Origin of the sequence: Pantoea sp. JK (assembly GCF_026130245.1) — a bacterium.
Lineage (GTDB): Bacteria > Pseudomonadota > Gammaproteobacteria > Enterobacterales > Enterobacteriaceae > Pantoea > Pantoea trifolii.
In genome coordinates, this window is the sequence record NZ_JAINFN010000008.1 from 230,687 (window position 1) to 288,131 (window position 57,445).

General features: G+C 55.8%; 52 protein-coding genes and 4 tRNA genes (2 of these 56 cut by a window edge). 42 read left to right on the top strand and 14 right to left on the bottom strand.

Annotated features, from left to right (window positions below):
- The 9 genes from rffA to PanJK_RS17970 form a co-directional block, all read left to right on the top strand.
- On the top strand, positions 1 to 597 hold the 3' portion of the coding sequence (gene rffA / locus PanJK_RS17930) for a dTDP-4-amino-4,6-dideoxygalactose transaminase (RefSeq protein WP_265301665.1). It extends 534 nt beyond the left edge of the window; only the last 597 of its 1,131 coding nucleotides appear in the window; its start codon lies off the left edge, out of view; it ends in the stop codon at positions 595 to 597.
- The gene (gene wzxE / locus PanJK_RS17935; RefSeq protein ID WP_265301667.1) at positions 597 to 1,850 is read left to right on the top strand and encodes a lipid III flippase WzxE; all 1,254 of its coding nucleotides are present in this window, start codon (positions 597 to 599) and stop codon (positions 1,848 to 1,850) included. Before rffA ends, wzxE begins: the two co-directional genes overlap by 1 nt.
- On the top strand, positions 1,847 to 2,917 hold the full coding sequence (locus PanJK_RS17940; RefSeq protein ID WP_265301670.1) for a TDP-N-acetylfucosamine:lipid II N-acetylfucosaminyltransferase: 1,071 nt from the start codon (positions 1,847 to 1,849) through the stop codon (positions 2,915 to 2,917). The genes wzxE and PanJK_RS17940 overlap by 4 nt, the downstream gene beginning before the upstream one ends.
- Positions 2,914 to 4,257, top strand: a complete 1,344-nt coding sequence (wzyE, locus tag PanJK_RS17945; RefSeq protein ID WP_265301672.1) for an ECA oligosaccharide polymerase — start codon at positions 2,914 to 2,916, stop codon at positions 4,255 to 4,257. The genes PanJK_RS17940 and wzyE overlap by 4 nt, the downstream gene beginning before the upstream one ends.
- Before the next feature lie 28 nt (positions 4,258 to 4,285).
- Positions 4,286 to 5,020: a lipopolysaccharide N-acetylmannosaminouronosyltransferase gene (gene wecG / locus PanJK_RS17950; RefSeq protein ID WP_265301674.1), complete on the top strand. Its 735-nt coding sequence runs from the start codon at positions 4,286 to 4,288 to the stop codon at positions 5,018 to 5,020.
- A 159-nt stretch (positions 5,021 to 5,179) separates the two neighbouring features.
- Positions 5,180 to 5,256 (top strand) — tRNA-Arg (locus PanJK_RS17955).
- A gap of 92 nt (positions 5,257 to 5,348) precedes the next feature.
- Positions 5,349 to 5,424, top strand: a tRNA-His gene (locus PanJK_RS17960).
- A gap of 16 nt (positions 5,425 to 5,440) precedes the next feature.
- A tRNA-Leu gene (locus tag PanJK_RS17965) sits at positions 5,441 to 5,527 on the top strand.
- A 37-nt stretch (positions 5,528 to 5,564) separates the two neighbouring features.
- Positions 5,565 to 5,641 (top strand) — tRNA-Pro (locus PanJK_RS17970).
- Between the two features lie 586 nt (positions 5,642 to 6,227).
- On the opposite strand, the gene hemY is transcribed toward PanJK_RS17970, so the two are convergent.
- From hemY to hemC, 4 genes are read right to left on the bottom strand one after another with little or no spacing between them, the layout of a single operon-like run.
- Positions 6,228 to 7,424 carry a protoheme IX biogenesis protein HemY gene (gene hemY, locus PanJK_RS17975; protein ID WP_256698038.1) on the bottom strand — a complete coding sequence of 399 codons (1,197 nt, stop codon included), beginning with the start codon at positions 7,422 to 7,424 and terminating at the stop codon, positions 6,228 to 6,230.
- A 2-nt stretch (positions 7,425 to 7,426) separates the two neighbouring features.
- Positions 7,427 to 8,557 carry a uroporphyrinogen-III C-methyltransferase gene (gene hemX, locus PanJK_RS17980; RefSeq protein WP_008105767.1) on the bottom strand — a complete coding sequence of 377 codons (1,131 nt, stop codon included), beginning with the start codon at positions 8,555 to 8,557 and terminating at the stop codon, positions 7,427 to 7,429.
- A gap of 23 nt (positions 8,558 to 8,580) precedes the next feature.
- Positions 8,581 to 9,321, bottom strand: coding sequence for a uroporphyrinogen-III synthase (gene hemD, locus PanJK_RS17985; protein WP_008105768.1), 741 nt, complete (start codon positions 9,319 to 9,321; stop codon positions 8,581 to 8,583).
- Positions 9,318 to 10,259 (bottom strand): hydroxymethylbilane synthase, encoded by a 942-nt coding sequence (gene hemC, locus PanJK_RS17990; RefSeq protein ID WP_036648709.1) that lies wholly within the window; start codon positions 10,257 to 10,259, stop codon positions 9,318 to 9,320. The genes hemD and hemC overlap by 4 nt, the downstream gene beginning before the upstream one ends.
- 316 nt (positions 10,260 to 10,575) lie before the next feature.
- Between hemC and PanJK_RS17995 the strand changes: the two genes are divergently transcribed.
- The 9 genes from PanJK_RS17995 to PanJK_RS18035 all read left to right on the top strand — a co-directional run bounded on the left by PanJK_RS17995 (position 10,576) and on the right by PanJK_RS18035 (position 21,484).
- Positions 10,576 to 13,137, top strand: a complete 2,562-nt coding sequence (locus PanJK_RS17995) for a class I adenylate cyclase (protein ID WP_036648695.1) — start codon at positions 10,576 to 10,578, stop codon at positions 13,135 to 13,137.
- A 134-nt stretch (positions 13,138 to 13,271) separates the two neighbouring features.
- The gene (gene lptM, locus PanJK_RS18000) at positions 13,272 to 13,475 is read left to right on the top strand and encodes an LPS translocon maturation chaperone LptM (protein ID WP_256698040.1); all 204 of its coding nucleotides are present in this window, start codon (positions 13,272 to 13,274) and stop codon (positions 13,473 to 13,475) included.
- 29 nt (positions 13,476 to 13,504) lie between these two features.
- Positions 13,505 to 14,329, top strand: a complete 825-nt coding sequence (gene dapF / locus PanJK_RS18005; protein ID WP_008105772.1) for a diaminopimelate epimerase — start codon at positions 13,505 to 13,507, stop codon at positions 14,327 to 14,329.
- Positions 14,326 to 15,030 carry a DUF484 domain-containing protein gene (locus tag PanJK_RS18010; protein WP_061719368.1) on the top strand — a complete coding sequence of 235 codons (705 nt, stop codon included), beginning with the start codon at positions 14,326 to 14,328 and terminating at the stop codon, positions 15,028 to 15,030. The genes dapF and PanJK_RS18010 overlap by 4 nt, the downstream gene beginning before the upstream one ends.
- Complete coding sequence (gene xerC / locus PanJK_RS18015; RefSeq protein WP_256698044.1) at positions 15,027 to 15,935, top strand: tyrosine recombinase XerC; 909 nt, start codon at positions 15,027 to 15,029, stop codon at positions 15,933 to 15,935. Before PanJK_RS18010 ends, xerC begins: the two co-directional genes overlap by 4 nt.
- The gene (gene yigB, locus PanJK_RS18020; RefSeq protein ID WP_265301686.1) at positions 15,935 to 16,651 is read left to right on the top strand and encodes a 5-amino-6-(5-phospho-D-ribitylamino)uracil phosphatase YigB; all 717 of its coding nucleotides are present in this window, start codon (positions 15,935 to 15,937) and stop codon (positions 16,649 to 16,651) included. The genes xerC and yigB overlap by 1 nt, the downstream gene beginning before the upstream one ends.
- 176 nt (positions 16,652 to 16,827) lie before the next feature.
- Positions 16,828 to 18,990 carry a DNA helicase II gene (gene uvrD / locus PanJK_RS18025; RefSeq protein WP_154156861.1) on the top strand — a complete coding sequence of 721 codons (2,163 nt, stop codon included), beginning with the start codon at positions 16,828 to 16,830 and terminating at the stop codon, positions 18,988 to 18,990.
- Between the two features lie 309 nt (positions 18,991 to 19,299).
- Complete coding sequence (gene corA / locus PanJK_RS18030; protein ID WP_008105777.1) at positions 19,300 to 20,253, top strand: magnesium/cobalt transporter CorA; 954 nt, start codon at positions 19,300 to 19,302, stop codon at positions 20,251 to 20,253.
- A gap of 178 nt (positions 20,254 to 20,431) precedes the next feature.
- Complete coding sequence (locus PanJK_RS18035) at positions 20,432 to 21,484, top strand: AbrB family transcriptional regulator (protein WP_265301690.1); 1,053 nt, start codon at positions 20,432 to 20,434, stop codon at positions 21,482 to 21,484.
- Here the strand turns inward: PanJK_RS18035 and rarD are convergent.
- Both rarD and PanJK_RS18045 read right to left on the bottom strand, forming a co-directional pair.
- Entirely contained in the window at positions 21,455 to 22,354 is a 900-nt protein-coding gene (rarD, locus tag PanJK_RS18040; protein WP_265301692.1) for an EamA family transporter RarD, read from the bottom strand. The two genes, PanJK_RS18035 and rarD, sit on opposite strands and share 30 nt — an antisense overlap.
- Before the next feature lie 22 nt (positions 22,355 to 22,376).
- The gene (locus PanJK_RS18045; RefSeq protein ID WP_008105780.1) at positions 22,377 to 22,847 is read right to left on the bottom strand and encodes a thioesterase family protein; all 471 of its coding nucleotides are present in this window, start codon (positions 22,845 to 22,847) and stop codon (positions 22,377 to 22,379) included.
- 165 nt (positions 22,848 to 23,012) lie between these two features.
- Here PanJK_RS18045 and pldA point away from each other — a divergent pair, with 165 nt between their 5' ends.
- From pldA to rhtC, 3 genes are read left to right on the top strand one after another with little or no spacing between them, the layout of a single operon-like run.
- The gene (gene pldA / locus PanJK_RS18050) at positions 23,013 to 23,891 is read left to right on the top strand and encodes a phospholipase A (RefSeq protein WP_222185719.1); all 879 of its coding nucleotides are present in this window, start codon (positions 23,013 to 23,015) and stop codon (positions 23,889 to 23,891) included.
- 23 nt (positions 23,892 to 23,914) lie between these two features.
- Entirely contained in the window at positions 23,915 to 25,741 is a 1,827-nt protein-coding gene (gene recQ / locus PanJK_RS18055) for an ATP-dependent DNA helicase RecQ (RefSeq protein WP_061719374.1), read from the top strand.
- 11 nt (positions 25,742 to 25,752) lie between these two features.
- Positions 25,753 to 26,376, top strand: a complete 624-nt coding sequence (gene rhtC, locus PanJK_RS18060; RefSeq protein WP_008105783.1) for a threonine export protein RhtC — start codon at positions 25,753 to 25,755, stop codon at positions 26,374 to 26,376.
- Positions 26,377 to 26,513: 137 nt separating this feature from the next.
- Here the strand turns inward: rhtC and rhtB are convergent, their stop codons facing one another.
- Entirely contained in the window at positions 26,514 to 27,137 is a 624-nt protein-coding gene (gene rhtB, locus PanJK_RS18065; RefSeq protein ID WP_008105784.1) for a homoserine/homoserine lactone efflux protein, read from the bottom strand.
- 104 nt (positions 27,138 to 27,241) lie between these two features.
- Here rhtB and pldB point away from each other — a divergent pair, with 104 nt between their 5' ends.
- Together pldB and yigL are read left to right on the top strand one after the other, a co-directional pair.
- The gene (gene pldB, locus PanJK_RS18070; RefSeq protein WP_265301697.1) at positions 27,242 to 28,234 is read left to right on the top strand and encodes a lysophospholipase L2; all 993 of its coding nucleotides are present in this window, start codon (positions 27,242 to 27,244) and stop codon (positions 28,232 to 28,234) included.
- Positions 28,235 to 28,271: 37 nt separating this feature from the next.
- On the top strand, positions 28,272 to 29,072 hold the full coding sequence (yigL, locus tag PanJK_RS18075; RefSeq protein WP_256698054.1) for a sugar/pyridoxal phosphate phosphatase YigL: 801 nt from the start codon (positions 28,272 to 28,274) through the stop codon (positions 29,070 to 29,072).
- 33 nt (positions 29,073 to 29,105) lie between these two features.
- On the opposite strand, the gene glpT is transcribed toward yigL, so the two are convergent.
- Positions 29,106 to 30,446, bottom strand: coding sequence for a glycerol-3-phosphate transporter (gene glpT, locus PanJK_RS18080; protein WP_256698056.1), 1,341 nt, complete (start codon positions 30,444 to 30,446; stop codon positions 29,106 to 29,108).
- A gap of 339 nt (positions 30,447 to 30,785) precedes the next feature.
- On the opposite strand from glpT, the gene PanJK_RS18085 reads away from it, so the two are divergent.
- Positions 30,786 to 31,655 (top strand): carboxylate/amino acid/amine transporter, encoded by an 870-nt coding sequence (locus PanJK_RS18085; protein WP_256698057.1) that lies wholly within the window; start codon positions 30,786 to 30,788, stop codon positions 31,653 to 31,655.
- Between the two features lie 133 nt (positions 31,656 to 31,788).
- Here the strand turns inward: PanJK_RS18085 and PanJK_RS18090 are convergent, their stop codons facing one another.
- Entirely contained in the window at positions 31,789 to 32,268 is a 480-nt protein-coding gene (locus PanJK_RS18090) for a DUF1456 family protein (RefSeq protein WP_210080999.1), read from the bottom strand.
- Positions 32,269 to 32,361: 93 nt separating this feature from the next.
- The gene (gene metR / locus PanJK_RS18095; RefSeq protein WP_008105792.1) at positions 32,362 to 33,294 is read right to left on the bottom strand and encodes an HTH-type transcriptional regulator MetR; all 933 of its coding nucleotides are present in this window, start codon (positions 33,292 to 33,294) and stop codon (positions 32,362 to 32,364) included.
- A gap of 135 nt (positions 33,295 to 33,429) precedes the next feature.
- Between metR and metE the strand changes: the two genes are divergently transcribed.
- Entirely contained in the window at positions 33,430 to 35,700 is a 2,271-nt protein-coding gene (metE, locus tag PanJK_RS18100) for a 5-methyltetrahydropteroyltriglutamate--homocysteine S-methyltransferase (protein WP_265301703.1), read from the top strand.
- A 41-nt stretch (positions 35,701 to 35,741) separates the two neighbouring features.
- On the opposite strand, the gene PanJK_RS18105 is transcribed toward metE, so the two are convergent.
- A complete protein-coding gene (locus PanJK_RS18105) occupies positions 35,742 to 36,578 on the bottom strand; it encodes a dienelactone hydrolase family protein (protein ID WP_265301706.1) in 837 nt (278 codons plus the stop codon).
- 302 nt (positions 36,579 to 36,880) lie between these two features.
- Here PanJK_RS18105 and udp point away from each other — a divergent pair, with 302 nt between their 5' ends.
- The 10 genes from udp to tatD all read left to right on the top strand — a co-directional run bounded on the left by udp (position 36,881) and on the right by tatD (position 46,172).
- Positions 36,881 to 37,642 (top strand): uridine phosphorylase, encoded by a 762-nt coding sequence (gene udp / locus PanJK_RS18110; protein ID WP_008105797.1) that lies wholly within the window; start codon positions 36,881 to 36,883, stop codon positions 37,640 to 37,642.
- 99 nt (positions 37,643 to 37,741) lie between these two features.
- Positions 37,742 to 39,013, top strand: a complete 1,272-nt coding sequence (locus tag PanJK_RS18115) for a tetratricopeptide repeat protein (RefSeq protein WP_265301708.1) — start codon at positions 37,742 to 37,744, stop codon at positions 39,011 to 39,013.
- Positions 39,014 to 39,081: 68 nt separating this feature from the next.
- Positions 39,082 to 40,593, top strand: a complete 1,512-nt coding sequence (gene rmuC / locus PanJK_RS18120) for a DNA recombination protein RmuC (RefSeq protein WP_265301710.1) — start codon at positions 39,082 to 39,084, stop codon at positions 40,591 to 40,593.
- Positions 40,594 to 40,668: 75 nt separating this feature from the next.
- Positions 40,669 to 41,427, top strand: coding sequence for a bifunctional demethylmenaquinone methyltransferase/2-methoxy-6-polyprenyl-1,4-benzoquinol methylase UbiE (ubiE, locus tag PanJK_RS18125; protein WP_008105805.1), 759 nt, complete (start codon positions 40,669 to 40,671; stop codon positions 41,425 to 41,427).
- Positions 41,428 to 41,433: 6 nt separating this feature from the next.
- Positions 41,434 to 42,039: a ubiquinone biosynthesis protein UbiJ gene (gene ubiJ, locus PanJK_RS18130; RefSeq protein WP_265301712.1), complete on the top strand. Its 606-nt coding sequence runs from the start codon at positions 41,434 to 41,436 to the stop codon at positions 42,037 to 42,039.
- Positions 42,036 to 43,673, top strand: a complete 1,638-nt coding sequence (ubiB, locus tag PanJK_RS18135) for a ubiquinone biosynthesis regulatory protein kinase UbiB (protein ID WP_265301714.1) — start codon at positions 42,036 to 42,038, stop codon at positions 43,671 to 43,673. The genes ubiJ and ubiB overlap by 4 nt, the downstream gene beginning before the upstream one ends.
- 110 nt (positions 43,674 to 43,783) lie before the next feature.
- Entirely contained in the window at positions 43,784 to 44,038 is a 255-nt protein-coding gene (gene tatA, locus PanJK_RS18140; protein WP_008105810.1) for a Sec-independent protein translocase subunit TatA, read from the top strand.
- Between the two features lie 2 nt (positions 44,039 to 44,040).
- Positions 44,041 to 44,568: a Sec-independent protein translocase protein TatB gene (tatB, locus tag PanJK_RS18145; RefSeq protein ID WP_256698070.1), complete on the top strand. Its 528-nt coding sequence runs from the start codon at positions 44,041 to 44,043 to the stop codon at positions 44,566 to 44,568.
- Between the two features lie 2 nt (positions 44,569 to 44,570).
- Positions 44,571 to 45,329 carry a Sec-independent protein translocase subunit TatC gene (gene tatC / locus PanJK_RS18150; protein WP_008105814.1) on the top strand — a complete coding sequence of 253 codons (759 nt, stop codon included), beginning with the start codon at positions 44,571 to 44,573 and terminating at the stop codon, positions 45,327 to 45,329.
- 60 nt (positions 45,330 to 45,389) lie between these two features.
- A complete protein-coding gene (gene tatD, locus PanJK_RS18155; protein WP_256698072.1) occupies positions 45,390 to 46,172 on the top strand; it encodes a 3'-5' ssDNA/RNA exonuclease TatD in 783 nt (260 codons plus the stop codon).
- Here the strand turns inward: tatD and rfaH are convergent.
- Positions 46,169 to 46,657, bottom strand: coding sequence for a transcription/translation regulatory transformer protein RfaH (gene rfaH, locus PanJK_RS18160; protein WP_008105818.1), 489 nt, complete (start codon positions 46,655 to 46,657; stop codon positions 46,169 to 46,171). The two genes, tatD and rfaH, sit on opposite strands and share 4 nt — an antisense overlap.
- Before the next feature lie 209 nt (positions 46,658 to 46,866).
- Here rfaH and pepE point away from each other — a divergent pair, with 209 nt between their 5' ends.
- The 3 genes from pepE (at position 46,867) to fre (ending at position 49,897) form a co-directional block, all read left to right on the top strand.
- The gene (gene pepE / locus PanJK_RS18165) at positions 46,867 to 47,598 is read left to right on the top strand and encodes a dipeptidase PepE (RefSeq protein WP_265301719.1); all 732 of its coding nucleotides are present in this window, start codon (positions 46,867 to 46,869) and stop codon (positions 47,596 to 47,598) included.
- Positions 47,599 to 47,671: 73 nt separating this feature from the next.
- Complete coding sequence (gene ubiD / locus PanJK_RS18170; protein ID WP_265301722.1) at positions 47,672 to 49,156, top strand: 4-hydroxy-3-polyprenylbenzoate decarboxylase; 1,485 nt, start codon at positions 47,672 to 47,674, stop codon at positions 49,154 to 49,156.
- Between the two features lie 39 nt (positions 49,157 to 49,195).
- A complete protein-coding gene (gene fre, locus PanJK_RS18175) occupies positions 49,196 to 49,897 on the top strand; it encodes an NAD(P)H-flavin reductase (RefSeq protein ID WP_256698075.1) in 702 nt (233 codons plus the stop codon).
- A 55-nt stretch (positions 49,898 to 49,952) separates the two neighbouring features.
- On the opposite strand, the gene fadA is transcribed toward fre, so the two are convergent.
- Together fadA and fadB are read right to left on the bottom strand one after the other, a co-directional pair.
- Positions 49,953 to 51,116 (bottom strand): acetyl-CoA C-acyltransferase FadA, encoded by a 1,164-nt coding sequence (fadA, locus tag PanJK_RS18180; RefSeq protein WP_222185727.1) that lies wholly within the window; start codon positions 51,114 to 51,116, stop codon positions 49,953 to 49,955.
- A 10-nt stretch (positions 51,117 to 51,126) separates the two neighbouring features.
- The gene (gene fadB / locus PanJK_RS18185) at positions 51,127 to 53,310 is read right to left on the bottom strand and encodes a fatty acid oxidation complex subunit alpha FadB (RefSeq protein ID WP_265301725.1); all 2,184 of its coding nucleotides are present in this window, start codon (positions 53,308 to 53,310) and stop codon (positions 51,127 to 51,129) included.
- Between the two features lie 186 nt (positions 53,311 to 53,496).
- On the opposite strand from fadB, the gene pepQ reads away from it, so the two are divergent.
- The 4 genes in view from pepQ to hemG are tightly spaced (at most 27 nt apart) and all read left to right on the top strand, a layout consistent with a single transcriptional unit that may run on beyond the window.
- Positions 53,497 to 54,828: a Xaa-Pro dipeptidase gene (pepQ, locus tag PanJK_RS18190; RefSeq protein ID WP_265301727.1), complete on the top strand. Its 1,332-nt coding sequence runs from the start codon at positions 53,497 to 53,499 to the stop codon at positions 54,826 to 54,828.
- Complete coding sequence (locus tag PanJK_RS18195) at positions 54,828 to 55,445, top strand: IMPACT family protein (protein WP_154194511.1); 618 nt, start codon at positions 54,828 to 54,830, stop codon at positions 55,443 to 55,445. Before pepQ ends, PanJK_RS18195 begins: the two co-directional genes overlap by 1 nt.
- A 27-nt stretch (positions 55,446 to 55,472) precedes the next feature.
- Positions 55,473 to 56,924, top strand: a complete 1,452-nt coding sequence (trkH, locus tag PanJK_RS18200) for a Trk system potassium transporter TrkH (RefSeq protein ID WP_265301731.1) — start codon at positions 55,473 to 55,475, stop codon at positions 56,922 to 56,924.
- A gap of 17 nt (positions 56,925 to 56,941) precedes the next feature.
- On the top strand, positions 56,942 to 57,445 hold the 5' portion of the coding sequence (hemG, locus tag PanJK_RS18205; protein ID WP_265301733.1) for a menaquinone-dependent protoporphyrinogen IX dehydrogenase. The gene runs 33 nt beyond the window's last position; only the first 504 of its 537 coding nucleotides appear in the window; the start codon lies at positions 56,942 to 56,944; its stop codon lies off the right edge, out of view.

A 57,445-nucleotide genomic window follows, 5' to 3' on the forward strand; every position in this document is an offset into this window, starting at 1 on the left:
GAAACCAAAAACTACACCGCGGGCGGTGAAGGCGGCGCAACGCTGATTAATGACGCGAAGCTGGTGGAGCGGGCCGAGATCATTCGTGAAAAAGGCACCAACCGCAGCCAGTTTTTCCGTGGTCAGGTGGATAAATATACCTGGCGCGATATCGGCTCCAGCTATTTGATGGGGGATCTGCAAGCAGCCTATTTGTGGGCGCAGCTGGAAGCGGCGGAGCAAATTAATCAGCAGCGTTTGCGTTTGTGGCAGCGCTACTACGATGCACTGCAACCGCTGGCTACTGCAGGTCGTATTGAGCTGCCGGTGGTGCCAAAAAATTGCCGCCACAATGCGCACATGTTCTACATCAAGCTGCGTGACAGCGACGATCGTCAGGCGCTGATCAACTGGATGAAAGAGGCGGAAATCCTCACGGTGTTCCACTACATCCCACTGCATTCGTCGCCAGCGGGCGAACGTTTTGGCCGCTTCCACGGTGATGATGTCTTTACCACACGTGAAAGCGAGCGCTTGCTGCGCCTGCCGCTGTTCTACAACTTATCGGATAACAATCAGCGTACGGTGATCAGTTCGCTGCTGAGTTTCTTTGCCTGATGTCATTAGCAAAAGCTTCAGTCTGGACCGCCGCTTCGACGCTGGTAAAAATCGTTGCTGGCCTGCTGGTAGTGAAACTGCTGGCGGTGAGTTTCGGGCCGGAAGGGATCGGGCAAGCCGGTAACTTCCGCCAGTTGATTATCGTACTCGGCGTGCTGGCGGGCGCGGGCATCTTTAACGGCGTCACTACGCTAGTCGCGCAACATCAGCAACAGCCGCAGCAGTTACGCGCGGTCACCGGCACGGCTTCGGCGATTGTGCTCGGCTTTTCAACGCTGCTGGCGCTGCTGTTTTTGCTGGCGGCGTCGCCGATCAGCACGGCGCTGTTTGGTCATGCTGAATATGCAAACGTGGTGCGCATTGTCGCCTTTCTGCAACTCGGTATTGCCTGGGCCAACCTGACGCTAGCGTTGCTGAAAGGTTTTCGCGATGCGCGCGGTAACGCGCTGGCGCTGATTGCTGGAAGTGTAGTGGGCGTGCTGGGTTATGTGCTGTGCTGGTGGCTGAGCGGCTATGCCGGTGCGTTAGTGGGATTGGCGCTGGTACCGGCGCTACTGGTGTTTCCAGCATTGCTGATGCTGCGTCGCCATCGCGATCGCTTGCCGCTGAGCTGGCTGATGCCAACCTGGCATCCCGAACTGGCGCGCAATCTGGCGAAGTTTACGCTGATGGCGCTGATCACCTCGTTCACCTTGCCGGTGGCGTGGGTGATGATGCGAAATCTGCTGGCTGAGCAACAAGGCTGGTCGCAGGTGGGTTTATGGCAGGGCGTGACCAGCATTTCCGATGCTTATCTGCAATTTATCACCGCCACTTTCAGCGTCTGGCTGCTGCCCACGCTGGCGCGGCTGGAGCAAAAGCCGCAAATCGCGCGTGAGATTGGGCGTGCACTGCGCTTTGTATTACCTGCCGTCGCGGCGGCCAGTTTCTGTGTATGGCTGCTACGCGATGTCGCTATCTGGCTGCTGTTTTCGCCACAGTTCAGCTCGATGCGTGACCTTTTCGTCTGGCAGTTGTGCGGAGATGTGTTTAAAGTCGGCGCCTATGTTTTCGGATATCTGGTGATCGCCAAAGCGTCGCTGCGCTTCTATATTCTGACTGAAATCAGCCAGTTTGCCCTGCTGACCGGCTTTTCTCATTGGTTGATTCCGCTGCACGGGACTGCCGGAGCCGCGCAGGCTTACATGGCAACCTACGTTCTCTATTTCGCCCTGTGTTGTGGCGCCTTCATGATTTATTGCCGGAAAAAATGACGACTTTTCACGTATTGGGATCGGATATCCCGCATCACAATCATACGGTGCTGCGCTTCTTTAATGACGTGATGAGCGCCGAGCTACCAGGCTATGCACCACGTCAATTTATGGTGGTTTCCAGCGCGCCCGAAACGCTGCAAGCGTATGCTTCATTGCAGATTGAAACCTTTGCCAGCAAGCGTGCGCTGGCGCAAGCGGTGATAGCGCGTGCCGCCGATCGCTCGCAGCGTTTCTTCTTTCACGGCCAGTTTAATCCCAGCATTTGGTTAGCCTTACTGAGCGGCAAACTGCGTCGTCAGCAGGCGTTCTGGCACGTATGGGGCGCGGATCTCTATGAAGAAGGGCACGGCCTCAAGTATCAACTGTTTTATCTGCTGCGCAGAATGGCGCAGGGGCGCGTGGCGCGCGTGTTTGCGACGCGGGGTGATTTGTACCATTTCCAGCAGCGCCATCCGCGCGTTCACGCTTCGCTGCTCTACTTCCCGACGCGCATGCCGGATGTTGCGCCGCCCGCGCAGGTGGAAAATCCTGATTTCACTATCCTGCTCGGTAACTCCGGCGATCGCAGTAATCGCCACATTGCCGGATTGGAGGCGATCCGCGCGCAGTTTGGCGAACAGGTAAAAATCGTCGTGCCGCTCGGTTATCCGCAAAATAATCACGCTTACATCGAAGAGATTGGCGCTGCCGCACAGCGCCTGTTCCTGGCGGGGCAGGTGACGTTGCTGCGCGACAAGATCGACTTTGATGCCTATCTGACATTGCTTAGCCGCTGCCAGCTCGGCTATTTTATGTTCGAGCGCCAGCAAGGCATTGGTACGCTATGCCTGCTGATTCAGGCCAATATTCCGTTTGTGCTGAACCGCAAAAATCCGTTCTGGCGCGATCTCAGCGAGCAAGGCTTGCCGGTGCTGTTTAGCGAAGATGCGCTGGATGCGGCCAGCGTGGCCGAAGCGCAACGACAATTAGCGCAATGTGATCACGCATCGATTGCCTTTTTTGCCCCTGGCTATCTGGCAGGCTGGCGCGACGCGCTTACCCTGAGTGAAAGGGAGAGAACATGAGCCTGATGCAGTTTAGTGGTCTGCTGGTGGTTTATCTGTTTTCGCTGGGTTTCATTCTGACCCTAACCTGGCGAGAATTTAAGCGGGTGCGTTTCAACTTCCACCTGTTCTTCACCATTCTCTTTTTGCTGACCTTCTATTTCGGCTTCCCGCTGACCAGCGTGCTGGTGTTCCGCTTTAACGTGGCGGTGGTGCCGCCGGAATATCTGCTGCAGGCGCTGCTGGCCGCTACCAGCTTTTATGCCATCTATTACGTCAGCTACAAGGTGCGGCTACGGCCGGCCCATGCGCCTGCGCGTAAACCCTGGCTGCAGATGAACCGGGTTGAAACCAATCTGACCTGTTTGCTGCTGGCGCTGGTGGCGATTGGCACCGTCACCGTATTCTTTATGCACAACGGCCTGCTGCTGTTCCGGCTTTCGGCTTACAACCAGATTTTCTCCAGCGAAGTATCGGGTGTGGCGCTCAAACGCTTCTTCTACTTCTTTATTCCGGCGATGCTGATTCGCTACTTCCTCAAGCCAACCCAGCGTCAGTGGCTGTGGTTTTTGCTGGTGTCGGTGGCATTTGGCTTGCTGACCTACGCGCTGGTGGGCGGCACGCGCGCCAATATCATCATCGCTTTCGCGCTGTTCCTGTTCATTGGTATTACGCGCGGCTGGATCACGCTGTGGATGCTGGTCGGCGCCGGTGTGATGGCAATCGGCGGCATGTTCTGGCTGGCGCTGCGTCGCTATAACCTCGACGTGGTCGGCGATGAGGCGTTTTACACCTTCCTTTATCTGACGCGCGATACCTTCTCGCCGTGGGAAAATCTGGCGCTATTACTGCAAAACTACGACAAGATCGATTTTCAGGGCCTGGCACCAATTTGGCGCGATTTCTACGTGTTCATTCCCAGTTGGATGTGGCCGGGACGTCCTGCAGCCATTCTCAACAGCGCCAATTACTTTACCTGGGAAGTACTGAACAACCATTCCGGCTTGGCGATCTCGCCGACGCTGTTGGGTTCGCTGGTGGTGATGGGCGGCGTGTGGTTTATCCCAATCGGTGCGGTGGCTGTCGGCCTGCTGATGAAAGGATTCGATAACCTTTATCTGTATGGCCGTGATACCAGCAACCGTTACAGCGGGGCGATTTTGCAGAGTTTCTGCTTCGGCGCGGTATTTAATATGATCGTGCTGGCGCGTGAAGGGCTGGATGCTTTCGGCTCGCGCGTAGTGTTTTTTTGTTTGATTTTTGCGGCCTGCATGTGGGCGGCAAAATTGCTTTACTGGCTGTTGGCGCGCGCGGGATTGATTCGTCCGCGCAGCGAGCCGGTTTTACACAGCCCATCTTAACCTCTGGGCACAACGGGAAATTCATACCATGGAAACCGATAAGCCGCGCTATAGCCTGCGCGGAGTCGATCTTCACGCCTTCAACGATATGGCAAGCTTTCTGCGCTTTTTGCTGCCCGAGGGCAAGCCGCGTTGCGGCACGCTGGTGGCGATGAATGCCGAGAAAATGCTGACGCTGGAAGAAGATGCGCAGCTACGCGCACTGATTGCTGAGGCCGAATTCAAATATCCGGATGGCATCAGCATCGTCCGTTCGCTGCGTAAGAAGTATCCTCAGCTGCAGGTGAACCGCATCGCAGGCGCGGATTTATGGGAAGCGTTGATGGAGAGTGCAGGGCGTAGCGGCATTCCGGTGTTTCTGATTGGTGGACGTCAGGCGGTGCTGCAGGAAACCTGCGACAAGCTGCGCCAGCAGTGGAATGTGAATATCGTTGGCAGCCAGGATGGTTACTTTGCGCCTGAAGCGCGCGACGCGCTGTTTGCACGCATTGCGGCAAGCGGTGCGCAGATTGTCACGGTGGCACAAGGTTCGCCGCGCCAGGAGCTATTGATGCGTGATTGCCGCGCACATTGGCCGCATGCGCTCTATATGGGCGTTGGTGGCACTTATGATGTTTTTACCGGGCACGTTAAGCGCGCGCCGGTTTGGTGGCAAAAATCCGGACTGGAATGGCTCTATCGTCTCATTCGTCAGCCTTCGCGTCTGCGTCGCCAATTAAAGCTGCTGAAATATTTGCGCTACCATTGGCGCGGCGATCTCTGAAATTGCTGGTTTTTTCAGCAGAAATACGAGGGTAAGCACCTCAAACTGCTGTAATTATCGATGGAATGCACAAAGCGTAATCAAACGCGGTTTTTTTCTAAAAAAGGGCTGGACAGCATGAGGTCAAGCCCGTAGTATGCCCATCCGCAACGGCGCTACGCGCCCGTAGCTCAGCTGGATAGAGCGCTGCCCTCCGGAGGCAGAGGTCTCAGGTTCGAATCCTGTCGGGCGCGCCATTTAGTTTGTGCGCAAGAGCTTCGGTGGTTGGTTAGACCGCGTTATGCAGTGAATTTTAGTAAGCGAGACATGCTTACGCACCAGAATTATGGTGGCTATAGCTCAGTTGGTAGAGCCCTGGATTGTGATTCCAGTTGTCGTGGGTTCGAGTCCCATTAGCCACCCCAGATTTTGCTCGGTCACGCGATGGTGGCGGAATTGGTAGACGCGCTAGCTTCAGGTGTTAGTGTTCTTACGGACGTGAGGGTTCAAGTCCCTCCCTTCGCACCAGGCAAAATTACGCAGTAGCGTTAAAGAAGTAAAAAATCGGCGAGTAGCGCAGCTTGGTAGCGCAACTGGTTTGGGACCAGTGGGTCGGAGGTTCGAATCCTCTCTCGCCGACCATATTCGAAAAGCCTGCTTGAAAAAGCAGGCTTTTTTCGTTTGTACCCACCTTCCGCGTTCGCCACTCATCCCATCATTTCCTTAAAACGTAATTCTGCACATTGTCGCTATTCAGATACATATAACTCACTGATTTATAATGGCATGACAATTCCTTGCATAGCTTGTCGTTTTACGGAGACAGCTTTTGGGCTATGCGTCGCGATTTACCGACAGCGGCTAACACGTGGATCGTGTGGTGGGTTGTATCCTGTTGATAGAAAATAACTTATTGCGTTAACTGCAACTTTGGCACGTCTTGTGCAATAATCTCCCTGTAGATGCTCATTCCACCTCTTATGTTTGCTGATGCTACATAAACCTGGGAATGATGCAGAGCCCCTTACGGCATCCGTTGTCCAGCCTGGCAGTATTTGCGCACGCTTTACTGCAGTAAGAAGGACATTACGTTGAGTCGGATGCCATCAGTTGTCTGAACGACCTGATCTTACACCTGCTTATGGCAGGTGTTTTTTTGTCTGCAGTTTATGACAGGCAAAAAAAAGCCGGGACCAGCCCGGCGTGCACAAAAGTAACAATCGTAAAATCAGGCGCTGGGATTGGTCTTCAGCGTAAGTAGCAGGCCTTCGCGACGCATTTTGGCGGCGTCTTCCGGGCGATGCAGGCGGTCGTAAACATCGGCCAGCCAGGCATAATCAAACGCATCAGGACGCTGAGCCAGCGCTTGCTGGAACGCTTCTGCCGCCTGCTGCCATTCTCCATGACGCATGAGCATCTGTCCCAGCGTGCTGTGCAGCAGGGGCGTGGCGCCATGCTGTTTAATCTGCTGACGCAATGCTTTCTCCAGAGATTGCGGATCGCCACTTTTGATGCGCGGCATCAGCAACACCAGACGATCGTCATATTGACGCTTCAGACCTTCCAGCACGATGCTCTGCGCGGTGTCCGGATCGTCACACTCAATCAGATGTTCTGCCATCGCCACCTGCAAGGCGGTTTCCTGACGCGTTTTGCGGCTCTGGTTCTGCCACCATTTTTTCAAACCGTCGCTGCCTTGATCGGCCATCGCCTGGTTCATCAGGCCCAGCCAGGCCTGCTGCTGCAAGGCATCGCGCTGTGCTTGATCATTGATCTGCACTTTCTGCATTGAAGGCAGAATGTCGAGCAATGCGCCCCACGCGCCGGTACGAATGTAGGCTTGTTCTGCCAGACGCAACACTTCCGGATGGCGCGGCGCGACTTCCAGCAAGCGGTCAACGCCGTGACGTGCAGCATGATCTTCGTTGCGTGCCAGTTGCAGACGTACGCGCGTGATTTCAACTGGAATCGTATCATTCACCGACAACTCAGAAGCGCGCTCCAGGTGCTGGTTAGCACGGATTTCGTCCCCGCGTTGCTGCGCCGCTTCGGCAGCCAGCAAGTAGTTAGCTACCGGCTGATCGGCGTGGTCGGCATTTTTCGACAGCAATTTTTCTGCCTGCTTGAAGTCACCTTCCGCCAGTTTCATCAACGCGCTCTGCGTGTGGCGCTGTGCGCTACGACGCTTGCGACCGGTGAACCAGCCGCGGGTACGTGCGCCGGTGCGGAACAGGCGACGCAGAATCCATTCCAGCAACAAGATCACCAGCAGGCTGAGAATCAAAATGATCGCCAGGCCCGTTACGCTGGTTTCAATGTTCCAGTTGTCGGTCTGGATCAGCACGTAGCCCTGATGGCCTGCAACCATCGGTCCAACCACAATGCCGGCAATCAGCAGCAGGAAAAGCACCAATACTTTCAGCATGGTTAGCCTCCCTGTTGATCAGCAGCAACCGATGGCTGAGCCAGCAAATTACGCACGCGAGTTTGCATCAGTTTTTCCAGCAGCGGCTGGCTTTCCAGCGTATCCGGCACATCCATCGAAATGCTTTGCTGGCTCAGTTCATCCAGCTGCGCAAGGAAGGCTTTGGTGGCGGCATCGTTGGTGTCGTACCAGGCACGAACCCAGGTTGATACCGCATCGATAGACTGTTTGTAGATCTCATCCTGATGACGCGGTACGGCCTGGGCGGCAATCAGGAGGCGCGAACGAATGTTTTCGCGCAGGTAGACGTCCTGATTCGGAGCCAGCAGCGGCTGTGCGGTGTTATCGCGGCGGCGGATGGTGATGAAATCATCCATAAAGTTGTGCCAGCTTTTCACCAGATTTTGACGCCACTCGTGCAGAGAACTGGAGAGCTCACCGCCATCGGCGTCCATAGGTGAATCATCGCTGTCGTTGTCAGCCAGACGCAGATTATCGACGCCGTTCGACAGCTGATTGAGCTTGAGGATGGTGCCGTCATAATCAATCTGGCTGACGGCGGAGAGTGAACTGATGTCCTGCGTTAGGGCGCGACGCACGTTCATTACGCTTGGATCGTTCATGTCTGCCAGGCTGGTATCGGCACTTTTCAGTAACGCTGCTGCAGTGGTGACATCCTGATCGCTCCACAATTTGCGGCCCGCCAGTTTGACGAGGTAATCCGCCTGCGCCAGCAGCCAGGTACGCGTGTCGTTTCCAGAGATGGTGGCGACTTTATCACGCAGGGTTTCCAGCTCTTTAGCGCTGTTATCCTGCTGCGTGCGCGTCTCCTGCAAGGCGCTGTTGGCGCTAGCCAGCTGTTGCGTCAGTTGCTGTTTGTCGCTGCCCAGTTGCTGCTGCAAGGTGCTAAGCTGCTCACTGAGATTCTGATTAGTTTGAGCCTGTAAATCGGCCTGGTGTTTCCCATTAAGGTAAAGTCCCGCCCCAATCGCCAGCGCAATCACAATCGCCACTGCACTCAGCACCTTGCCATCGCTTTTTTTATCGCGTGGTGGCTTAGTTGCTGGAGAGGGAGAATTGTCCGCTGGGGTGGTTTCTTCAACCATGGCGGAGGAGGCTTTTTGTTCCGTCATTATGGCTCATCCCATTGTTAAGTTCAGCGTAACGCGCGCAGCAGCGCGTCGTTATCGGCACCATCGGCTACATCAATGTCCTGCCAGCCTAGTTCAGCGGCTTGCGTAGCCAAACGTTCACTGACGACCACAAGCCGACAGTGTAGTAACCATTCCCGACGATCAATTGGCGGAAACAGAGAAAAGAGTTGTTGTAACATTTCGCCGCTGGTGACCACCAGCGTTGTGATGCCGCGATCGCGCCAGCGGCGGCCTTCAGTCGCGCCGTTGTAGTGCTTTTCACAACGCTGATAACACTCGCAATATTGCACCTCAGCGCCGCGCTCAATCAGCGTTTCCGCCAGCAACTCGCGTCCTGGGCTGCCGCGCAGAATCAGCGCGCGTTTGCCGCTAACCTGCTGCAGACGATTCAGGCGCACCAGCTCTTCACTGGTCTCCCGCGCATGAGGATAGTCTACTTTTAGATTACTGACGGTATGCAGGGCTAAAGCAGTGCTGCGGCCAATAGCATAATAGTTGAGTGCTTCAGGCCACGTAGTCGCGCTCTGCTGTAAAGCGGGTTCGGCGAACGTGACGACCTGCTGCGACAGCAAAAACACCAGATCGCCTGGCTGGAGTGCAGCAAGTTGCTTAGGTAAATGAATAAGATCGCGACCCGGCGTGAATTCAATCAGCGGAAGGCTCCATGCCAGTTTGCCCAGGCTGCGCAAACGCGAGACCAGTTCAGTGGCGGCCGGTTCCGGGCGGGTCACGAGGATGGTCATGCTGGCGGTTGACCTTGATAGACTTCACGCAGAATGTCGCGCGCGCCGCCATCCAGCAGCTCTTCGGCCAGCGAAATGCCCATTTTTTCGGCGTGATCGCGTGGACCCCGGCGCTCGCCCACCACCATTTGACTGCCGTCCGGCGAGCCGACTAATCCGCGCAGCCACAGCTGATCGTCTTCCAGCACCGCGAAGCTGCCGATTGGCACCTGACAACCGCCTTCCAGCCGTGTATTCATCGCACGTTCGGCACGCACGCACACGGCGGTATCGTCATGATTCAACGCCTGGAGCAGCGTAATTAATTGCTCATCATCCACGCGACATTCAATGCCGACGGCGCCCTGACCCACAGCGGGCAGGGAAATTTCTGCAGGCATTGCCTGACGAATGCGATCTTCCAGACCTAAACGCTTCAAACCCGCCGCCGCCAGTATGATGGCGTCATATTCACCTGCATCGAGTTTGCCCAGACGCGTACCGACGTTGCCGCGCAGCGAGCGAATCACTAGGTCCGGACGGCGGGCGCTAAGCTGACACTGGCGGCGCAGGCTGGACGTCCCGACAACCGCGCCTTGCGGCAGCTCATCAATACTGTTGTAACGATTGGAGACGAAAGCATCGCGCGGATCTTCACGCTCGCAAATGGTCACCAGACCAAGACCTTCTGGAAAATCGATCGGCACATCTTTCATCGAGTGCACGGCGAGATCGGCACGCCCTTCCAGCATTGCCAGCTCAAGCTCTTTAACGAACAGCCCTTTGCCGCCAACCTTTGCCAGTGGCGTATCAAGGATGACATCACCTTTGGTGACCATCGGCAGCAGCTCAACTTGCAGACCCGGATGAGCCGCCATCAGGCGCTGTTGGACATATTGTGCCTGCCACAGAGCAAGGGGACTTTGTCTGGTAGCAATTCTGAAAATTTTGTTTAACATGCTGTTAACCATTTTGATCGTTCATCGAATATCCTATCATTGATAGGGGAATGCTGTCAGTTTCAACGGATTGAAAAGGCCGCGATGTCAGACTGTGCCTGGATCTTGAGGGTCGCAGTTGAGAGTCGAAGTCTGAAAAAAGCAGAGCTACGGTCGGAACATGCTAAACTGTTAAGTAGCGCAACTTTCTTTACGGTCAATCCTCCAGGTGTTAGATTGATCACGTTTCCAGCAATTATTTGCCCAATATCTTTATTATTAAGCGGCAAAATTCGGAAACAGGGTGCTTAACACTGGGACAATCAGGCGAAACGTCTTGTACCTCTACATTGAGACACTGAAACAGAGACTGGATGCGATTAACCAGCTGCGTGTAGATCGCGCACTGGCTGCCATGGGACCTGCTTTCCAGCAAGTCTACAGTCTGCTGCCAACATTATTGCACTACCATCATCCACTGATGCCTGGCTACGTTGAAGGTAACGTTCCGCATGGCGTCTGCCTCTACACGCCCGATGAAAACCAACTTCAGCTGCTGCAGAACTTAGCGGGCGGTCAACCGCTCGAGCTCAGCTCTGCCGTGGCGGGCGAACGTCCGATTACCGGCATTTACTCAATGGGCAGCACCTCGTCCGTTGGGCAAAACAGCATCTCCGATCTTGATATCTGGGTGTGCCACCAATCATGGCTGGATAATGAAGAGCGCCTCAATCTGCAGCGTAAGTGTACGCTGTTGCAGAAATGGTGTGTGTCGATGGGTGTGGAAGTCAGCTTCTTCCTGATTGACGAGAACCGTTTCCGCCATAACGAAAGCGGCAGCCTCGGCGGTGAAGACTGCGGTTCTACCCAACATATTTTGCTGCTGGATGAGTTTTACCGTACCGCCGTGCGTATGGCGGGTAAACGCATCCTGTGGAACATGGTGCCTGGCGAAGAGGAGCACCATTACGACGATTACGTCATGTCGCTCTATTCACAAGGCGTTCTGACGCCGAATGAGTGGCTGGATCTCGGCGGGCTTGGCACGTTGTCAGCGGAAGAGTACTTCGGTGCCAGCTTGTGGCAGCTATATAAAAGTATCGATTCGCCGTACAAAGCGGTGCTGAAAACCCTGCTGCTGGAAGCCTACAGCTGGGAATACCCCAACACGCAACTGTTGTCGATGGATATCAAGCAGCGCCTGCACGACGGCGAAATTGTCTGCTTCGGCCTCGATCCTTACTGCATGATGCTGGAGCGCGTAACGCGCTATCTCACCAGCGTTGATGACATGGCGCGTCTTGATTTAGTACGTCGATGTTTCTATTTAAAAGTGTGTGAAAAGCTCTCGAGCGAAGATCACCATCATCAGCGCACCGGCTGGCGTCGCGAGATTCTTTCGCAGCTGGTTAAAGAGTGGGGCTGGGATGAGGAGAAGTTAGCGGTTCTGGATAACCGCGCGCAATGGAAAATCGAACGCGTACGCGAAGCGCACAATGAGTTACTGGATGCGATGATGCAGAGCTATCGCAACCTGATTCGCTTTGCGCGTCGCAACAATTTAAGCGTCAGCGCCAGCCCGCAGGATATCGGCGTGCTGACGCGTAAACTGTATGCCGCGTTCGAGGCGCTGCCGGGTAAAGTCACCTTAGTGAACCCGCAGATTTCGCCCGATCTTTCGGAAGAGAATCTCACCTTTATTCACGTCCCGGCGGGCCGCGCCAATCGCGCCGGTTGGTATCTGTATAACCAATCGCCGGACATGAGTTCCATCATCAGCCATCAGCCGCTGGAATATAACCGCTATCTGAACAAGCTGGTGGCGTGGGCGTGGTTTAACGGTTTGCTGACCAGCAAAACGCGTCTGCATATGAAAGGCAACGATCTGTGCGATCTGCCACGTTTGCAGGAGCTGGTGAACGATGTGTCGAGTCACTTCCCGCTGCGCGTGCCGGCACCGACGCCGAAAGCGCTCTACAGCCCGTGCGAAATTCGTCACTTAGCGATTATCGTTAACCTTGAACACGATCCTACCTCGGCGTTCCGCAATCAGGTGGTGCATTTTGATTTCCGTAAGCTGGATGTGTTCAGCTTCGGTCAGCAGCAGCAATGCCTGATTGGCAGCATCGATCTGCTCTATCGCAACTCGTGGAATGAAGTGCGTACGCTGCACTTCAACGGCGAGCAGGCGATGATTGAGGCGCTGAAAACCATTCTGGGCAAAATGCATCAGGATGCTGCGCCACCGGATACGGTGGAAGTGTTCTGCTACAGCCAGCATCTGCGCGGTTTAATTCGTACCCGTGTGCAGCAGCTGGTTTCGGAATGTATTGAGCTCCGTCTGTCGAGCACGCGTCAGGAACCGGGCCGCTTTAAAGCGTTGCGCATGGCGGGCCAAACCTGGGGCTTATTCTTCGAACGCATGAGCGTGTCGGTGCAGAAGCTGGAAAACGCCGTCGAATTCTATGGCGCGATTTCTAACAACAAGCTGCACGGCTTGTCGATCAAAGTGGAATCAAACCAGACGCCGCTACCGCCGGTGGTAAACGGCTACGCCAGCGAAGGCATCATTCAGTTCTTCTTTGAAGATACTAATGACGATCGCGGTTTCAACATCTATATCCTCGACGAAACCAACCGCGTTGAGGTTTATCACCATTGCGAAGGCAGTAAAGAAGAGCTGGTGCGCGACGTGAGTCGATTCTATTCGTCGTCGCATGACCGTTTTACCTACGGCTCCAGCTTTATCAATTTCAACCTGCCGCAGTTCTACCAGATTGTGAATACTGGCGAACGTTTCCAGGTGATTCCTTTCCGCAGCCAAACGTTAACGCAGCTCTGCGCTACGCAGCCTGACAACGACAACGGCGACTTCCAGCCACGCTACCAAATGCATTGATCCCGCCTGCGTTCGCGCGGCGGGATGCGCTGTAACTCTGACCTGCCGCAGGAAATGCGGCTATTTCCTGTTGCTTTTACAACGTCAACTGCGATGATAAGCAACCATGGCTTAAGGACAGAAGAGCAGACAGAATGATACGAGTGATGAGTCAGCTGGGTATGGCGCTGGCACTGGTCAGCCTGGTAGGCTGTGGCCTGAAAGGACCGCTGTATTTCCCGCCGCAAGATCAGCCAAACAAGCCGAAACAGCAGGTCACCGAGCAGCAGCAAAAAGCCGCTCAGGATGCTGATGTCGGTGGTTTGGTTACCAGCAAGCCTGGTTCGCAGGCGAACTAAAATCTATGAGTAATCCGGCGGAGCAGAAAATGCAGTTCTCAAAAATGCACGGTCTCGGCAACGACTTTATGGTTGTGGATGCTGTGACGCAAAACGTCTTTTTTTCGCCGGAACTGATTCGCCGCCTGGCGGACAGAAATCTGGGGATCGGTTTTGATCAGCTGCTGATCGTCGAGCCGCCCTACGATCCGGATCTCGATTTCCATTACCGCATTTTCAACGCCGATGGCAGCGAAGTCGCGCAGTGCGGCAACGGCGCGCGCTGTTTCGCCCGCTTTGTGCGTCTGAAAGGGTTGACCAACAAAAGCGACATTCGCGTCAGTACGCAAACCGGCCGCATGGTGCTCAGCGTCACCAATGATGAGCTGGTGCGCGTCAATATGGGCCAACCGAACTTCGAACCGCAAAGCGTGCCGCTGCGTGCCAATAAAGCCGAGAACCTTTATTTGCAGCGTGTGGCCGATCAAACCGTGATGTTTGGTGCGGTATCAATGGGCAATCCGCACTGCGTGATTCAGGTCGAGAGCGTGAAAACCGCGCCGGTGGAAACGCTCGGTCCAGAGCTGGAAAGCCACGAGCGTTTCCCGGAGCGCGTCAACGTCGGTTTCATGGAAGTAGTCAATCGTGAACACATCCGTCTGCGCGTATACGAACGTGGCGCGGGCGAAACCCAGGCATGCGGCAGCGGCGCGTGTGCGGCGGTGGCCTGCGGCGTTCAGCAGGGCATTTTGGCGGAGAACGTTCGCGTCGATTTGCCGGGCGGAACGCTGCATATTGCCTGGAAAGGGGAAGGGCAACCGCTGTTTATGACCGGTCCTGCCACACACGTCTACGATGGGTTTATTCATCTATGAAAAATGTCGAAGAGCAGACCGAAAGCGAGGTTTTGCTGGACGATCAATCGGTAAGCGCATTTCTGCGCGAAAACCCCGATTTCTTTATTCGCAATGCGCGCCAGGTCGAACAGATGATGGTGCCGCATCCGGTACGCGGCAGCGTTTCGCTGGTGGAGTGGCATATGGCGCGTCAGCGTAACCACATCCAGCAGTTGGAAGAGGAGATCACGCTACTGATGGAGCAGGCTACGGCTAACCATCAGCTGTTTGATCGCCTGCTGGCGCTGCAAGGTCATCTTGCCGCCGCCGACAGCTTACAAGAGATGCTGACGCGTCTGCATCGCTGGGCGCGCGAACTCGGTCTGGCCGGTGCGCACGTGCGCGTGTTCAATGACAAATGGCACATCGGCGCGCCATCTGACTTCACCCAACTCGGCTTATCGCGTCAGGCATTCGAACCGCTGCGCATTCAGCGCTTCGGTAATGAACATCACTATCTCGGCAGCCTCAACGGCCCGGAACTGCTGCTGCTGTTGCCGCAGGCCAAAGCGATTGGCTCGGTGGCGATGTCGCTGATGGGCGAACGTGGCGAGCTGGGCGTATTGATGTTCACCAGCCGCGATAATCAGCACTATCAGGCAGGCATGGGCACGCTGCTGCTGCAGCATCTGGCGCAAATGCTGCCGGACTTGCTGTCACGCTGGATTGAACGCGCATGAGTCACGTCAGTCCGCTGCTGCCGGCCGTGGATGACTTTCTGCGTTATCTGAAGGTCGAACGCCAGCTCAGTCCGCTGACGCAAAAGAATTACCAACGGCAATTGCAGGCGATTATGGCAATGGCCGATGAGATGAAGCTGACGAGTTGGTCGCAGCTGGAACCGGCGCAGGTGCGCAGCCTGGCGGCGCGCAGCCGCCGTGGCGGTTTGGGCGCCAGCAGTCTGGCGCTGCGCATGTCGGCACTGCGCAGTTTTCTCGACTGGCAAGTCCATCAAGGCATGCTGAGCGCCAATCCCGCCAAAGGCATTTCCACGCCGCGTAACGCGCGCCATCTGCCGAAAAACATGGACGTCGATGAAGTTAACCAACTGCTGGAGATCGATCTCAATGATCCGCTGGCGGTGCGCGACCGCGCGATGCTGGAAACCATGTACGGCGGCGGCTTGCGTCTCTCCGAGCTGGTGAATATGGATTGTCGCCACATGGATTTGGACGCGGGCGAAGTGCGGGTGCTGGGTAAAGGCAGCAAAGAGCGCCGCGTACCGATTGGCGGCACGGCGGTCACCTGGATTCAGCACTGGTTATCGCTGCGTGATAGCTTTGCGCCGCAGGATGATGCGGTGTTTGTCTCCAGCCGCGGCAGCCGGATTTCGACGCGCAACGTGCAGAAGCGTTTTGCCGAATGGGGCATCAAGCAAGGCGTTGCCAGCCATATTCATCCGCATAAACTGCGCCACTCTTTTGCCACGCATTTGCTGGAATCGAGCGGCGATCTGCGCGCGGTACAGGAACTGCTCGGTCACGCTAATCTGGCGACCACGCAAATCTATACCCATCTGGATTTCCAGCATCTGGCGACGGTTTATGATGCGGCCCATCCGCGTGCCAAACGAGGAAAGTCTTAATGAAGTTTTATCGTCCGCTCGGCCCGATCAAAGCGATCACTTTTGATCTCGACGACACCTTGTATGACAACCATCCCGTGATCCGCAAAACCACCGCCGAATCGCATGCTGCACTGCAGGCGTATCATCCGGCGCTGCGTGAATTCACCCCGGCAGATTATCAGGCGCTGCGTAATGAGTTGCTGGCGCGTGAGCCGGAAATTTATCACGACGTGTCTGAATGGCGCCGCCGCTCGGTGGAGCTGGCGTTGCTCAATGTCGGCTTATCGGCATCAGAAGCCAGTGCCGGTGCCCGCGACGTGATGAGCGTGTTCCATCACTGGCGCAGCGAAGTGACGATGCCGGAAGAGACGCATCAAACGTTGACGTGGCTGGGCGAGCGCGTGCCGCTGGTGGCGATCACTAACGGTAACGCCTGCCCGGAAAAGCTCGGCATCCATCATCACTTCCAGTTCGCGCTGCGTGCCGGTCCGCACGGTCGCGCTAAGCCGTGGCAGGATATGTATCATCTGGCCGCTGAGCGTTTGGACATCGCCCCGCAACACATTCTGCACGTTGGCGACGATCTCACTACCGATGTTGCCGGTTCGCTGCGTGCCGGCATGCAAGCCTGCTGGATCAACCTGCGTGAAGGCAATCTGATGAAGATCGACGATGCGCGTTTGCTACCGCATGTTGAAATTGATCGGTTGGCATCTCTGACCTCGCTGCTATAATCAACAGCTGTAAATACATCCAGTCGTATCCATCATCATTCGACTTGCCGCCGCGTTGGCTGCGCGTGCTCACCCCGGTCACTTACTCATGTAAGCTCCCGGGGATTCACACACTTGCCGCCTTGCTGCAAGCCGAATGATTTTGGATACGTATCTCAATTGTTAAAACGGTGCTTATGGACGTTTCTGAACTGCTTGACGGCTTGAATGACAAACAGCGCGAGGCGGTCGCCGCACCGCGCAGCAACCTGCTGGTGCTGGCCGGAGCAGGCAGTGGCAAAACCCGTGTGCTGGTGCATCGCATTGCGTGGCTGCTGTCGGTAGAGAACTGCTCGCCGTATTCGATTATGGCGGTGACCTTTACCAACAAAGCGGCGGCGGAAATGCGCCATCGTATCGATCAGCTGATCGGCACCAGCCAGGGCGGCATGTGGATTGGTACCTTCCACGGCCTGGCGCATCGTTTACTGCGCGCGCATCACCTTGATGCCGGTTTGCCGCAGGATTTCCAGATCCTCGACAGCGACGATCAGCTGCGTCTGCTAAAGCGCCTGATCAAAGCCATGAACCTTGATGAGAAACAGTGGCCTGCGCGTCAGGGCATGTGGTACATCAACGGCAAAAAAGATGAAGGTCTGCGACCAAAACACATCGAAAGCTACGGCAATCCGGTTGAACAAACCTGGCTGCGCATCTATCAGGCGTATCAGGAAGCCTGCGATCGCGCTGGTTTAGTGGATTTCGCCGAGCTGCTGCTGCGCGCCCACGAACTGTGGCTCAACAAGCCACATATCCTCAACCATTATCGCGAGCGTTTCAGCAACGTGCTGGTGGATGAGTTCCAGGATACCAACAACATTCAGTACGCATGGATTCGCATGCTGGCGGGTGATACCGGCCGGGTGATTATCGTCGGCGATGACGATCAGTCGATTTACGGCTGGCGCGGGGCGCAGGTGGAAAACATCCAGCGCTTCCTGCAGGATTTCCCTGGCGCGGAAACCATTCGCCTGGAGCAGAACTATCGCTCGACCAACAACATTCTGAAAGCCGCGAACACGCTGATCGCCAACAACAATGGCCGCCTCGGTAAAGAGCTGTGGACCGACGGCAGCGATGGCGAAAAGATCTCGCTCTACTGCGCGTTCAACGAGCTGGATGAAGCGCGCTTTGTGGTCAATCGCATCAAAAGCTGGCATGAAAACGGCAACGCACTGCAGGATTGCGCCATTCTCTATCGAAGCAACGCCCAATCGCGTGTGCTGGAAGAGGCGCTGCTACAGGGCAGCATGCCTTATCGCATTTATGGCGGCATGCGCTTCTTCGAGCGTCAGGAGATCAAAGATGCTTTGGCCTATCTGCGTTTGATGGCCAATCGCAATGACGATGCGGCATTTGAGCGTGTGGTGAACACGCCGGTGCGCGGCGTGGGCGATCGTACGCTCGACGTGGTGCGCCAGACCGCGCGCGATCAGCAACTCACTTTGTGGCAGGCTACGCGCGAGCTGCTACAGAACAAAGTCTTAGCCGGACGCGCCGCATCGGCGCTGCAACGCTTCTGCGAGCTGGTCGATTCACTGGCCAGCGAAACATCCGAGATGCCGCTGCATGTGCAAACCGATCGCGTGATTAAAGACTCCGGTTTATGGGTGATGTACGAGCAGGAGAAGGGCGAAAAAGGCCAGGCGCGTATTGAAAACCTTGAGGAACTGGTCACGGCAACGCGCCAGTTCAGCTATCAGGACGAAGACGAAGATCTGATGCCGCTGCAGGCGTTCCTGTCGCATGCGGCGCTCGAAGCGGGCGAAGGTCAGGCCGACAAATGGCAGGACGCGGTGCAGCTGATGACCATGCACTCGGCGAAAGGGCTGGAGTTCAGCCAGGTCTTTATCGTCGGCATGGAAGAGGGCATGTTCCCCAGCCAGATGTCGCTGGATGAAGGCGGTCGTCTGGAAGAGGAGCGTCGTCTGGCTTACGTTGGCGTGACGCGTGCGATGGTCAAGCTGACGCTCACCTATGCCGAAAGCCGTCGTCTTTATGGTAAGGAAGTGTATCACCGTCCATCACGCTTTATCGGCGAGCTACCGGAAGAGTGCGTGGAAGAGGTGCGTTTGCGCGCCAGCGTCAGCCGTCCGGTGAGCCATCAGCGCATGGGCACGCCCATCGCTCAAAACGACAGCGGCTTCACGCTCGGCCAACGCGTGCGTCATGCCAAGTTCGGCGAAGGCACCATCATCAACCTCGAAGGCAGCGGCGAACACAGCCGTCTGCAAGTGGCGTTTCAGGGCCAGGGAATCAAGTGGCTGGTGGCGGCTTACGCCCGTCTTGAGACGGTGTAGCGCGGTTGCGCTACCTTGACGACTTTTTCGTCTCAGCGTAACATGCGCGCACTATTATCATGAGAGGACAATGCCTTGGACGCGCCCAGTCGATGCTGGCTCAATCACCTGTTTAACAGGAACTCCTAAGGTTACCTCTTTTAGCTGGTAGCCTTAGCGGTTATCAGCGACCTCCCTTTTTTACTCTCGTCGCGTGAGTTAGCACTGATTTACCCTTGAAGCGAAAGTTTCCGTGTTCAGGCTTCGCCGTGCCCGTAATCTACAGTGGTCACCGCCTTGTCCCATTCCGAAAAATGGGGAGTTATTGCTATGCTGAGCGCATTTAAACTCGATCGTAATCGCCTGACGCGCATCGAGCTGGAAGAAGACAACGACAAACTCAACACGTCTGTTTGGGTCGATCTGATCGAACCCGACGACAGCGAACGCGATCGTGTGCAGTGCGAGCTCGGCCAGAGCCTGGCAACGCGTCCGGAGCTGGAAGACATCGAAGCCTCGGCGCGTTTCTTCGAAGACGAAGACGGCCTGCACATTCACTCCTTCTTCTTCTTTGAAGATGCCGAAGACCACGCGGGTAACTCCACCGTGGCATTCACCATCCGCGAAGATCGACTGTATACGCTGCGCGAACGCGAGCTGCCGGCTTTCCGTCTCTATCGCATGCGTGCGCGCAACCAGATGCTGACTGATGGCAACGCCTATGAACTGTTGCTGGATCTGTTTGAGACCAAAATCGAACAGCTGGCGGATGAGATCGAGAACATCTATAGCGCGCTGGAGAAACTCAGCCGCGTGATCATGGAAGGCCAGCAGGGCGAAGAGTACGACCAGGCGCTGTCACGTCTGGCAGAGCTGGAAGATATCGGCTGGAAAGTGCGTTTGTGTCTGATGGATACCCAGCGCGCCCTCAACTTCCTGGTGCGCAAAGCGCGTCTGCCGGGCAACCAGCTGGAGCAGGCGCGTGAAATCCTGCGCGATATCGAATCACTGCTGCCGCATAACGAATCGCTGTTTCAGAAGGTTAACTTCCTGATGCAGGCGGCGATGGGCTTCATTAACATCGAGCAGAACCGCATCATCAAGATCTTCTCAGTGGTTTCGGTGGTGTTCCTGCCGCCAACGCTGGTGGCATCAAGCTACGGCATGAACTTCGAGTTTATGCCGGAGCTGAAATGGAGCTTTGGTTATCCGGGCGCGATCAGCCTGATGATCCTCGCCGGCCTTGCGCCGTATCTCTATTTCAAACGCAAGAACTGGCTTTAATTCCTTCTTACTTCCCTCTAAATAATTCGAGTTGCAGCAAGGCGGCAAGTTGATGAATCCCCAGGAGCTTACTGAAGTAAGTGACTGGGGTGAATAAACGCAGCCAACGTAGCTGTGACTTGAATTATGACGAGGGGAGCGTAACCTGTTGGCTCTGCTCACTATCTGATTCTCTCCTATGGCGCGCTTCTCATTGCGACTGCAATGGACACTTCTGCTGATTGCTTCGTTAGTGCTGGGGATGATCCTCCAGCTGTTTCACCTTCCTGCGGCATTGCTGCTTGGCCCAATGATCGTCGGCACCGCAATGGGTTTGTCCGGCGCCACCGTGCGCATCGATAAACGCCTCTTCGTGCTGGCACAAGCGGTGCTCGGCTGCATGATCGGCCAGACTTTATCGCCGGGCATTCTCACACCACTGATCCAGGATTGGCCGGTGGTGCTGGCGGTGCTGCTGCTGACGTTAGCGGCCAGCGGCTTGTCCGGTTTTCTTTTGGTGCGCTTTAGTAATTTGCCTGGCCCAACTGGCGCTTGGGGATCATCGCCCGGCGGCGCTTCGGCGATGGTGGCGATGGCCGGTGATTTCGGGGCAGATGTGCGGCTGGTGGCGTTTATGCAGTATTTGCGCGTGCTGTTTGTCGCCACCGCTGCTGCCGTGGTGGCGCGCATTGGCCTCGGCACCAACGGCGGTGCGGCTGAACTGGTTTGGTTTCCCGCGCTGCACAGCAGCTTTCTGCTGACATTGCTAGTGATGTTCGCCGGTGCGTGGCTCGGCCAGAAGCTGCGCATTCCTTCCGGTGCTTTGCTGCTGCCGGCGCTGATTGGCGCGGTGCTGCACGGCACCGATGTAGCGACCTTGCAGGTGCCAGAATGGTTGCTGGCGCTGGCTTATGCGTTGATTGGCTGGAGCGTGGGATTGCGTTTCACCCGGCCGATTTTCAAGCTGGCGCTGCGAACGCTGCCGCAAATGTTGCTGTCGATTTTCGGTTTAATGCTGCTGTGCGGCGGATTAGCCTGGATGCTGACACGCGTTTTGCACGTCGATCTGATGACCGCCTATCTGGCAACCAGCCCGGGCGGGCTGGATACCGTGGCGATTATTGCGGCCGGCACGCGGGTCGATATGGCATTTGTCATGGCGCTGCAGACGCTGCGTCTGTTCACCATCTTGCTCACCGGCCCGGCGCTGGCGCGTTTTATTTCACGCTATGCGCATGCGCGCCCGAGCTGAGAACGCGACCGCATCAATAATGAACACGGCGAGCGCCAGCCAGATAAAGCCGAAGGTCACCATTTTATCCGGCGTCAGGCTCTCGCCGTAGAACAGTATCGCCAGCAGGAACATCAGTGTCGGGCCGAGATACTGGAAGAAGCCGACAGTCGATAAGCGCAGACGCGCGCAGGCGGCCGCAAACAGCATCAGCGGAATGGTGGTGATAATGCCCGCCGCGACCAGCTTGAGATTAAGGCTCATAGCGTTGGCGCTGAGATGACTGGTGGCGCTGTCGGCAAAGCCAAACAGGTAAATTGCCGCCAGCGGAAACAGCCACAACGTCTCGATCAGCATGCCGCTCTGCGCATCGACCTGAATCTTTTTGCGCACCAAACCGTACAACGCAAAACTCAGCGCCAGGCCAAGGCCGATAATCGGCAGCGATCCAAACTGCCACAACTGCACCAGCACGCCGGTTGTCGCCAGCAATACCGCCAGCCACTGCAAGCGGCGGAAGCGTTCACGCAGGAACAGCATGCCAAACACCACGTTAATTAGCGGGTTGATAAAGTAGCCGAGGCTAGCTTCCAGCATGTGCTGATTGTTCACCGCCCAGATAAACAGCAGCCAGTTGCCGCCAATGGTCACGGCGGTCAGCGCCAGCAGCAGCACCTTTTTCGGCTGCGCCAGCACGCTACGTACCTGCGCCCAGCTACGCGTCAGGGTGATCAGCAGCAGCATAAACAGCGCGGACCAAATCACACGATGCGTCATAATTTCGGTGGCGGGCACCGCTTTGACCAGCTTAAAGTAGGCAGGCGCGATACCCCAAATGAAGTAAGCGCCGAGCGCGTAGCCAATACCCTGGCGAGTTTGTTGCGAATCCATCAGGTCATTCCAAAAGTATTGATTAGCCAATCATGTAGGTGGCGGTAGCGGTAGCGATGTAATCGCCTTGCTGGTTATGTAACTCCACGCGCGCCACGGCAACTTTGTTGCCGCCGCGCAGCAGGCTGCTGGTGGCGATAAAGCGCTCGCCGCGGCCAGGGCGCAGATAGTCAACGCGCATATCGATGGTGCCCATGCGGGACAGGCGCTGACGCAGTTCTTCCTCGGTAATGCTCTCCTGACGCGTCAGCGCATAGCTGACACATACCAGCCCGGCGGCGACATCCAGTACCGAGGCGATCACGCCGCCATGCAAAATCTGCTGCGCCGCGTTGCCGACCAGCATGGTTTTATTGGCGAAGCCGAGTTCGGCGTAATCCGCTTCCAGTCGATCCAGCTCTAATCCGAGCGCCTGATTGAAGGGCATGTGATAAACAAAAATTTCGCCAATCAGACGGCGCGCTTCCTGCTGTGTCAGCAACGGGGATGACATAATTCCTGCCTTAAAATGTTAACGAGTTGTGTATATTATGCCGCGTTCGAGCCGCTTTCCAGTTTCGGAAATCGGCGCTGATCAACCGCAGGTTTTGCGTGTAGAATGGCCTGCTTTTTGAACCGTCACTTGACGATTACGACACGCAGTTCTCTGGAGAATTCTATGCGTAAGCATTACGCCTTGCTGGCCGCGGCGCTGATCCTTCCTGGCCTGGTGCAGGCTGAAGAAGCCACGATAAAAGAGGTTCATGATGCACCGGCAGTGAAGGGCAGCATTATCGCTAACCTGCTGGAGAAACACGATAACCCGTTCGTACTTTATCCTTACGAAAACAACTATCTGCTCTACACCTACACCACCGACATGAACAAAGAGGCGATCTCTTCGTACAACTGGGCAGACAAAGCTAAAAATGATGAAGTAAAATTCCAGCTCAGCCTGGCGTTTCCGCTATGGCGCGGCATTTTAGGCGATAACTCGGTGCTGGCGGCGTCCTATACTCAGCGCTCGTGGTGGCAGCTCTCGAACCGTGGTGCGTCATCACCGTTCCGTGAAACCGATTATGAGCCACAGATTTTCCTCGGCTGGGCCACCGATTACACCTTCGCAGGCTGGACTTTACGCGATGTGGAAACTGGCTTAGTGCATCAGTCGAACGGCCGCAGCGAGCCAACTTCACGCAGCTGGAACCGCGTCTACGCGCGCTTCATGGCGCAGAACGGCAATCTGCTCGCGGAGATCAAACCCTGGTATCGTCTGCCAGAAAGTGAAAGCAATGACGATAACCCGGACATCACCAAATACATGGGTTACTACCGCGCCAAGCTCGGCTATATGATGGGCGAGAACATTTTCAGCGTGGAAGGTAACTACAACTGGAACAGCGGCTTCGGCGGTGCAACTTTCGCCTGGAGCTACCCAATCTCTGAACATGTGCGCTTTTACACGCAGGTGTTCAGCGGTTATGGTGAATCGTTGATCGACTATAACCATCGCCAGACGCGCTTCGGCGTGGGCGTGACGCTCAACGATCTGTTCTAACCCGCAACAAAGACAGGATTACCGTGGCAACATCGGCAGTGCTTAATCAGGAAATGCTGGCGCAGCAGGTATTACAAGATACCTTCGGCTATCAGCAGTTCCGCCCAGGTCAGCAAAACATCATCGAAACCGCCCTGTCAGGACGCGATTGTCTGGTGGTGATGCCGACTGGCGGCGGCAAATCGCTGTGCTATCAAATCCCGGCGCTGGTGCGCGAAGGGCTGACGCTGGTGGTTTCACCGCTGATTTCACTGATGAAAGATCAGGTCGATCAGCTGCTGGCCAACGGCGTGGCTGCAGCGTGCCTCAACTCGACGCAGACGCGTGAGCAGCAGCAGCAGGTGTTTGCGGACTGTCGTACTGGCAAGCTCAAGCTGCTGTATATCGCGCCTGAACGTCTGATGATGGACAATTTCCTCGACAGCCTGCACCAGTGGAATCCGGTGATGCTGGCGGTGGATGAAGCGCACTGTATTTCACAGTGGGGCCACGATTTCCGTCCGGAATATGGCTCGATCGGCCAGCTGCGTCAGCACTTCCCTGATCTGCCGGTCATGGCGTTGACCGCCACCGCCGATGAAACCACGCGTAACGATATCGCCCATCTGCTGCAGATGGACGATCCGCTGATTCAAATCAGCAGCTTTGACCGCCCGAATATTCGCTACACGCTGGTGGAGAAATTCAAACCCACCGAGCAGCTTCTGCGTTATGTGCAGGATCAGCGCGGCAAAAGCGGCATTATTTACTGTAACAGCCGCGCCAAAGTGGAAGACACCGCCGCGCGCCTGCAGAGCCGTGGTTTGAGCGTTGGCGCTTATCACGCCGGTATCGATAGCGCGCAGCGTGCCAGCGTGCAGGAAGCTTTCCAGCGTGACGATCTGCAAATTGTGGTCGCCACCGTCGCATTCGGTATGGGCATCAACAAACCCAACGTGCGCTTCGTGGTGCACTTCGATATACCGCGCAACATCGAATCCTATTATCAGGAAACCGGCCGCGCCGGGCGTGATGGCCTGCCTGCCGAAGCGATGATGCTTTACGACCCGGCCGATATGGCGTGGCTGCGTAAATGTCTGGAAGAGAAAGTGCCCGGACCGTTGCAGGACATTGAACGCCACAAGCTCAACGCGATGGGGGCATTTGCTGAAGCGCAAACCTGTCGTCGTCTGGTCTTGCTGAACTATTTCGGCGAAGGTCGCCAGCAGCAGTGCGACAACTGCGATATCTGCCTCGATCCGCCACGTCGCTACGACGGCTTGCTGGAGGCGCAAAAGGCGCTTTCGAGCATCTATCGTACCGGCCAACGCTTTGGCATGGGCTATATTGTTGAAGTTTTGCGCGGCGCCAGTAATCAGCGTATCCGCGACAACGGCCACGACAAACTGCCGGTGTACGGCTTAGGCCGCGAGCACAGTCACGAACACTGGATCAGCGTGCTGCGTCAGCTGATTCACCTCGGCATGGTGACGCAAAACATCGCCATGCATTCGGCGCTGCAATTGACCGAAGCGGCGCGTCCGGTATTACGTGCCGAAGTGCCGCTGATGCTGGCGGTGCCGCGTATCGTGACGGTGAAAACGCGCGGCAGCAGTTCGCCGAAGGTGCACAGCGGCAATTATGATCGCCAGCTGTTTGCCAAGCTGCGTAAGCTGCGCAAAGCGATTGCTGATGAAGAGAATATTCCGCCGTACGTGGTGTTTAACGATGCCACGCTGATTGAAATGGCAGAACAAATGCCGATTAGCGCGTCAGAAATGCTCAGCGTGAACGGCGTCGGTCATCGCAAACTGGAGCGTTTTGGTAAGCCGTTCCTGGTGATGATCAAAGAACATGTTGATGAAGGTTAAAGGAAAAATTCATGCTGATGTTATTCGCCACCGTCGCGCTGGTGCATCTGGTTGCGCTGATGAGTCCCGGCCCGGACTTCTTCTTTGTGTCGCAAACGGCGGCGAGCCGCTCGCGCAAAGAGGCGATGATGGGCGTTCTGGGCATTACCTTGGGCATTGTGATTTGGGCCGGTGTGGCGCTGATGGGCCTGCATCTGATCCTGGAAAAAATGGCCTGGCTGCATGAAATCATTATGGTTGGCGGCGGCTTGTATCTGCTGTGGATGGGCTGGCAGCTAATGCGTTCAGCGCGTCAACGTCACAAGCAGCCGCAATCGGAAGCGCCGGTGGTGGAGCTGCCGAAAAGAGGCATGAGCTTCCTGAAAGGTTTCCTGACTAACCTGTCGAACCCAAAAGCGATCATCTACTTCGGTAGCGTGTTCTCACTGTTTGTTGGCAACGACGTCGGCGCGATGGAGCGCTGGGGTTTGTTCCTGCTGATTATCGGTGAGACGTTCGCGTGGTTTACGCTGGTGGCGGCGATTTTCGCTATGCCGTGGATGCGTGATAAGTATCAGCGGATGGCGAAGTGGGTGGATGGTATGGCGGGCGTGTTATTCGCGGGTTTTGGCATTCATCTGATTATTTCGCGCTAAGCCTGGTTTACTTGCCATTTCGGCACCGGGCAGTGCTCGCCCTCCTCACGTACTACGTGTACGCTCCGGGGGCTGCGCGCTGGCCGGCACCGAACTGGCTGCGCCACCGACGGCTTTGAATTGGCTGCGATTTTCTTTTACGCCATTCTGCGGGCGCTGGCTAACAGCGCGCCCACCGCCATAAACAATCCACCAAAGGTGCGGTTTAGAAGCTTCATCTGCTTCGGCCCTTTGATCCAGCCAGCAATGCGCGTTGCCAGCGTGGCGTAACCAATCATCACGATGATATCGACCACAATGGTGGTCACGCCGAGCACCAGATATTGCATGAGCTGCGGCTGGTGCGGCTGAATAAACTGCGGGAACAGCGCGGCAAGAAACACGATGCTTTTCGGGTTGGTGAGGTTCACCAACACGGCACGCTTAAACAGGCGGCGACGCGGCATGGCTTTGGCAACGGCGTCGAGGTCGATGCCACCCGCGGAGCGCCACTGCTGAATGCCCAGCCACACCAGATAGGCTGCGCCAGCCCACTTCAGGACTTCAAACGCCAGAATCGATTGGGAAAACAGCGCACCCAAACCGGCGCCGACCAGCACAATATGAATCGCCAAGCCAAGCTGCAAGCCGGTAATTGACGCTACCGCGCCGCGATAACCGTGGCTGATACCGGTACTCATGGTGTTAATCGCACCGGAACCGGGTGAAAGGCTGAGGATAGTTGTGGTCAGCAGGTACGTTAACCACCATTCAATGGTCATGTGTGACATTCCCTGAAGTTAGCGAAGTGTGACACAATACGACAGAAAATCGCCGCACGCTACGCAGCACGGGCGCGCGAATCACGTTTTTTTCAGGGGGACGGATGCAGCAGCATAAACAGAGTTGGCTCGGACGTGAGCGAGGCTTTTCGGCCTTTGCTACCGGTCCGCTGCTCGACTTCTGGCGTCGCCGTGAAGAGTGTGAATTCACCGGTGTCGGCAACCTGAAGATTCGCTACGTTCGTTTCACCTCACCGCAACATCGTCGTGTCATTCTGGTCGTGCCTGGCCGCATTGAGAGCTATATCAAGTATCCTGAACTGGCTTACGACCTGTTTATGTGCGGCTACGATGTGGTGATCCTCGACCATCGCGGTCAGGGACGATCTGAACGTCTGCTGGAAGATTCGCATCGCGGCCATGTGGTGGAATTTGGCGACTACGTTGACGATCTGGAAACGCTGTATCTGAAAGAGATAGTCAGCAACCATTATCAACAGCGCTACGTGCTGGCTCACTCGATGGGCGGCGCGATTTTAGCGCTGTTTCTGGCGCGTCAACCGCAGGCGTTTCATGCTGCGGTATTCTCCGCGCCGATGTTTGGCATTGTGCTGCCGCTACCGGACTGGATGGCGCACCGCATTCTCGACTGGACCGAAAAACTGCCCACGCTGCGTGAGGGCTACGCATTGGGCACCGGGCGCTGGCGCGCCAATCCGTTTGGCATCAACCGCCTGACGCATAGCCGCGAACGTTATCGCCGTAACCTGCGTTTTTACGCCGACGATCCGGCGCTTCGCGTTGGTGGTCCCACTTATCACTGGGTGCGCGAAGGCGTGCAGGCCGGGCGGGACATCTTCAATCAGGTAGCGAACATCACCACGCCGACCTTGCTGCTGCAGGCCAGTGAAGATGATGTGGTGGATAACCGCTCACAAAATCTCTTTTGTACGGCGATGGCCGAAGCAGGACATCCCTGCGCGGGCAACGCGCCGTATGTGATAAAAGGAGCGCGTCATGAGATCCTGTTTGAAACAGACGCGATGCGTGCCGAAGCGCTAAACGCGGTGGTCGATTTCTTTGAACACCACGCTTAATCAATTTTACTTTCCGATATCAACACCCGAGGTTTACATGTATCACATCGTCGCATCCGACCTGGATGGCACGCTGCTCTCTCCGGATCACCGCCTGACGCCGTTCGCTCGCACTACGCTGCAGGAACTGGTGGCGCGAGACATCCACTTTGTTTTTGCCACCGGCCGTCACTATATCGACGTCGGACAGATGCGCGATAAGCTCGGCATTCCGGCTTATATGATCACGTCCAATGGTGCGCGCGTGCACAACGCCGAAGGTGAACTGGTGTTCAGCCACAACCTCGACGCCGACATCGCCAGCGATTTGTATGGCCTGCAATATCATGACGAGCACATCCTGACGCACGTTTATCGCGACGATGAGTGGTTCATGAGCCGTCATCGTCCGGATGAGCAGGACTATTTCCGCGAATCGGTATTTAACTATCAGGTTTACCAGCCTGGCATGCTGCCGACCGACGGCATCAGCAAAGTGTTCTTCACCTGCGAAGATCCGGAGCGCCTGGTTCCGATGGAGCAGGCGATTGAAGCGCGCTGGGGCGATCGCGTGAATGTCAGCTTCTCGCTGCCAACGTGCCTGGAAGTGATGGCAGGCGGCGTTTCCAAAGGTCACGCGCTGGAAGCGGTAGCGAAACAGCTCGGCCACTCGCTGAAAGCGTGCATAGCCTTCGGCGACGGCATGAATGATGTGGAGATGCTCAGCATGTCAGGTAAAGGCTGCATCATGCGTAATGCACAGCAGCGCCTGAAAGATACCTTGCCGACGCTGGACGTGATTGGCAGCAACGCGGATGACGCCGTCCCGCACACGCTGCGAAAGCTGTTCCTCGCCTAAAAAAATGGGCCGGTTATCACCGGCCCGTTCTGGTTATACCAGCTGTTTCTTGTGCTTATGTTCACTGACCATGGTCAGCAGCAGCAGAATCACCGCCAGCACCGATCCGCCAATCATCACAATGAACCCGCCGTCCCAGCCGAAGTAATCCACGGTGTAACCGACAATGGCACTGGCCGCTACCGATCCGCCGAGATAGCCAAACAGCCCGGTAAAGCCCGCTGCCGTTCCGGCCGCTTTTTTCGGCGCCAGCTCCAGCGCGTGCAAGCCAATCAACATCACCGGACCGTAAATCAGGAAGCCGATCACAATCATGCACAGCATGTCGATGCCTGGATTGCCTGGTGGGTTCAGCCAGTACACCACGGTGGCGATAGTCACCAGCGTCATAAAGAACACGCCGGTTGCGCCACGGTTGCCGCGGAACACTTTGTCCGACATCCAGCCGCACAGCAGCGTGCCGGGAATACCGGCATATTCATAGAAGAAGTAGGCCCACGAGGATTTATCCAGTGTGAAGTGCTTCACCTCTTTCAGGTAGGTCGGCGACCAGTCGAGAATGCCGTAACGCAGCAGGTACACAAACACGTTCGCCAGTGCGATGTACCACAGCAGCTTATTGGGCAGAATGTACTGCATGAAAATCTGCTTCGCCGTCAGCTCCTGCTCGTGCTCCTCGTTGTAATCCGGCGGATAATCATTCTTCCACGCTTCAATTGGCGGCAAACCGCAGGATTGCGGCGTGTCGCGCATCAAGGCAAAGGCGATAATGGCGATGAGAATGGCGCCAAACGCCGGCATGTACAGCGCGGCTTTCCAGTCGTTAAACCACGCCATGCCAAGCAGGAACAGCAGCGGAGGAATACCGCCACCGACGTTATGCGCGCAGTTCCACACCGATACGATTCCGCCGCGCTCCTTCTGCGACCACCAGTGCACCATGGTGCGCCCGCAGGGCGGCCAGCCCATGCCCTGGAACCAACCGCACAGGAACAGCAGCACAAACATCACCATGATGCTGGAGGTGGCCCACGGCACGAACCCCATCACCAGCATCACCGCCGCAGCGAGAATTAATCCGGCGGGCAAAAACACGCGCGGATTCGAGCGGTCCGATACCGAACCCATAATGAATTTTGAGAATCCGTAAGCGATGGAAATGCCCGAGAGCGCAAAGCCGAGATCGCCGCGCGAAAAACCTTGTTCCACCAGATAAGGCATCGCCAGCGCAAAGTTCTTACGCACCAAATAGTAGGCGGCATAGCCAAAAAATATTCCCAGGAAAATTTGCCAGCGCAGGCGACGATAGAGTGGATCGACACGATCATCGGCCACTTGCGGGCGATGCGGTGCAGGTTTGAAGATACTCAACATGAGTGTGGCCCTCCAGGGCGCAATATAGTTATGGATTCCCAGCAGGTTGGGGCAAAAGCAACAGACGTTAAAAATGGAAAAGCGAAGTTTCCATTTCGCGCAAAGGATAGTGATGGTCACGCGCGGTTACTGTGACATGTGACACATATGTTACAGTTTTATGACAATAGAGAGCGATAAAAACCAGGAAATGTTGTATTTCGCGCATTTTTATCCGGGCGAATAGGCGATCAATTCAAACTAATTGTCGTCATTTTGTACAATCGTAAACCAGATAGTTCACGCCAATCGCGACAGTTTGTTTACACTAACGCCACTGTTCATTATGAGATCGTTACCGTGCCGTTACTGATCGTTACCACCATTCTGTGGGCTTTTTCCTTCAGTTTAATCGGGGAATACCTCGCAGGTCAGGTGGATTCCTGGTTCTCTGTGTTAATGCGTCTGGCGCTCGCCGCTATCGTCTTCCTGCCGTTCCTGCGCTGGCGCGGATATCGTGCTTCCACCATCCTGCTGTATATGCTGGTGGGCATGCTGCAGCTCGGCATCATGTACCTGCTGAGCTTTGAAGCCTATCTCTATCTGAGCGTGACCGAATTCCTGCTGTTCACTGTGATGACGCCGCTATACGTCACGCTGATCTACGATTTGCTCAGCCGACGTCCGCTGCGTATCGGCTATGCTTTCAGCGCATTGCTGGCGGTCATTGGTGCGGCGATTATTCGTTACGACAAAGTCAGCGATCATTTCTGGTTCGGCTTGCTGCTAGTGCAGGCGGCAAATATCTGCTTCGCCATCGGCATGGTGGGCTACAAGCGTCTGCAGGAAACCCGTCCGATGCCGCAGCACACCGCGTTTTCGTGGTTCTATCTGGGCGCAGTGATCATCGCGGTAATCGCGTGGAGCTTGTGGGGCAATCCGAACAAACTGCCCACCACCTCGCTGCAGTGGGGCATTCTGGTGTGGCTGGGCGTGGCGGCTTCAGGATTGGGCTACTTCATGTGGAACTACGGTGCGACGCAGGTGGATGCTGGCACGTTGGGTATTATGAACAACATGCATGTGCCTGCTGGCTTGCTGGTGAATCTGGCGATCTGGCAGGAGAAACCGCATTGGCCAAGTTTTATCGCCGGTGCCGCCGTGATTTTTGCATCCCTGTACGTACATAAACGCTGGGTGCTCGGCAAGACCACCAAAAGCCACGCCTAGGCCGAAAGGGAGGGGATAGCGCGGCAGAGAAGCAAAGCATCCGAGCCATGGATGGCGAGGCTGATCCACAGGGAAGTGGTTACTCTTTGCGATCTGCCGCGCTATCCCTGACCCGGCTCGAACAAAGAAGCGATTACGCTTTCTTAGCCGGCCCGGGACGATGAATCATCGTCAAACCTTTCAGGAAATTACGCAGAATCTGGTCACCGCATTCGCGGAAATTCTTATGATCCGGGTTGCGGAAAATCGCGCCAACCTCAGCCTGTGAAATCTTAAAGTTCGCTTTCAGCAGCACATCCGGGATATCGGTGGTCTTCAGCTCAAATGCGATACGCAATTTCTTCATGAAAATGTTGTTATTCATGCGGCGCTCAATCGAAGGCGCGGGCGCATCTTCACTCTTACCGCGACGGTAAAAAATCAGACCGTTGAGGAAATAACCCATCAACACATCCGGCAGCTTACGAAACGCGGCATCGTCATCCTTCTTCAACCACGCCTGCACGTCTTCCAGCGGCACTTCACTTCCCGCTAAGGCAAAAATCTCCACCACTTTGCTATCGCTCAAATCAAGCATATAGCGCACGCTGCGCAGAACATCGTTACTCATCATGGTGAAACTCTCTTGGTCGCGGGTTGAGGCGGCGCATTATAGAGCAGGCGGGACAGGGATAACAGCGCGGGCGACCTTCGCCGCCCAACAACATCAGGATGAGAGGGTTTGCAGTGAGCCGGGACGCGCGGCATCGCGCACGAAGGGCAGGTGTTCACAGGCGTGCTGACGGGCAAACCGCACAAAGGCTTCCATCACCGGTTGACGCTGCTCACCTTCGCGTACGGCGGCATACAGGCGGCTCCAGAGGCCATCACCCAAAGTCTTGGTCACCACCAAACCCTGCTGCTCAAAATTCTCGACCACCCAATGCGGCAGCGCGGCGATGCCCATGCGTGCCGACACCATCTGAATCAGCAACAGCGTGTTATCCACGCTCTTCAACGCTGGACTCACACCCGCAGGCTGCAGGAAATGGCGCCACACATCTAAACGCTGACGCTGCACCGGATAGATCATCAACACTTCATCGGCCATATCTTCCGGGGAAATATGCTCAAGCTGCGCCAATGGATGATCCGGTGCCATCACCAAACGCACTTCAAAATCGAACATCGGTGAATAGAACAAACCGCTGCGCGGCAGAATATCGGAGGTCAACACCACATCCAACTCGCCCTGCTGCAATGCGGGTTGCGGATCAAAGGTCACGCCGGATTTGAAATCCATCACTACCTGCGGCCAGCTCTGGCGGAAATTATTCAGCGCAGGCGTCAGCCACTGAATACAGCTGTGACACTCAATGGCGATACGCAACGTGGCCTGATGCGGCTCATGACACGCCTGCAAAGCCTGTTGAATCTGCGGCAAAACCTGCTCGGCCAACTGCAGCAAAATCTCTCCCTGCGGCGTAAAACGCAGCGGCTGGCTTTTGCGCACAAACAGACGAAAGCCCAGCCGCTGCTCCAGATCGCTGAACTGGTGAGACAACGCCGATTGCGTCTGATGAAGCTGTGAGGCGGCGGCGGCTAACGAGCCGGTGTTCCGTAACGCCTGCAGCGTCCGCAGGTGTTTGAGTTCGATCATGAGAATCCTTCACATCGAGATTGAACAAATTGCGCTTGAGGAACATACAGTACCCGCAGATTATGGCGGTGTAAACATCTGGACGGCTAAACATCTCTGCACCCTACTCAGTTAAGAATATCTGGAGAACAGAAAATGACCATTCTGAACCACACTCTCGGTTTCCCTCGCGTTGGATTGCGTCGTGAATTGAAAAAAGCACAGGAAAGCTACTGGGCAGGTAAAAGCTCACAGGAAGAGCTGCTGGCGGTGGGGCGCGAACTGCGCGCCCGTCACTGGCAACAGCAGAAAGAGGCGGGAGTCGATCTGTTGCCGGTCGGTGATTTTGCCTGGTACGATCACGTGCTGACAACCAGCCTGCTGCTGGGTAACGTGCCCGCACGCCACCAGAACAAAGATGGATCCGTTGATCTCGACACGCTGTTCCGTCTTGGTCGTGGCCGCGCACCAAGCGGTACACCGGCGGCAGCGGCGGAAATGACTAAATGGTTCAACACCAACTATCACTATATGGTGCCGGAATTCACGCAAGGCCAGCAGTTCAAACTGACCTGGACCCAACTGCTGGATGAAGTCGACGAAGCGCTGGCGCTCGGCCACAAGATTAAACCGGTGCTACTCGGCCCGGTTACCTATCTGTGGCTGGGTAAAGTGAAAGGTGTGCCTTTCGATCGCCTGTCATTGCTCAAAGACATTCTTCCGGTTTACCAACAGGTGCTGGCGGAACTGAAAAAACGCGGCATCGAATGGGTACAAATCGACGAACCTGCACTGGCGCTGGAATTGCCGCAGGCGTGGCGCGATGCGTTCAAACCGGCTTACGACGCGCTGCAGGGTGAAAGCAAACTGCTGCTCACCACCTATTTCGACAGCATCGGCCAGAACCTCGACGTGATCAAAGTGCTGCCGGTGCAAGGTCTGCACGTTGACCTGGTCCACGGCAAAGACGACATCCAACAGTTAAACCAGCAGATCCCGGCAGATTGGCTGCTCTCCGTCGGCGTGATCAATGGCCGTAACGTGTGGCGCGCGGATCTCAGCAGCTGGTTTGAACGCTTGCAACCGCTGGTGGGCCAGCGTCAACAATTGTGGATCGGATCATCTTGTTCGCTGCTGCACAGCCCAATCGATCTCAGCGTGGAAACGCGCCTCGATGAAGAGGTGAAAAGCTGGTTCGCCTTTGCCCTGCAGAAGTGTGCGGAGCTTGCACTGCTGAGTCAGGCGCTGAACAACAACGATGCCGCTTCGCTGGTGGAGTGGAGCGCACCGATTCGTGCGCGTGCCAACTCCACGCGTGTGCACAATGCCGCAGTCGGCGAGCGTCTGGCGAAAATCCAGGCCAAAGATGTTGAACGTACCAGCCACTACACCGAACGCGCCAAAGCGCAGCGTAACCGCTTCAACTTGCCAGCGTGGCCGACCACCACCATCGGTTCATTCCCGCAAACCACCGAAATTCGCGGCCTACGTCTCGACTTCAAAAAAGGCAACATTGATGGCGGTAACTACCGTACCGGCATCGCCGAACACATCAAACAGGCGATTGTTGAGCAGGAACGTTTGGGCCTCGATGTGCTGGTGCACGGAGAAGCAGAACGTAACGACATGGTGGAATACTTCGGCGAGAACCTCGACGGCTTCGTGTTCACCCAAAACGGCTGGGTTCAGAGCTACGGTTCACGCTGCGTTAAACCCCCGATCATCATCGGCGACGTGAGCCGTCCACAAGCCATCACCGTTGAGTGGGCGAAGTACGCGCAGTCGCTGACCGACAAGCCGGTGAAAGGCATGCTGACCGGTCCGGTAACGATTCTTTGCTGGTCATTCCCGCGTGAAGATGTGAGCCGTGAAACCATCGCCAAACAGATTGCGCTGGCGCTGCGTGATGAAGTGGAAGATCTGGAAAAAGCCGGGATCGGCATTATTCAGATCGATGAACCGGCACTGCGCGAAGGTCTGCCGCTGCATCAGTCCGATTGGGCCGCGTATTTGACCTGGGCGGTGGATGCATTCCGTCTCAATGCCGCCGTGGCGCAGGATGACACCCAGATTCACACCCACATGTGTTATTGCGAGTTCAATGACATTATGGATTCGATTGCCGCGCTGGATGCGGACGTCATCACCATCGAAACCTCACGTTCCGATATGGATCTGCTGGATACCTTCAAGGAGTTCGACTATCCCAACGAAATCGGTCCGGGCGTGTATGACATTCACTCACCGAACGTGCCGAGCGTGGAGTGGATGGAAGAGTTGCTGCGCAAAGCGGCGCAGAGCATTCCGGAAGCGCGTTTGTGGGTGAATCCAGATTGTGGCCTGAAAACCCGGGGCTGGACGGAAACCCGTCAGGCATTGGCGAATATGGTCAAAGCGGCGCAAAACCTGCGGGGTGAAACGGCTTAGTCGCGGTAAATGAGATGGGGGCGCAGAGGCGCCCCTTTTTATTAGGCGTTCGGCGCCACGCCATGCTGCGCGAACCACGCCAGCATACGTTGCCAGCCATCTTTGGCGGAATCGGCGTGATAACTGGCACGATAATCCGCGTTGAAAGCATGTCCGGCATCCGGATACACCACGATCTCTGCTTTGGCATTGGCGGCGTGCAGCGCCTGACGCATCTTATCAATACTCTCCAGCGGAATGCTCTCATCCTGACCACCGTAGAGGCCAAGCACTGGCGCGTTCAGATCTACCGCGACATCCATCGGATGCTTCTGCTGCTTCAGCGTCTTCTCACCGTCTAAACGGCCATACCATGCCACCGCCGCGCGCACCTGCGGATTGTGCGCGGCAAACAGCCAGCTAATGCGTCCGCCCCAACAGAAACCGGTAATCGCCAGACGACGGATATCACCATCGTGGCGTGTAGCCCAGTTGGCCACATGATCGAGATCGGACAACACCTGCGAATCTGGAACTTTGCTCACCAGCTCTTTGAACAGCGTGGGAATATCGTTGTAATCGTTGGGATCGCCTTCACGAAAATAGAGTTCGGGGGCGATCGCCAGATAACCTTCCAGCGCCAGACGGCGGCAGACATCGCGGATATGCTCGTGCACGCCGAAAATCTCCTGCACCACCAACACCACCGGCAAGGTGCCTTGATACTCTTTTGGTCGGGCATAATAAGCAGGCAGATTTTCGCCCTGGCTTGGAACCGAGGTCTCGCCAGCATGAATGGCGTCGCTGCTGGTAATAATGGTGCTGCTTGCGGTGGGCTGAACGGCCGGTGCAAAGCCGCCGGGTGCCGTTTTTTGTGCCATATTGTCTTCGGTTTTCATTGTTCTCTCCGTGCTAGCAAATGCGCAATCACGTAACTATAGCCTGGCGAAGTAAAGCAAGGCTGGCGTAAGGTGCAGAGGGATTTTTTTCACGTGTGCTGCTTCTCTATTAACATTGCCACCAACACTTACACAGCACCGCTTGTAGCAATTCAGAATTGCACAGCGCTAATGTGTGATGTAAATCACATAATGTTTTTCTGGTAATGTAAGTTTCATTATTGATGGTGAATTGAGTCACATATTTATGCCGCCTGCTGACGTAGAGTGGCGCGCACATCCCCAATTATCAGGAGTCTGTTATGGCCCAGTCTGACGTTTTCCACCTTGGCATCACCAAAGCTGATTTGAAAGGAGCCACGTTGGCTATCGTGCCTGGCGATCCTGAGCGCGTGAAGAAAATCGCCGCGCTGATGGACAATCCACAGCATCTGGCTTCACACCGTGAATTCACTACCTATCTGGCCGAAGTGGATGGCAAACCGGTTGTGGTGTGCTCCACCGGTATCGGCGGACCTTCAACGTCGATTGCGGTTGAAGAGCTGGCCCAGCTTGGCGTGCGCACTTTCCTGCGCGTTGGCACCACCGGCGCTATCCAGCCGCATATTAATGTGGGCGATGTGCTGGTCACCACCGCATCGGTGCGTCTCGACGGCGCCAGCCTGCACTTTGCGCCGATGGAATTCCCGGCCGTAGCTGATTTCACCTGCACCACCGCGCTGGTGGCAGCCGCAGAGGCGTGCGGTGCGAAAACCCACATCGGTATTACCGCCTCATCTGACACCTTCTATCCTGGTCAGGAACGGTACGATACCTTCTCCGGCCGCGTGGTGAATCGCTTCCAGGGTTCAATGGAAGAGTGGCAGCAAATGGGCGTCCTTAACTATGAGATGGAATCCGCTACACTGTTAACCATGTGCGCCAGTCAGGGACTGCGTGCCGGCATGGTGGCGGGCGTCATCGTGAACCGTACGCAAAAAGAGATCCCGGATGCCGCAACCATGAAACAGACCGAAAGTGATGCGGTGAAAATTGTGGTTGAAGCCGCGCGTCGCTTAATTTAGTGCGCCAGTCAGGGATGAATTCGAGACCAGGCTTATAAGGATTTCAGCTATTTCCTGATTAGAATGCGCGCAATTTCAGCAGCTACTGAGAAATTTCTTATGCGCAAAATGGTTTCTGTCTCACGTCCCAATTTCATGAATAATCCCGCTACTGCACAATCACGCGTTGAAGGTGCAGCAGCGAGATTTCGCCAGGCGATGGCGGCGAATAACTATCCTCTTGCGCGTCAGTGCTGTGAAGAAGTGCTGCGCGTCTTACCCAATCATATGCAGGTGCTGAGCGACTACGCGTTAACCCTGATGCGTGTGGGCGAGCACAAAAAATCCTATAAAATTTACCAGAAGATCTATCAAGCTCCGGCCGCGCAACGCGCGCAGGCGTCGGAAACATGGCTGGATGGATTAACGGAAGTGTGTGGCTGGCTGAATAAAGAGGATGAGGTGGCGCGTTACGGCCTCGAATCACTGCAGAATTCCGATGTGACCTTCAGCAAAGGGGCGAAAGTGGCATTCCCTTCTGACGTGCCGCCACCGATCAACCGCAACAATCTCGCAGAAAATATCATCTCCTTTAGCCTGTATGGCGGCCAGCCACGCTACTGCGAAACCTTGATTAAAAACATCGAAGTAGCGCGCGAGTTCTATCCCGACTGGATTTGCCGCATCTATCTTGACGACAGCGTGCCGCAACACGTCTGGCAGCGCCTGAAGCAGCCAAACACCCAGTTAGTGGATATGTCGCATGAGAAAACCATTTTCCCAACGCTGTGGCGTTTCCTGGTGATGGATGATGCCAGCGTCAAACGCTACATCGTGCGTGACGCGGATTCCTTGCTCTCCGAGCGCGAAGTGGTGGCGGTAGAAGCCTGGCTGGATTCGCCTTACTGGTTCCATCATATGCGTGATTACTTCTCGCATACCGAGTTGCTGCTGGCGGGCATGTGGGGCGGCTGCCACGGCGTGTTCCACAATGTTGAACAGCAGATGCGTGACTTTATCGCGCAATATGAAGGCAGCGAACGCTTCACCGATCAGTACTTCCTCAAAGTGGCGCTGTGGCCAACGGTCCGCGAAAGCATATTGAATCATGACGATATCTTCCGCTTCCACCATGCACAACCGTGGCCGGCGCATCAGCCGATTCGCTGGCAAACCGACAGTTTCCACGTCGGCAGCAACGCCGGTTTTGCCAGCATGGCAGGCCAGGTCGAAAATGCTGATAACGGTTGGCAGCAGGTTGAGATCACCTACGACGGGAAAAGCTGGACTTATCCGGCCAAAATCCACGGCGAAACCGAATGGGTGTTGCCGATGCCCTTCTTCCTGATTGATGCGTGGAAAGCGGGCGATCTGACAGTGAAAGCGCTTTAACATTCTTCTGGACATTCATACAGTACACCTCTACCTTTTCCCTCAGCGAGACGATCCGCGGGGGGATTATGGATCAGCAACTTATCATTAGCGGCGCGCTGGCGCTGGCCGGTTTGGGCATTGGCTGGATCATTGCTCAACTGCGCGCCGGCCATCAGTACGCCAGCTTCACTACCGAGCGACGCCTGCTGGAAGAGGCGCAGCAGCGTCAACAGCAGCAGCTCGAACAGTTACAGCAGCAAATTCAGCAACGCGAACAGGAGATGCGCCAGCTACACGGCGCGCTCAGCGGTGCGCAGGAACGTTTGCAACAGCTTGATTACTGGCGCGGCGAAAGTGAACAGCTCAGTCGTGAGCTGCGCAATCAGCTGGAAGTGAACAGCGCGCAGGAAGCCGAACTGCGTGAAGTGACCATTCGTCTTGAAGAGACACGCTACGGTGCAGAAGAGAAACAGCGCCTGCTGACCAACAGCGAACAGCGCCTTAGCGCGCAGTTTGAAAATCTCGCCAACCGCATCTTTGAAAACAGCGGACGGCGCGTCGATGAACAGAACCGTCAAAGTCTGAATAGCCTGATTGGCCCACTGCGTGAACAGCTGGACGGTTTCCGTCGTCAAGTGACTGATAGCTTTGGCGTGGAAGCGCGTGAGCGTCACACGCTGACCCACGAAATTCGCCAGTTGCAGCAACTCAACGCGCAGATGGCGCAGGAAGCGGTCAATCTTACTAAAGCGCTGAAAGGCGACAACAAAATTCAGGGCAATTGGGGCGAAGTGGTGTTGGCCCGCGTGCTGGAAGCCTCTGGCTTGCGTGAAGGCTATGAATACCAAACGCAGGTCAGCGTGCAGCTGGAACAGCAGGGCAGGATGCAACCGGATGTGATCGTGCGTTTGCCGCAGGGCAAAGATGTGGTGATTGACGCTAAAATGACGCTGGTTGCCTACGAGCGCTACTTCAACGCCGACGATGAAGCCACGCGTGAGCAGGCGATTCAGGAACACGTTAGCGCCATGCGCGGACACATTCGCCTGCTGAGCCGTAAAGATTACCAACAATTGCCCGGTTTACGCTCTCTGGATTATGTGTTGATGTTTATCCCGGTGGAACCGGCGTTTCTGTTGGCGATCGATCGTCAGCCCGAGCTGATCAGCGAAGCGTTACAGCAGAACATCATGCTGGTCAGTCCCACCACATTGCTGGTGGCGCTGCGTACTATCAACAACCTCTGGCGTTATGAGCATCAAAGCCGCAACGCACAGCGCATCGCCGACCGGGCCACGCGGCTGTACGACAAAATGCGGCTGTTTGTCGATGACATGAGCGGCATCGGCCACAATCTCGACAAAGCGCAGCAAAGCTATCATCAGGCGATGAAAAAGCTGTCTGAAGGGCGCGGCAACCTGATCGCGCAAAGTGAAGCTTTCCGTTCGCTTGGCGTGGAGATCAAACGTCCAATTAATCCGCAACTGGTTGAACAAGCGCAGCCGGATGAGGCGGATGAAGATTGGGCAGACGATCGCACCGAGGATGAAAACGTTGCAGAACCAACAACAGACTCGCTGCGCCGCATCAATGAATAGCACGGTGGTCGCGTGCTCGCGTAGCGCGACTCTGATACACTTCGGCAAGAATTGTTTGTGGAACAGGTAAAACCGATGGCAGATGAATCACAGCAGGAAACTACCCATTTTGGCTTCCAGACCGTCGCGAAAAGCGAAAAGGCCGATAAAGTCGCGGACGTGTTTCACTCCGTTGCGGCAAAATATGACCTGATGAACGATTTGATGTCGTTTGGCATCCATCGTGTCTGGAAGCGTTTTACCATTGACAGCAGCGGCGTGCGCCGCGGTCAACGCGTGTTGGATCTGGCGGGTGGTACCGGCGATCTGACGGCAAAATTCTCACGTCTGGTGGGCGAGACCGGCCAGGTTGTGCTGGCAGACATCAACAGCTCGATGCTGAAAATGGGCCGCGAAAAGCTGCGTAATCTCGGCGTATCGGGCAACGTTAGCTATGTGCAGGCCAACGCCGAAGCGCTGCCATTCCCGGATAACTATTTCGATTGCATCACCATCTCCTTCGGCTTGCGTAACGTGACCGAAAAAGAGAAAGCGCTGGCGTCGATGTTCCGCGTGCTGAAACCGGGTGGACGTCTGCTGGTGCTGGAGTTTTCGAAGCCGCTGCTGGAGCCGCTCAGCAAAGCTTATGATACCTATTCATTCCACATACTGCCGCGTATTGGCCAGCTAGTGGCGCAAGACGCTGAAAGCTATCGCTATCTGGCGGAGTCGATTCGTATGCATCCCGATCAGGAAACCCTGAAAGCGATGATGAACGACGCGGGCTTTGAAAATACCACCTACTTCAACATGACGGGCGGTATTGTCGCGCTGCATCGCGGATTTAAATTCTAATCCATCATGACTTTAACTCCTCTCATCACCGGCGGTCTTGAGACCGCCCTGAACCGTGTTCTCTATCGCGATCGCAGCCTGAAAGCCGCACGCCAGCGTCTGGCGGGCAAAGTATTGATGCTGCGTCTGCAAGAGCTCGATTTTCCTTTGGTACTGGTGTTTAGCGAATCGCAACTCGATGTGCTGAGTGATTGGCAGGACAACAGCGACTGCACGGTGAGTTTGCGTGTCAGTACCTTGCCGAAACTGCGCGATCGCCAGCAGCTCACCAGCTTGATTCGTAGCGGTGAACTGGAGGTGGACGGCGATTTGCAGGTGGTACAGCAATTCTCCGCGCTGATGGATCTTGCCGAGCTGGATCCGGCGGAATACCTCGCGCCTTGGATGGGCGATATCGCCGCGCAAGGTGTAAGTCAGGCCGCGCAGCAGGCGCTGAAATTCGTGCAGCAGCAGTTTACCCGCCGCCAGGATTATCTTGGCCAGGTGCTGACGGAAGAGTGGCGTGTCGCGCCGGGCGCACTGGAGCTGGCATGGTTTTGCGAGGAAGTGGAAGCGATGGAACGTTCGCTCAATGCGTTTGAAACGCGTTTAGCACAGCTGGAGGCGAAATGACGTTGGGAGAAATTCGGCGCTTATACTTCATCATCAAGATCTTTCTGACTTACGGCCTTGATGAACTGATTCCCCGCATGCGCTTCACACTGCTTTTACGCTTGTGGCGGCGCTGTATTTTCTGGATCCCTAACCAACATAAAGACGCTTCCGCCGGCGTGCGCATCCGTTTAGCGATGGAGCAGTTGGGCCCGGTATGGATCAAATTCGGTCAAATGCTCTCTACGCGTCGCGATTTGTTCCCACCCGCGATTGCCGATGAACTGGCGGTGCTGCAGGACCGCGTTGCGCCATTTGATGGCGTGAAAGCCAAAGAACAGATTGAAAAGTCGATTGGCGGCCCGGTGGAAACCTGGTTTGAAGACTTCGATATCAAACCGCTGGCTTCAGCTTCGATCGCGCAGGTGCATACCGCGACGCTGAAATCCAACGGCCGCGCGGTGGTGATCAAAGTGATACGTCCCGACATCCTGCCGGTAATCAGAGCCGATATGCGATTGATTTACCGTCTGGCGCGTTGGGTGCCGCGTTTGTTGCCGGATGGTCGTCGTCTGCGTCCGGTGGAAGTGGTGCGTGATTACGAAAAGACCTTAATCGATGAGCTGAATCTGCTGCGTGAAGCGGCGAACGCCATCCAGCTGCGTCGTAACTTTGACCAGAGCCGCATGCTGTATGTGCCGGAAGTGTTCTCGGATTATTGCAGCGAGTCGATGATGGTGATGGAGCGCATTTACGGCATTCCTATTTCGGATATCGCCACGCTGGAGCAGCATGGCGTCAATATGAAACTGCTGGCCGAGCGCGGTGTGCAGGTGTTCTTCACGCAGGTGTTCCGCGACAGCTTCTTCCATGCCGATATGCATCCCGGCAATATCTTCGTCAGCTACGATCACCCGGAAGATCCGCAATACATCGGCATCGACTGCGGTATCGTCGGTTCGCTGAATAAAGAAGATAAGCGCTACCTCGCTGAGAACTTTATCGCCTTCTTCAACCGCGATTACCGCAAAGTGGCCGAGCTGCATGTGGATTCGGGCTGGGTGCCGCCCGATACCAACGTTGAAGACTTTGAGTTTGCCATTCGCACCGTGTGTGAGCCGATTTTCGAAAAGCCGCTGGCTGAAATTTCGTTTGGTCACGTGCTGCTGAACCTGTTCAACACCGCGCGTCGCTTCAATATGGAGGTGCAGCCGCAATTGGTGCTGCTGCAAAAGACGCTGTTGTACATTGAAGGGATTGGTCGCCAACTCTATCCGCAGCTCGACCTGTGGAAAACCGCCAAGCCGTTCCTCGAAGATTGGATCAAAGATCAGATTGGTATCCCGGCGATTATGCGGGCGGTGAAAGAGAAAGCACCGTACTGGGCGGAAAAACTGCCGGAGTTGCCGGAGCTATTTTACGACAGCATGCGCCAGCACAAATTATTGAAGCACAGTGTCGATAAACTCGTCACCGATTTAAACGTACAGCGAACACGCAATCATCAGGCGCGCTATCTGTTTGGTGTAGGCGCTACACTGTTATTAAGTGGCACCGCCGTGCTGTTAAGTCGACCGGATTGGGATTTCTTCCCGGCGCTATTAATGGCCACTGGCATCGTCACCTGGCTTATTGGCTGGCGCAAGACAAACTGATTGTCTGCCTGGTACAAATCGCGTAATGTCGCAAGCTAAAGCCCGAAATCATACGGGCTTTCTGTGCGTTACAGTCAACAGTTTTTCACAGAATATTAGAGGCATATCTCATGGGCGGTATCAGTATTTGGCAATTGTTAATCATTGCCGTCATTGTTGTTCTTCTGTTCGGTACCAACAAGCTTCGCAACCTGGGTTCGGATTTAGGATCTTCCATTCGCGGCTTCAAAAAAGCCATGGGCGATGAAGACGATAAAAAGGATCAACCGAAAGAGCAGGACGCTGACTTCAACGCCAAAACTCTGGCAGACAAACAGCAAACCACGGCGACTAAAGACGACGCCCGGAACGACAAGCAGGTATAACTGTGTTCGACATTGGTTTTAGTGAACTGGTATTGGTGTTCGTGATCGGGTTGATTGTGCTTGGCCCGCAACGATTACCGGTTGCGGTGAAAACCGTCGTCGGCTGGATCAGAGCCATTCGCTCGCTGGCCGCGAATGTACAAAACGAACTGGCGCAAGAGCTGAAACTGCAGGAATTGCAGGACAGCCTGAAAAAGGTGGAAGAAGCGGGCCGTGGCACGCTATCACCCGAGCTGAAAGAGTCGATGGAAGAACTGCGTAAAACCGCCGACTCGATGAAGCGTTCGGTGCAGCAGAGTATCGATGTCGAAAAAGAGGAAGATGAAGCCAACACCATTCATCAGACTCAGCCAGCAGCAGCGCAGCCCGGCACTTCACCTGCGGTCACGCCTGCCTCAGCGGAACATCAAACCAGTGCACCCGCACAGGCTCCGCAGCCAGACAACATCGCTTCAGAAGCAGAAACCCATCCCGTCGCCAGTGCTCCTGAAAGCACCGCGAAGATTTCTCTCGTAAAAGATGAACGATAAACATGGCCGTTGAAGATACCCAACCGCTCATTAGCCATTTGATTGAGCTGCGCAAGCGTTTGTTGAATTGCATCATCGCTGTTTTAGTCATCTTTTTGTGTCTGGTCTATTTCGCGAATGATATCTACCATCTGGTCGCGGCACCGCTGATTAGCCAGATGCCAGCCGGTGCGAGCATGATCGCCACCGACGTGGCATCGCCGTTCTTCACGCCGATCAAACTCACCATTATTGTTTCGGTGTTTCTGGCCGTGCCGGTGATTTTGTATCAGGTGTGGGCGTTTGTGGCGCCTGCGCTCTATCGCCACGAGCGCAAACTGGTGATGCCGTTGCTGTTCTCCAGTACGCTGCTGTTTTACGTCGGCGTGGCGTTTGCCTATTTCATCGTGTTCCCGCTGGCGTTTGGCTTTTTCGCCAAAACCGCGCCGCAAGGTGTGACCATCGCAACGGATATCACCAACTACCTCGACTTCGTCATGACGATTTTTATGGCGTTTGGCGTGGCGTTTGAGGTGCCGATTGCGATTGTGCTGCTGTGCTGGACCGGCATTACGTCACCCGAAGATTTGAAGAAGAAACGTCCTTATATGTTGGTTGGCGCGTTCGTGGTTGGGATGTTGCTCACACCGCCGGATGTTTTCTCGCAAACTTTGCTCGCTATTCCGATGTACTGCCTGTTTGAAGTCGGCGTATTCTTCTCCCGCTACTATGTGGGTAAAGGACGTCAGTCTTCGGATGAGGAACACAACACCGAATCCTGATGTCTTCGGTAAGATGCATCTAAACCGCCCCGTTGGGCGGTTTTTTATTGGGGAGAAAACATGTTTGATATCGGTGTAAACCTGACCAGCACGCAATTCGCAAAAGATCGCGATCAGGTGGTAAAACGTGCGCGCGAAGCAGGCGTCACCGGCCTGTTAATTACCGGCACCAATGCATTAGAGAGCCAGCAAGCGCGCCAACTGGCTACGCAACATGCAGGATATTGCTGGTCAACCGCTGGCGTCCATCCTCACCATGCCAGTGAATGGTCGGCGGAAACCGCGAATACCTTACGTCGCCTGGCGGAAAGCGAGCAGGTGGTCGCAATTGGCGAATGTGGCCTGGATTTCAATCGCAATCTCTCGGCCCACGATCAGCAGGAATACGCTTTCGATGCGCAGCTGGCGTTGGCCGCTGAGCTGCAATTGCCGGTGTTTCTGCATTGCCGAGAGGCGCACGATCGTTTTGTCGCGGTGCTTGAGCCGTGGCTGCCCAAATTGGTAGGCGCTGTCGTTCACTGCTTTACCGGTACGCGTGATGAACTGCAAGCGTGTCTGGCGCTGGGATTGTCGGTGGGCATTACCGGCTGGGTGTGCGATGAGCGTCGCGGTATGGAACTGCGTGAATTGCTGCCGCTGATTCCGGCTGAGCGCCTGTTACTGGAAACCGACGCACCGTATTTACTGCCGCGCGATATGCATCCACGTCCCACTTCACGCCGCAATGAGCCGTGCTTCCTGCCGCATATTGTGCAGCAGGTGGCGAACTGGCGTGGCGAAGAAGCAGAAGCGCTAGGCGCGCAGGTAAATCTCAACGCGCGTCAGCTGTTCAAACTCGCTTAGAGTTTGCGGAACTGCTTGTTATCCACGCTGCGCATCACCTGTTTGTTCAGCATGTTGAGCAGCAGAACGGAGCGCGTTTCACCATCCGGCTCGGCAAAAATGGCGCGCAGCCCTTCGAAAGTGCCATCGGTGATGATCACTTCATCACCGCTCTGCGGGGTTTCCGGATCCAATACGATCTGCGGTGCATCAGTTTGCAGCGCTTCGATCACATCATGCGATACGGTGGCCGGCATGGTGCCAAAGCGCACGAAGTGGCTGACGCCGCGCGTGCTGCTGATGGTGGTAGTGTGAATCGCTTCGGGATCGAACTCGATAAACAGATAGTTAGGGAACAGCGGCTCACTCACGGTGGTGCGTTTGCCGCGCACAATCTTCTCCAGAGCGATCATTGGGCTGAGGCAATTCACCTCTTGCCGCTCAAGATGCTCTTTCGCGCGCAACAGTTGTCCACGTTTGCAATAGAGTAAGTACCAGGATTCCATAATCGCTCCCAAATAATGGACGCTAAGAATATCAAATCAGTTGTCAGAGTTATAGCGCATCGGCGGGTGGAAACCGGGTGCTGAAAACAATTTCACTACGATTTATCCGATTGATGCGGCTTATTTACGCTTTCTTGCAAGAAAATTGACGGCTGACGACCATCTGTATCAGACTCCATCCCCATCTTTCGATTGAAAAGGAGTGGCTGATGGAACTGTTCCTGTTAAGTAACGGCAAAGTGGCTGACGATGCGCCGCTGTTAGGTTACGCCCACCCGCAGCTGCACGCGATGATCGCCCAGCGCGGCATCACCTCGGCGGTGCTGGTGCCGTACGCGATTATTCGTGGCGATCATGCGCAGCGCGCGCAGGATTTATCCGCGTCGTTAGGCATTGACGTGCGCACCGTGCACGAGTTTGCCTCGCCCGTTGCGGCGATTGAACACGCTGAGCTGATTCTGGTGAGCGGCGGAAATACCTGGTTCCTCAACCAAATGCTGCATGAGCACGGCTTGATCGTTGCCATCCAACGCGCGGTGCGCGAGCGTGATGTACCGTACGTTGGCTGGAGCGCCGGTTGCAATGTGGCAACGCCTTCCATTCGCACCACCAATGACATGCCGGTGCGCAGCAGCGTAGTGTTGCCCGCGCTTGGGCTGTTCCCGGTGCAGATTAATCCGCATTATCTTGATGCGCACGTCAGCGGCCATATGGGTGAAACGCGTGACGAACGTTTGGCCGAGTTCTGTACCGTTAATCCGCATGAATCGGTGATTGCGCTGCGCGAAGCCAGCTTCCTGCACGTGAGCGAGAATCGCCTGCGTTACTACAGCGCTCGCGGCGAAGACTTCAAAGTGTTCCGCCACGGCGAGCCGATTGCTGCGTATCACGATGTATTGGCGATTCAGTCGCTGGTGCCGTTTTCCTGTCAGCCTGCCTGACGCAAAACCTCAACATGTCAGCGTGAAACGCCCCTATAATGGCGCTTCACTCTGGCCGGAAAGCTAAAGCCGCATGAAATATCAGGATTTACGAGACTTCCTCGCATTGCTGGAACAGCGTGGCGAGTTAAAGCGCATCACTCAGGAGATCGATCCTGAGTTAGAGATGACTGAAATTGCCGATCGCACGCTGCGCGCCGGCGGCCCGGCACTGCTGTTCGAAAACCCGAAAGGCTACGACATGCCGGTGCTGTGTAATCTGTTTGGCACACCGAAACGCGTGGCGATGGGCATGGGCCAGGAAGAGGTCAGTGCGCTGCGCGAAGTCGGCAAGCTGCTGGCGTTCCTGAAAGAGCCGGAACCGCCAAAAGGCTTCCGCGATCTGTTCGATAAGATGCCGCAATTCAAGCAAGTGCTGAACATGCCGACTAAGCGCCTGCGCAATGCGCCGTGCCAGGAAGAGATTTTCAGCGGCGATGAAGTCGATCTGTCGCGCATCCCGGTGATGAAATGCTGGCCGGGCGATGCTGCGCCGCTGATTACGTGGGGATTAACCGTTACGCGCGGCCCGCATAAAGAGCGACAAAATCTGGGTATCTATCGCCAGCAGGTGATCGGCAAGAACCGCGTGATTATGCGCTGGCTGTCGCATCGCGGCGGCGCGCTGGATTTCCAGGAGTGGTGTAAAGCACATCCGGGCGAACGTTTCCCGGTGTCGGTGGCGCTGGGTGCCGATCCTGCTACCATTCTCGGCGCGGTGACGCCGGTGCCAGATACCTTGTCCGAATATGCCTTTGCCGGTTTACTGCGCGGTAACAAAACCGAAGTGGTGAAGTGTATTTCGAACGAACTCGAAGTGCCGGCCAGCGCGGAAATCGTGCTGGAAGGTTATATCGAGCCGGGCGATGTCGCGCCGGAAGGTCCGTACGGCGACCACACAGGCTACTACAATGAAGTAGACAGCTTCCCGGTGTTTACCGTGACGCACGTAACGCAACGTCGCAACCCGATTTATCATTCAACCTACACCGGACGTCCACCGGATGAACCGGCGGTGCTGGGCGTGGCGCTCAATGAAGTGCTGGTGCCGATTCTGATTAAGCAGTTTCCGGAGATTGTAGATTTCTATCTGCCGCCGGAAGGCTGTTCTTATCGCCTCGCGGTCGTGACGATCAAGAAACAGTACGCGGGTCACGCCAAGCGTGTGATGTTCGGCGTGTGGTCGTTCCTGCGTCAGTTCATGTATACCAAGTTCGTGATTGTGTGTGATGACGACGTCAACGCGCGCGACTGGAATGATGTGATTTGGGCGATTACCACGCGTATGGATCCGGCGCGTGATACCGTGCTGGTTGAGAACACGCCGATCGATTATCTCGACTTCGCCTCGCCAGTTTCCGGCTTAGGCTCGAAGATGGGAATGGATGCGACCAATAAGTGGCCGGGCGAAACCACGCGCGAGTGGGGCACGCCGATTGTGAAAGATCCGGCGGTGACCGCGCGCATTGACGCCATTTGGGATGAGTTAGCTATCTTTGCCGAGCCGCCGCAGCGCTAACGGCGGCAGACCAATTAGATCCGAAGAAAAAGGGAACGCATGACAACGTTAAGCTGCAAAGTGACTTCGGTTGAAGCGATTACGGACACGGTTTACCGCGTTCGTTTAATTCCGGCGGCGGATTTTAACTTCCGCGCAGGACAGTATTTGATGGTGGTGATGGATGAGCGCGATAAGCGCCCGTTTTCCCTGGCTTCTACGCCAATGGAAAAGGACATCATTGAGCTGCACATCGGCGCATCGGATCTCAATCTCTACGCGATGGCGGTGATGGACCGCATCAAGAACGATCGCCAGATAACCGTCGATATGCCGCACGGCGATGCCTGGCTGCGTGAAGATAGCGATCGTCCGATCATTCTGATTGCGGGCGGCACCGGCTTCTCCTATGCGCGCTCTATTCTGCTGACCGCGCTGGCACAGAAACCCGATCGCGAGATTGCGATTTACTGGGGCGGCCGTGAGCTGATGCATCTGTACGATCTGGATGAGCTGAATGCGCTGGCGGTGAAGCATCCGAACCTGAAAGTGATCCCGGTAGTGGAACAACCGGCAGATGACTGGACCGGGCGCAGCGGCACGGTGCTGACGGCGGTGATGCAGGATTTCGCATCGCTCAGCGAGCACGATATCTATATTGCCGGTCGTTTTGAGATGGCGAAGATCGCGCGTGAGCGTTTCTGTGCTGAGCGCGGCGCGCTGGAAGCGCAGATGTTCGGCGATGCGTTTGCGTTTATCTGATGGCCGCCATAAAAAACCCGCCCGAAAGGGCGGGAACACGTGCAACATTAACGTATTAAACCCGTTCGAACACTGTGGCGATGCCCTGGCCTAAGCCAATGCACATGGTCGCCAGACCAAATTGCGCATCGCGACGCTCCATCAGATTCAGCAGCGTGGTACTGATACGCGCGCCGGAACATCCCAGCGGATGACCGAGCGCAATCGCGCCGCCATTCAAATTCACTTTCTCATCCAGCTGTTCCAGCAAGCCCATATCCTTGATGCACGGCAGCGCCTGTGCAGCAAAAGCCTCGTTGAACTCGAACAAGTCGATATCCTGCACGCTCAATCCGGCACGCTTGAGCGCCAGTTTGCTGGCGGGAACCGGACCGTAACCCATAATCGACGGATCGCAGCCAACCACCGCCATGCTACGAATGCGCGCGCGCGGCGTCAGACCGAGTTCGCGTGCGCGGCTTTCGCTCATGATCAACATTGCCGCTGCGCCGTCGGAGAGCGCGGAGGAGCTGCCTGCGGTCACGGTGCCGTTGACCGGATCGAATGCCGGGCGCAGCGCAGCCAATCCTTCGAGGCTGGTCTCTTCACGAATCACTTCGTCGCTCTCGAAACGTTTCAACACGCCGTCGGCGTCGTGGCCGTAGGTCGCCACAATCTCACGCTTGAAATCGCCGCGCTGGGTTGCCGCCCAGGCGCGCTGGTGTGAACGCAATGCGAAAGCATCCTGCTGCTCACGCGTGATGTGATGCATGCGCGCCAGCATCTCGGCGGTTAACCCCATCATGCCTGCCGCTTTCGCCACCGTGCGACCCAGGCCCGGATGGAAATCCACACCGTGGCTCATTGGCACGTGGCCCATATGTTCGACGCCGCCAATCAGGCAGCTATGTGCATCGCCAACCATAATGGCACGCGCCGCGTCGTGCAGCGCCTGCATCGACGAACCGCACAGGCGGTTGACAGTGCTGGCAGGCACGCGATGCGGGATCTCGGCCAGCAGCGCGGCGTTACGTGCAATGTTGAAGCCTTGCTCCAGCGTCTGCTGCACGCAGCCCCAGATAATGTCGTCCAGCGTGGCGGGATCGACCGCCGGATTGCGGCTCAGCAGCTCGCGCATCAAATGCGCCGAGAGATCTTCTGCGCGCACCTGGCGAAACGCACCGCCTTTGGAGCGTCCCATCGGCGTGCGGACCGCATCAACAATGACTACTTTTTCCATTTTCATTACCTCAGGCACTTTGCAGCGCCGCTTCGTCAATTGGTTGCACCGCGGGATACCAGCTCTGATGCTGATGGGCTTTTTGCAACAGCAGCTCCGGCAGCGCGTAAAGCGGGCCGAGCGCGGTATAACGTTTGGCCTGATCGACCACGTTGCTGTTGCCCAGCGTATCCATGTAGCGGAACGCGCCGCCACGGAACGGTGGGAAGCCTAAGCCGTACACCAGCGCCATATCGGCTTCGGCCGGTGAAGCGATGATCTTCTCTTCGAGGCAGCGCACCACTTCGTTGAGCATCGGCAGCATCATGCGGTTGGCGATCTCGTCATCGCTGAACACGCGCTTAGGCTGGCAAATAGGTTCCAGCAGCGCATCGACAGCTGCATCGGCTTTCTTCTGCGCTTTGCCTTTTTTATCCTGCTCCCAGCGGTAAAAGCCCTGACCGTTTTTCTGGCCGTAACGTTTGGCTTCGAACAGCACGTCGATCGCGTCGCGATAATCTTTCTGCATGCGTGACGGGAAGCCTTGCGCCATCACTTGCTGAGCGTGATGCGCGGTATCAATGCCAACCACATCCAGCAGCCACGCTGGGCCCATCGGCCAGCCGAACTGTTTTTCCATCACTTTATCGACCTGACGGAAATCCGCGCCGTCGCGCAATAGCAGGCTGAAAGCGGCGAAGTAGGGGAACAGCACGCGATTCACAAAGAAGCCGGGACAGTCATTCACCACAATCGGCGTCTTGCCCATTTTGCTCGCCCAGGCCACCACTTTGCTGAGAGTCGCTTCTGAAGTTTTCACACCGCGAATCACTTCGACCAGCGGCATACGCGGCACCGGATTGAAGAAGTGCATGCCGCAGAAATTTTCTGGACGTTTTAAGGCTTGCGCCAGCTGGCTAATCGGAATGGTTGAAGTGTTGGAGGCGAGAATGGCGTCCTCGCGCAGATGCTGTTCGGTTTCTGCCAGCACTTTGGCTTTGATCTGCGGATTTTCCACTACCGCTTCCACCACTACGTCGGTGCGTTCGAATCCGGCGTAATCCAGCGTCGGCTGAATGGTGGTGAGTACGCTGGCCAGTTTGGCGCCGTCAATTTTGCCGCGCTCCAGCTGTTTGTTCAGCAGCTTGCTGGCTTCGGTCATACCCAGCGTTAACGCCTGCGGATTGATATCTTTCATCATCACCGGCACGCCTTTCCATGCCGATTGATAAGCAATGCCGCCGCCCATAATCCCTGCGCCCAACACTGCAGCTTGCTGCGGCGCACCGGCTGCGCTGCTGTGCTTCTTCGCCAGGCCTTTGACGTACTGATCGTTCAGGAAGATGCCGACCAGCGCACGCGCCACATCGCTCTGCGCCAATGGTACAAAAGCAGCGGTTTCCAGCTTCAGCGCATCATCACGTCCGAGGCTGGCGGCAGCTTCAATGGTTTTCACGGCGGTAATCGGTGCCGGATAGTGTTTGCCTGCGGTTTGCAGCACCATGCTTTTGGCGATGGTGAAGCTCATGGCGGCTTCAATCGGGCTGAGTTTCAGCGGCGCCAGCTTCGGCGCGCGGCGTGCCTGCCAGTTGCCTTGCACGATGGCGTCCTGCAAAACGGTAAGTGCGGCGGCACGCAGTTTGTCGCTGCTGACCACCGCATCCACCAAACCGAGTTTCAGGGCGCTGTTGCCATCAACATCTTTACCGGCGGCGATGATTTCCATCGCGCTATCGGCACCGAGCAGGCGCGGCAAACGCACGCTGCCGCCAAAGCCCGGCATGATGCCCAGTTTGGTTTCCGGCAGGCCGATGCGTGCGGTGGGTGTGGCAACGCGGAAGTCGGTCGCCAGTATGCATTCACAGCCGCCGCCCAGCGCATAGCCATCAATGGCGGCCACGGTTGGCACCGGCAAATCCTCTAAGCGATTGAAGATGCTGTTGGCAAACGCCAGCCACTGACTCAGCTTCTCTTCTGGCGCATCAAACAGCGACAGAAATTCTGTGATGTCAGCACCGACGATAAATGCCGGTTTGGCCGACGAGAGCAGCAGACCGCGCAGCGCAGGTTGCTGTTCCAACACGCTTAATGCCTCGCCCAATGAGGCAACGGTTTTGGTATCGAGTTTGTTCACCGAACCGGGCGCATCGAAAACCAGCTCGGCGATGCCGTCGTCAAGCCAGTGAACTGAAAGGGTATCGCCTTGGTAGAGCATGTCCGTCTCCTGAAACCGCGAAAGTTGATCTGGTCATACCAGATGAGTTGGAGTGTGAGTCTGATGTTAATTATTTGCAAACGAGAGTTTGCTTATTTGATACAACGATCACAGCGTGTGCAGCACGGCATCGCTTACACGGCTGTGCTACACTGCGGCCACTTTCGCGACATTGGAGACAAGTCCATGGATTCACTGAAAACCCTGTATCACGCGCACATCAATACGCTGCAGCAGCGAGCGCAGCAGGTGCTGGCTCGCTTTAAGCTTGATGCCATGCTGATTCATTCCGGCGAGCTGCTGACCGTTTTTCTCGACGATCACGACTATCCGTTTAAGGTGAATCCCCAGTTCAAAGCGTGGGTGCCGGTGACGCAGGTGCCAAACTGCTGGTTATGGATTGATGGCGTGAATAAACCCAAGCTGTGGTTCTATTCGCCGGTTGATTACTGGCACAACGTTGAGCCGCTGCCAAACAGCTTCTGGACCAACGATGTGGACGTGATTGGCCTGAAGAGTGCCGATGAGATCGCGCAGTTGCTGCCTGCACAGCGTGAAAACGTGGCCTATATCGGTCCGGTGCCATCACGTGCTTCACAGCTCGGCATTAACAGCGAGCAGGTGAACCCGAAAGGTGTGATCGATTTCCTGCATTATCATCGCAGTATTAAAACTGAGTACGAACTGGCGTGTATGCGTGAAGCGCAGAAGCTGGCGGTGGCGGGTCATCGCGCGGCCAAAGAGGCGTTCTTCTCGGGTATGAGCGAGTTCGATATCAATATCGCCTATCTGACCGCAACCGGCCATCGCGACACCGATGTGCCTTACGGCAACATTATCGCGCTGAATGAACATGCCGCAGTACTGCACTACACCAAACTGGATCATCAACCGCCGGCCAAACGTCACAGCTTCCTGATTGACGCCGGTGCGGAGTATCTCGGTTACGCCGCTGACCTGACGCGCAGCTATGCGGCGCAGAGCAAATCGCGCTATGCCGAAATGGTTGCGGCGATGGACAAGGAAGAGCTGGCGCTGATCGCTACCTTGAAAGCTGGCGTGCGCTATACCGATTATCATCTGCAGATGCATCAGCGCATTGCGCGTCTGCTGCTGAAGTTCGAACTGGTGAAAGGCCTGACCGAAGAGACGCTGGTGGCGGAAGATTTAACCGGTCCGTTTATGCCGCATGGCCTTGGACATCCGCTTGGCCTGCATGTGCACGATGTGGCTGGCTTTATGCAGGACGACAACGGTACGCATCTGGCGGCACCGTCGCAGTATCCGTATCTGCGTTGTACGCGCGTGCTGGAACCTGGCATGGTGCTGACTATCGAACCGGGCTTCTATATTATCGATTCGCTGCTGGCGAAGCTGCGCGGCGGCAAGTTCAGTCAATACTTTGACTGGGCGGCAATCGATGCACTGAAACCGTACGGCGGTATTCGTATCGAGGATAACGTGGTGATTCACACTAATCGCATTGAAAACATGACGCGCGATCTGCACCTTGCCTGATGGATGCTTACGACATTCCCGCTGAGGCCGTGAGTCTCAGCGAGGAAACTATCAAGAAAAGCCGCTTCATCACCTTGCTGGCGCACACGGCGGGCGTGGAAGCGGCGCGCGCGTTTGTGCAGCAGGTGAAACAGGAACATCCCACCGCGCGGCATCACTGCTGGGCGTGGGTGGCAGGCGCGCCGGATGATTCGCAACAGTTGGGTTTCTCCGATGATGGTGAACCATCTGGCACCGCCGGCAAACCGATGCTGGCTCAGTTGATGGGCAGCGGTGTCGGTGAGATTACTGCGGTGGTGGTGCGTTATTATGGTGGCATTATGCTGGGCACCGGCGGACTGGTAAAAGCATATGGCGGCGGCGTGCAGCAAGGGCTGAAGCAACTGGCGCGTCAGCGTAAAGTGCCGATGGAATCTTTTACCCTGCAATGTGAGTACGCCCAACTGAGTGACATCGAGCGCCTGCTGCAACGTTTTGACGGCATTATTGAAGAGAGCCATTATCAGGATCGTATTGCGCTGCGTTTAGCGTTGCCGCATGCGCAGATTGATGGCTTTCGCCAAAACCTCTCTGATTACAGCCGGGGCGCGCTGACGCTCATCCCGCTGACAAACTAAAAGCTTCTGTTTAAAGGAAACGGCTGAATGCATTTTCGCGCCATTACCCGCATCGTGGGCCTGCTGGTGATTCTGTTCTCGGTGACCATGATTTTACCGGGCCTCGTCGCCTTGATTTACCGTGATGGTGCCGGGCGCGCGTTCAGTCAGACCTTTATGATGGCAATCGTCATCGGTTCGCTGCTGTGGTGGCCTAACCGCAAGCAGAAAAGCGAACTTAAGCCGCGCGAAGGCTTCCTCATCGTGGTGCTGTTCTGGACCGTGCTGGGCAGCGTCGGTGCGATGCCGTTTATCTTCGCCGAGCAGCCGCATCTTTCAATCACCGATGCGTTCTTTGAATCCTTCTCTGGCCTGACTACCACCGGCGCCACGACGCTGGTGGGGCTGGATACGCTGCCGAAAGCGATTCTGTTCTATCGGCAAATGCTGCAGTGGCTCGGCGGCATGGGGATCATTGTGCTGGCGGTGGCGATTTTGCCCATTCTGGGCGTGGGTGGCATGCAGCTTTATCGCGCTGAAATGCCGGGGCCGCTGAAAGATAATAAGATGCGCCCGCGTATTGCGGAAACAGCGAAAACGCTGTGGCTGATCTATGTGTTGCTCACCGTGGCGTGCGCGTTGGCGCTCTGGTTGGCAGGCATGCCGATGTTTGATGCTATCGGCCATAGCTTCTCGACTATCGCGATTGGCGGGTTTTCAACCCATGATGCCAGCATCGGCTATTTTAATAGCCCAACCATCAATACCATCGTCGCGGTATTTCTGCTGATCTCGGGTTGTAATTACGGCCTGCACTTCTCTTTATTAAGCGGTCGCAACCTGAAAGTGTATTGGCGCGATCCCGAATTTCGCATGTTTATTGGCGTACAACTGACCTTAGTGCTGATCTGTACCATCGTGCTGTGGTTCCACAATGTGTACGCCAGCGGCTGGCAAACGCTGAATCAAGCGTTTTTCCAGGTGGTTTCGATGGCGACCACGGCCGGTTTCACCACCGACAGCATTGCACGCTGGCCGCTGTTCCTGCCGGTGCTGCTGCTGTGTTCGGCCTTTATCGGCGGCATGGCGGGTTCAACGGGTGGCGGTTTGAAGGTGATCCGTATTCTGCTGCTGTTCAAACAGGGTTCGCGTGAGCTGAAGCGTTTGGTGCACCCGAATGCGGTTTACACCATCAAACTGGGCAACCGCGCGTTGCCGGAACGTATCCTCGAAGCGGTGTGGGGTTTCTTCTCAGCTTATGCGCTGGTATTCCTGCTCAGTATGCTGGCCATCATCGCCACCGGCGTGGATGACTTCTCTGCTTTTGCTGCCGTGGCCGCGACTCTGAATAACCTCGGGCCCGGTTTGGGTGTCGTGGCAGACAACTTCACTTCAATGAATGATGTCGCGAAGTGGATTTTGATTTTGACCATGCTGTTTGGACGCCTTGAAGTGTTCACGCTGCTGGTGCTGTTCACGCCGACCTTCTGGCGCGAATAATAAAATAGGATTGAGTAATGAAAGCGTTGATTCTGTATTCCAGCCACGATGGGCAAACCCGTGACATTGCCGCGCGCATTGCGCAGACGTTAGTGCCGCATCAACTGTGTGACGTGATCGATCTACTGGAGGCAAACCAGATTGATTGGTTGCAGTACGATCGCGTGCTGATTGGTGCTTCGATCCGCTACGGTCATTTCAATCCGGCGTTGCTTAAGTTTGTTACGCAGCACAGAGCACAGCTGCAGCAGCGCGTAAGCGGCTTCTTTAGTGTTAACCTCACGGCGCGTAAAGCCGATAAGTGCACGCCAGAGACCAATGCGTATACGCGCAAGTTCCTGGAGCAGTCACCGTGGCAACCCGATTGCTGTGCGGTTTTCGCTGGCGCGTTGCGTTATCCGCGTTATCGCTGGTTTGATCGCGTCATGATTCAATTCATTATGCGTATGACCGGCGGCGAAACAGATGCATCGAAAGAAGTGGAATACACTGATTGGAATAAAGTGGCGCTTTTTGCCCAG

Coding starts and splice junctions, on each gene's coding strand:
- wzxE (WP_265301667.1), top strand. CDS start 597: ATGTCATTAGCAAAAGCTTCAGTCTGGACCGCCGCTTCGACGCTGGTA.
- PanJK_RS17940 (WP_265301670.1), top strand. CDS start 1,847: ATGACGACTTTTCACGTATTGGGATCGGATATCCCGCATCACAATCAT.
- wzyE (WP_265301672.1), top strand. CDS start 2,914: ATGAGCCTGATGCAGTTTAGTGGTCTGCTGGTGGTTTATCTGTTTTCG.
- wecG (WP_265301674.1), top strand. CDS start 4,286: ATGGAAACCGATAAGCCGCGCTATAGCCTGCGCGGAGTCGATCTTCAC.
- hemY (WP_256698038.1), bottom strand. CDS start 7,424: ATGCTGAAAGTATTGGTGCTTTTCCTGCTGCTGATTGCCGGCATTGTG.
- hemX (WP_008105767.1), bottom strand. CDS start 8,557: ATGACGGAACAAAAAGCCTCCTCCGCCATGGTTGAAGAAACCACCCCA.
- hemD (WP_008105768.1), bottom strand. CDS start 9,321: ATGACCATCCTCGTGACCCGCCCGGAACCGGCCGCCACTGAACTGGTC.
- hemC (WP_036648709.1), bottom strand. CDS start 10,259: ATGTTAAACAAAATTTTCAGAATTGCTACCAGACAAAGTCCCCTTGCT.
- lptM (WP_256698040.1), top strand. CDS start 13,272: ATGATACGAGTGATGAGTCAGCTGGGTATGGCGCTGGCACTGGTCAGC.
- dapF (WP_008105772.1), top strand. CDS start 13,505: ATGCAGTTCTCAAAAATGCACGGTCTCGGCAACGACTTTATGGTTGTG.
- PanJK_RS18010 (WP_061719368.1), top strand. CDS start 14,326: ATGAAAAATGTCGAAGAGCAGACCGAAAGCGAGGTTTTGCTGGACGAT.
- xerC (WP_256698044.1), top strand. CDS start 15,027: ATGAGTCACGTCAGTCCGCTGCTGCCGGCCGTGGATGACTTTCTGCGT.
- yigB (WP_265301686.1), top strand. CDS start 15,935: ATGAAGTTTTATCGTCCGCTCGGCCCGATCAAAGCGATCACTTTTGAT.
- uvrD (WP_154156861.1), top strand. CDS start 16,828: ATGGACGTTTCTGAACTGCTTGACGGCTTGAATGACAAACAGCGCGAG.
- corA (WP_008105777.1), top strand. CDS start 19,300: ATGCTGAGCGCATTTAAACTCGATCGTAATCGCCTGACGCGCATCGAG.
- PanJK_RS18035 (WP_265301690.1), top strand. CDS start 20,432: ATGGCGCGCTTCTCATTGCGACTGCAATGGACACTTCTGCTGATTGCT.
- rarD (WP_265301692.1), bottom strand. CDS start 22,354: ATGGATTCGCAACAAACTCGCCAGGGTATTGGCTACGCGCTCGGCGCT.
- PanJK_RS18045 (WP_008105780.1), bottom strand. CDS start 22,847: ATGTCATCCCCGTTGCTGACACAGCAGGAAGCGCGCCGTCTGATTGGC.
- pldA (WP_222185719.1), top strand. CDS start 23,013: ATGCGTAAGCATTACGCCTTGCTGGCCGCGGCGCTGATCCTTCCTGGC.
- rhtC (WP_008105783.1), top strand. CDS start 25,753: ATGCTGATGTTATTCGCCACCGTCGCGCTGGTGCATCTGGTTGCGCTG.
- rhtB (WP_008105784.1), bottom strand. CDS start 27,137: ATGACCATTGAATGGTGGTTAACGTACCTGCTGACCACAACTATCCTC.
- pldB (WP_265301697.1), top strand. CDS start 27,242: ATGCAGCAGCATAAACAGAGTTGGCTCGGACGTGAGCGAGGCTTTTCG.
- yigL (WP_256698054.1), top strand. CDS start 28,272: ATGTATCACATCGTCGCATCCGACCTGGATGGCACGCTGCTCTCTCCG.
- glpT (WP_256698056.1), bottom strand. CDS start 30,446: ATGTTGAGTATCTTCAAACCTGCACCGCATCGCCCGCAAGTGGCCGAT.
- PanJK_RS18090 (WP_210080999.1), bottom strand. CDS start 32,268: ATGATGAGTAACGATGTTCTGCGCAGCGTGCGCTATATGCTTGATTTG.
- metR (WP_008105792.1), bottom strand. CDS start 33,294: ATGATCGAACTCAAACACCTGCGGACGCTGCAGGCGTTACGGAACACC.
- metE (WP_265301703.1), top strand. CDS start 33,430: ATGACCATTCTGAACCACACTCTCGGTTTCCCTCGCGTTGGATTGCGT.
- PanJK_RS18105 (WP_265301706.1), bottom strand. CDS start 36,578: ATGAAAACCGAAGACAATATGGCACAAAAAACGGCACCCGGCGGCTTT.
- udp (WP_008105797.1), top strand. CDS start 36,881: ATGGCCCAGTCTGACGTTTTCCACCTTGGCATCACCAAAGCTGATTTG.
- PanJK_RS18115 (WP_265301708.1), top strand. CDS start 37,742: ATGCGCAAAATGGTTTCTGTCTCACGTCCCAATTTCATGAATAATCCC.
- rmuC (WP_265301710.1), top strand. CDS start 39,082: ATGGATCAGCAACTTATCATTAGCGGCGCGCTGGCGCTGGCCGGTTTG.
- ubiE (WP_008105805.1), top strand. CDS start 40,669: ATGGCAGATGAATCACAGCAGGAAACTACCCATTTTGGCTTCCAGACC.
- ubiJ (WP_265301712.1), top strand. CDS start 41,434: ATGACTTTAACTCCTCTCATCACCGGCGGTCTTGAGACCGCCCTGAAC.
- ubiB (WP_265301714.1), top strand. CDS start 42,036: ATGACGTTGGGAGAAATTCGGCGCTTATACTTCATCATCAAGATCTTT.
- tatA (WP_008105810.1), top strand. CDS start 43,784: ATGGGCGGTATCAGTATTTGGCAATTGTTAATCATTGCCGTCATTGTT.
- tatC (WP_008105814.1), top strand. CDS start 44,571: ATGGCCGTTGAAGATACCCAACCGCTCATTAGCCATTTGATTGAGCTG.
- tatD (WP_256698072.1), top strand. CDS start 45,390: ATGTTTGATATCGGTGTAAACCTGACCAGCACGCAATTCGCAAAAGAT.
- rfaH (WP_008105818.1), bottom strand. CDS start 46,657: ATGGAATCCTGGTACTTACTCTATTGCAAACGTGGACAACTGTTGCGC.
- pepE (WP_265301719.1), top strand. CDS start 46,867: ATGGAACTGTTCCTGTTAAGTAACGGCAAAGTGGCTGACGATGCGCCG.
- ubiD (WP_265301722.1), top strand. CDS start 47,672: ATGAAATATCAGGATTTACGAGACTTCCTCGCATTGCTGGAACAGCGT.
- fre (WP_256698075.1), top strand. CDS start 49,196: ATGACAACGTTAAGCTGCAAAGTGACTTCGGTTGAAGCGATTACGGAC.
- fadA (WP_222185727.1), bottom strand. CDS start 51,116: ATGGAAAAAGTAGTCATTGTTGATGCGGTCCGCACGCCGATGGGACGC.
- fadB (WP_265301725.1), bottom strand. CDS start 53,310: ATGCTCTACCAAGGCGATACCCTTTCAGTTCACTGGCTTGACGACGGC.
- pepQ (WP_265301727.1), top strand. CDS start 53,497: ATGGATTCACTGAAAACCCTGTATCACGCGCACATCAATACGCTGCAG.
- PanJK_RS18195 (WP_154194511.1), top strand. CDS start 54,828: ATGGATGCTTACGACATTCCCGCTGAGGCCGTGAGTCTCAGCGAGGAA.
- trkH (WP_265301731.1), top strand. CDS start 55,473: ATGCATTTTCGCGCCATTACCCGCATCGTGGGCCTGCTGGTGATTCTG.